The sequence below is a fragment of the Mesorhizobium sp. UC74_2 genome, from assembly GCF_042701485.1.
In the GTDB taxonomy this organism is placed as follows: Bacteria; Pseudomonadota; Alphaproteobacteria; order Rhizobiales; family Rhizobiaceae; genus Mesorhizobium.
In genome coordinates, this window is record NZ_CP170562.1 from 59,045 (window position 1) to 115,108 (window position 56,064).

51 protein-coding genes and 3 pseudogenes (2 of these 54 only partly in view) are annotated in these 56,064 nt (G+C 62.4%); 34 read left to right on the top strand and 20 right to left on the bottom strand.

Annotation, left to right across the window (positions count from 1 at the left end; translation table 11 throughout):
- Positions 1–936: pseudogene (locus ACFJIU_RS00280) on the bottom strand (aldo/keto reductase); it reaches 82 nt to the left of the window's first position.
- A gap of 38 nt (positions 937–974) precedes the next feature.
- Positions 975–2,480: a UxaA family hydrolase gene (locus tag ACFJIU_RS00285; protein WP_379066488.1), complete on the bottom strand. Its 1,506-nt coding sequence runs from the start codon at positions 2,478–2,480 to the stop codon at positions 975–977.
- 153 nt (positions 2,481–2,633) lie between these two features.
- Here ACFJIU_RS00285 and ACFJIU_RS00290 point away from each other — a divergent pair, with 153 nt between their 5' ends.
- The 6 genes from ACFJIU_RS00290 (at position 2,634) to gndA (ending at position 8,449) form a co-directional block, all read left to right on the top strand.
- Entirely contained in the window at positions 2,634–3,554 is a 921-nt protein-coding gene (locus ACFJIU_RS00290) for an FCD domain-containing protein (protein ID WP_379066490.1), read from the top strand.
- Between the two features lie 118 nt (positions 3,555–3,672).
- A complete protein-coding gene (locus ACFJIU_RS00295) occupies positions 3,673–4,032 on the top strand; it encodes a DUF2946 family protein (RefSeq protein ID WP_379066492.1) in 360 nt (119 codons plus the stop codon).
- Positions 4,033–4,131: 99 nt separating this feature from the next.
- Positions 4,132–4,674, top strand: coding sequence for a copper chaperone PCu(A)C (locus tag ACFJIU_RS00300; RefSeq protein WP_379066494.1), 543 nt, complete (start codon positions 4,132–4,134; stop codon positions 4,672–4,674).
- A 33-nt stretch (positions 4,675–4,707) separates the two neighbouring features.
- Entirely contained in the window at positions 4,708–5,229 is a 522-nt protein-coding gene (locus ACFJIU_RS00305; protein ID WP_379066496.1) for a YcnI family protein, read from the top strand.
- A 51-nt stretch (positions 5,230–5,280) separates the two neighbouring features.
- Entirely contained in the window at positions 5,281–6,903 is a 1,623-nt protein-coding gene (locus ACFJIU_RS00310; RefSeq protein WP_379066498.1) for a copper resistance CopC/CopD family protein, read from the top strand.
- Positions 6,904–7,033: 130 nt separating this feature from the next.
- On the top strand, positions 7,034–8,449 hold the full coding sequence (gene gndA, locus ACFJIU_RS00315; RefSeq protein ID WP_379066500.1) for an NADP-dependent phosphogluconate dehydrogenase: 1,416 nt from the start codon (positions 7,034–7,036) through the stop codon (positions 8,447–8,449).
- Between the two features lie 38 nt (positions 8,450–8,487).
- On the opposite strand, the gene ACFJIU_RS00320 is transcribed toward gndA, so the two are convergent.
- A complete protein-coding gene (locus ACFJIU_RS00320) occupies positions 8,488–9,528 on the bottom strand; it encodes a LacI family transcriptional regulator (RefSeq protein WP_379066502.1) in 1,041 nt (346 codons plus the stop codon).
- A gap of 346 nt (positions 9,529–9,874) precedes the next feature.
- Between ACFJIU_RS00320 and ACFJIU_RS00325 the strand changes: the two genes are divergently transcribed.
- The 8 genes and pseudogenes from ACFJIU_RS00325 (at position 9,875) to ACFJIU_RS00360 (ending at position 17,870) form a co-directional block, all read left to right on the top strand.
- Complete coding sequence (locus ACFJIU_RS00325) at positions 9,875–11,113, top strand: ABC transporter substrate-binding protein (protein WP_379066504.1); 1,239 nt, start codon at positions 9,875–9,877, stop codon at positions 11,111–11,113.
- 92 nt (positions 11,114–11,205) lie between these two features.
- Entirely contained in the window at positions 11,206–12,096 is an 891-nt protein-coding gene (locus tag ACFJIU_RS00330) for a carbohydrate ABC transporter permease (protein ID WP_379066506.1), read from the top strand.
- A gap of 2 nt (positions 12,097–12,098) precedes the next feature.
- Positions 12,099–12,998 (top strand): carbohydrate ABC transporter permease, encoded by a 900-nt coding sequence (locus ACFJIU_RS00335; RefSeq protein WP_379066507.1) that lies wholly within the window; start codon positions 12,099–12,101, stop codon positions 12,996–12,998.
- A gap of 2 nt (positions 12,999–13,000) precedes the next feature.
- On the top strand, positions 13,001–14,095 hold the full coding sequence (locus ACFJIU_RS00340) for an ABC transporter ATP-binding protein (protein ID WP_379066509.1): 1,095 nt from the start codon (positions 13,001–13,003) through the stop codon (positions 14,093–14,095).
- A 43-nt stretch (positions 14,096–14,138) separates the two neighbouring features.
- The gene (locus ACFJIU_RS00345) at positions 14,139–14,885 is read left to right on the top strand and encodes a sugar phosphate isomerase/epimerase family protein (RefSeq protein WP_379066511.1); all 747 of its coding nucleotides are present in this window, start codon (positions 14,139–14,141) and stop codon (positions 14,883–14,885) included.
- A 10-nt stretch (positions 14,886–14,895) separates the two neighbouring features.
- A complete protein-coding gene (locus ACFJIU_RS00350) occupies positions 14,896–16,035 on the top strand; it encodes a Gfo/Idh/MocA family protein (RefSeq protein WP_379066513.1) in 1,140 nt (379 codons plus the stop codon).
- A 200-nt stretch (positions 16,036–16,235) separates the two neighbouring features.
- A pseudogene (mgrA, locus tag ACFJIU_RS00355) lies at positions 16,236–17,281 on the top strand (L-glyceraldehyde 3-phosphate reductase).
- A gap of 166 nt (positions 17,282–17,447) precedes the next feature.
- On the top strand, positions 17,448–17,870 hold the full coding sequence (locus tag ACFJIU_RS00360) for a transcriptional repressor (protein WP_379066515.1): 423 nt from the start codon (positions 17,448–17,450) through the stop codon (positions 17,868–17,870).
- A 16-nt stretch (positions 17,871–17,886) separates the two neighbouring features.
- On the opposite strand, the gene ACFJIU_RS00365 is transcribed toward ACFJIU_RS00360, so the two are convergent.
- The 4 genes from ACFJIU_RS00365 to ACFJIU_RS00380 form a co-directional block, all read right to left on the bottom strand.
- The gene (locus ACFJIU_RS00365; protein ID WP_379066517.1) at positions 17,887–18,444 is read right to left on the bottom strand and encodes a hypothetical protein; all 558 of its coding nucleotides are present in this window, start codon (positions 18,442–18,444) and stop codon (positions 17,887–17,889) included.
- A 77-nt stretch (positions 18,445–18,521) separates the two neighbouring features.
- Positions 18,522–18,878 carry a hypothetical protein gene (locus ACFJIU_RS00370; RefSeq protein WP_379066519.1) on the bottom strand — a complete coding sequence of 119 codons (357 nt, stop codon included), beginning with the start codon at positions 18,876–18,878 and terminating at the stop codon, positions 18,522–18,524.
- A gap of 148 nt (positions 18,879–19,026) precedes the next feature.
- Positions 19,027–21,987, bottom strand: coding sequence for a DNA polymerase I (gene polA / locus ACFJIU_RS00375; RefSeq protein WP_379066521.1), 2,961 nt, complete (start codon positions 21,985–21,987; stop codon positions 19,027–19,029).
- Between the two features lie 98 nt (positions 21,988–22,085).
- A complete protein-coding gene (locus ACFJIU_RS00380; protein ID WP_379066523.1) occupies positions 22,086–22,472 on the bottom strand; it encodes a winged helix-turn-helix transcriptional regulator in 387 nt (128 codons plus the stop codon).
- A 118-nt stretch (positions 22,473–22,590) separates the two neighbouring features.
- On the opposite strand from ACFJIU_RS00380, the gene gstA reads away from it, so the two are divergent.
- From gstA to ACFJIU_RS00420, 8 genes and pseudogenes are all read left to right on the top strand, one after another.
- Entirely contained in the window at positions 22,591–23,205 is a 615-nt protein-coding gene (gstA, locus tag ACFJIU_RS00385; protein WP_379066525.1) for a glutathione transferase GstA, read from the top strand.
- Complete coding sequence (locus ACFJIU_RS00390) at positions 23,202–23,594, top strand: nuclear transport factor 2 family protein (protein WP_379066527.1); 393 nt, start codon at positions 23,202–23,204, stop codon at positions 23,592–23,594. The genes gstA and ACFJIU_RS00390 overlap by 4 nt, the downstream gene beginning before the upstream one ends.
- Before the next feature lie 15 nt (positions 23,595–23,609).
- A complete protein-coding gene (locus ACFJIU_RS00395) occupies positions 23,610–23,831 on the top strand; it encodes a 4-oxalocrotonate tautomerase family protein (RefSeq protein WP_379066529.1) in 222 nt (73 codons plus the stop codon).
- 414 nt (positions 23,832–24,245) lie between these two features.
- Positions 24,246–25,079, top strand: coding sequence for a lipid kinase (locus ACFJIU_RS00400; RefSeq protein ID WP_379066531.1), 834 nt, complete (start codon positions 24,246–24,248; stop codon positions 25,077–25,079).
- A 92-nt stretch (positions 25,080–25,171) separates the two neighbouring features.
- Positions 25,172–26,556, top strand: a pseudogene (locus ACFJIU_RS00405) (M20/M25/M40 family metallo-hydrolase).
- A gap of 10 nt (positions 26,557–26,566) precedes the next feature.
- Positions 26,567–27,187, top strand: a complete 621-nt coding sequence (locus tag ACFJIU_RS00410) for a ribonuclease D (RefSeq protein WP_379066533.1) — start codon at positions 26,567–26,569, stop codon at positions 27,185–27,187.
- Positions 27,188–27,283: 96 nt separating this feature from the next.
- Positions 27,284–27,535 carry a hypothetical protein gene (locus ACFJIU_RS00415; RefSeq protein WP_379066535.1) on the top strand — a complete coding sequence of 84 codons (252 nt, stop codon included), beginning with the start codon at positions 27,284–27,286 and terminating at the stop codon, positions 27,533–27,535.
- A gap of 206 nt (positions 27,536–27,741) precedes the next feature.
- Positions 27,742–27,996 carry a GlsB/YeaQ/YmgE family stress response membrane protein gene (locus ACFJIU_RS00420; RefSeq protein ID WP_379066536.1) on the top strand — a complete coding sequence of 85 codons (255 nt, stop codon included), beginning with the start codon at positions 27,742–27,744 and terminating at the stop codon, positions 27,994–27,996.
- Between the two features lie 189 nt (positions 27,997–28,185).
- On the opposite strand, the gene ACFJIU_RS00425 is transcribed toward ACFJIU_RS00420, so the two are convergent.
- Positions 28,186–28,491 (bottom strand): DUF982 domain-containing protein, encoded by a 306-nt coding sequence (locus tag ACFJIU_RS00425; RefSeq protein WP_054309651.1) that lies wholly within the window; start codon positions 28,489–28,491, stop codon positions 28,186–28,188.
- Positions 28,492–28,877: 386 nt separating this feature from the next.
- Positions 28,878–30,692, bottom strand: coding sequence for a M2 family metallopeptidase (locus tag ACFJIU_RS00430; protein ID WP_379066538.1), 1,815 nt, complete (start codon positions 30,690–30,692; stop codon positions 28,878–28,880).
- Positions 30,693–30,894: 202 nt separating this feature from the next.
- Between ACFJIU_RS00430 and ACFJIU_RS00435 the strand changes: the two genes are divergently transcribed.
- Positions 30,895–33,123 (top strand): transglycosylase domain-containing protein, encoded by a 2,229-nt coding sequence (locus ACFJIU_RS00435; protein WP_379066540.1) that lies wholly within the window; start codon positions 30,895–30,897, stop codon positions 33,121–33,123.
- Positions 33,124–33,156: 33 nt separating this feature from the next.
- On the opposite strand, the gene ACFJIU_RS00440 is transcribed toward ACFJIU_RS00435, so the two are convergent.
- A complete protein-coding gene (locus ACFJIU_RS00440; RefSeq protein ID WP_379066542.1) occupies positions 33,157–33,612 on the bottom strand; it encodes a MarR family winged helix-turn-helix transcriptional regulator in 456 nt (151 codons plus the stop codon).
- Between the two features lie 65 nt (positions 33,613–33,677).
- Between ACFJIU_RS00440 and ACFJIU_RS00445 the strand changes: the two genes are divergently transcribed.
- Positions 33,678–35,540, top strand: coding sequence for a chloride channel protein (locus ACFJIU_RS00445; protein WP_379066544.1), 1,863 nt, complete (start codon positions 33,678–33,680; stop codon positions 35,538–35,540).
- Between the two features lie 105 nt (positions 35,541–35,645).
- Here ACFJIU_RS00445 and ybaL read toward each other — a convergent pair whose 3' ends face one another.
- Positions 35,646–37,442: a YbaL family putative K(+) efflux transporter gene (gene ybaL / locus ACFJIU_RS00450; protein WP_379066546.1), complete on the bottom strand. Its 1,797-nt coding sequence runs from the start codon at positions 37,440–37,442 to the stop codon at positions 35,646–35,648.
- 432 nt (positions 37,443–37,874) lie between these two features.
- On the opposite strand from ybaL, the gene cysG reads away from it, so the two are divergent.
- The 6 genes from cysG to ACFJIU_RS00480 all read left to right on the top strand — a co-directional run bounded on the left by cysG (position 37,875) and on the right by ACFJIU_RS00480 (position 44,508).
- Positions 37,875–39,326 carry a siroheme synthase CysG gene (gene cysG / locus ACFJIU_RS00455; protein WP_379066547.1) on the top strand — a complete coding sequence of 484 codons (1,452 nt, stop codon included), beginning with the start codon at positions 37,875–37,877 and terminating at the stop codon, positions 39,324–39,326.
- The gene (locus tag ACFJIU_RS00460; protein ID WP_326890156.1) at positions 39,323–39,619 is read left to right on the top strand and encodes a DUF2849 domain-containing protein; all 297 of its coding nucleotides are present in this window, start codon (positions 39,323–39,325) and stop codon (positions 39,617–39,619) included. The genes cysG and ACFJIU_RS00460 overlap by 4 nt, the downstream gene beginning before the upstream one ends.
- A gap of 40 nt (positions 39,620–39,659) precedes the next feature.
- Positions 39,660–41,330, top strand: coding sequence for a nitrite/sulfite reductase (locus ACFJIU_RS00465; RefSeq protein WP_379066548.1), 1,671 nt, complete (start codon positions 39,660–39,662; stop codon positions 41,328–41,330).
- A complete protein-coding gene (locus tag ACFJIU_RS00470; RefSeq protein WP_379066549.1) occupies positions 41,305–42,069 on the top strand; it encodes a phosphoadenylyl-sulfate reductase in 765 nt (254 codons plus the stop codon). The genes ACFJIU_RS00465 and ACFJIU_RS00470 overlap by 26 nt, the downstream gene beginning before the upstream one ends.
- A gap of 125 nt (positions 42,070–42,194) precedes the next feature.
- Positions 42,195–42,746 (top strand): DUF934 domain-containing protein, encoded by a 552-nt coding sequence (locus ACFJIU_RS00475; RefSeq protein WP_379072864.1) that lies wholly within the window; start codon positions 42,195–42,197, stop codon positions 42,744–42,746.
- 151 nt (positions 42,747–42,897) lie between these two features.
- On the top strand, positions 42,898–44,508 hold the full coding sequence (locus tag ACFJIU_RS00480) for a GMC family oxidoreductase (RefSeq protein WP_379066551.1): 1,611 nt from the start codon (positions 42,898–42,900) through the stop codon (positions 44,506–44,508).
- A 10-nt stretch (positions 44,509–44,518) separates the two neighbouring features.
- Here the strand turns inward: ACFJIU_RS00480 and ACFJIU_RS00485 are convergent, their stop codons facing one another.
- Positions 44,519–44,707, bottom strand: a complete 189-nt coding sequence (locus tag ACFJIU_RS00485) for a hypothetical protein (protein WP_379066553.1) — start codon at positions 44,705–44,707, stop codon at positions 44,519–44,521.
- Between the two features lie 239 nt (positions 44,708–44,946).
- Here ACFJIU_RS00485 and grpE point away from each other — a divergent pair, with 239 nt between their 5' ends.
- Positions 44,947–45,576, top strand: a complete 630-nt coding sequence (gene grpE / locus ACFJIU_RS00490; protein WP_379066555.1) for a nucleotide exchange factor GrpE — start codon at positions 44,947–44,949, stop codon at positions 45,574–45,576.
- A 152-nt stretch (positions 45,577–45,728) separates the two neighbouring features.
- Complete coding sequence (locus tag ACFJIU_RS00495; protein WP_379066557.1) at positions 45,729–46,361, top strand: trimeric intracellular cation channel family protein; 633 nt, start codon at positions 45,729–45,731, stop codon at positions 46,359–46,361.
- Between the two features lie 18 nt (positions 46,362–46,379).
- Here ACFJIU_RS00495 and ACFJIU_RS00500 read toward each other — a convergent pair whose 3' ends face one another.
- From ACFJIU_RS00500 to ACFJIU_RS00515, 4 genes are all read right to left on the bottom strand, one after another.
- Positions 46,380–46,751 carry an MmcQ/YjbR family DNA-binding protein gene (locus ACFJIU_RS00500; RefSeq protein ID WP_379066559.1) on the bottom strand — a complete coding sequence of 124 codons (372 nt, stop codon included), beginning with the start codon at positions 46,749–46,751 and terminating at the stop codon, positions 46,380–46,382.
- An 8-nt stretch (positions 46,752–46,759) separates the two neighbouring features.
- A complete protein-coding gene (locus tag ACFJIU_RS00505) occupies positions 46,760–47,581 on the bottom strand; it encodes a GNAT family N-acetyltransferase (protein ID WP_379072867.1) in 822 nt (273 codons plus the stop codon).
- A gap of 217 nt (positions 47,582–47,798) precedes the next feature.
- A complete protein-coding gene (locus ACFJIU_RS00510; RefSeq protein ID WP_379066561.1) occupies positions 47,799–50,078 on the bottom strand; it encodes an ATP-binding protein in 2,280 nt (759 codons plus the stop codon).
- A gap of 95 nt (positions 50,079–50,173) precedes the next feature.
- Entirely contained in the window at positions 50,174–50,587 is a 414-nt protein-coding gene (locus ACFJIU_RS00515) for a winged helix-turn-helix transcriptional regulator (protein WP_379066563.1), read from the bottom strand.
- Positions 50,588–50,676: 89 nt separating this feature from the next.
- Between ACFJIU_RS00515 and ACFJIU_RS00520 the strand changes: the two genes are divergently transcribed.
- Positions 50,677–51,564: an NmrA/HSCARG family protein gene (locus tag ACFJIU_RS00520; protein WP_379066565.1), complete on the top strand. Its 888-nt coding sequence runs from the start codon at positions 50,677–50,679 to the stop codon at positions 51,562–51,564.
- A 27-nt stretch (positions 51,565–51,591) separates the two neighbouring features.
- On the opposite strand, the gene ACFJIU_RS00525 is transcribed toward ACFJIU_RS00520, so the two are convergent.
- From ACFJIU_RS00525 to ACFJIU_RS00540, 4 genes are all read right to left on the bottom strand, one after another.
- Complete coding sequence (locus ACFJIU_RS00525) at positions 51,592–52,581, bottom strand: MDR family oxidoreductase (RefSeq protein WP_379066567.1); 990 nt, start codon at positions 52,579–52,581, stop codon at positions 51,592–51,594.
- 165 nt (positions 52,582–52,746) lie between these two features.
- Positions 52,747–53,220 carry a signal peptidase II gene (gene lspA, locus ACFJIU_RS00530; RefSeq protein ID WP_379072870.1) on the bottom strand — a complete coding sequence of 158 codons (474 nt, stop codon included), beginning with the start codon at positions 53,218–53,220 and terminating at the stop codon, positions 52,747–52,749.
- Entirely contained in the window at positions 53,217–54,068 is an 852-nt protein-coding gene (locus ACFJIU_RS00535; protein WP_379066569.1) for a TrmH family RNA methyltransferase, read from the bottom strand. Before ACFJIU_RS00535 ends, lspA begins: the two co-directional genes overlap by 4 nt.
- 58 nt (positions 54,069–54,126) lie before the next feature.
- Entirely contained in the window at positions 54,127–55,290 is a 1,164-nt protein-coding gene (locus ACFJIU_RS00540) for an RsmD family RNA methyltransferase (protein ID WP_379066571.1), read from the bottom strand.
- Between the two features lie 150 nt (positions 55,291–55,440).
- On the opposite strand from ACFJIU_RS00540, the gene ACFJIU_RS00545 reads away from it, so the two are divergent.
- On the top strand, positions 55,441–56,064 hold the 5' portion of the coding sequence (locus ACFJIU_RS00545; protein WP_379066573.1) for a helix-turn-helix transcriptional regulator. 66 nt of this gene lie beyond the right edge of the window; the window shows 624 of its 690 coding nt (coding positions 1–624); it begins with the start codon at positions 55,441–55,443; the stop codon falls past the right edge of the window.

Consider the following 56,064-nt stretch of genomic DNA (forward strand, 5'->3'; position numbering starts at 1 on the left):
ATCTTGAGCAGGTCGACGTTGCGCGTCAGGCTGGAGGCCTTGGCAGTGCCGATCAGCACTGTCGAAACCGCTTTCTCATGCAGCGGGAATTGCAGCGCAGCCGCTGCCAGCGGATATCCGGCCGCTTCGGCGATCGTTTCCATGGCCGAAACCTTGGACAGGATCTCGGGCGAGGCCGGGCCATAGTCGAAATGCGAGCCGGGCTTTGCGCCTGTCGCCAGAATGCCGGAGTTGAAGACGCCGCCGATGACCAGCGTGGTGCCGCTTTGATGGCAGAGCGGCAGCAATTCCGCCTCGGCGGAGCGGTCAAGCAGCGAATAGCGGCCGGCGAGCAGGATACAGTCCAGCGGGGCGCGGCGCATCACCTCCACGCAGATCTCCACCTCGTTGACGCCGAGGCCGTAGGCGGAAATGACGCCACCGGACTTCAACTCCTCCAGTGCCTTGATGCCGCCGCCCAGCAACTGGCCGAGATGCACCTTGGTAAGCTCGACGCCGTGCGTGTAGACGCCGATGTCGTGCACATAGAGGATGTCGATGCGGTTGAGGCCGAGGCGCGCATAGCTGAACTCGACCGAGCGCATGATGCCGTCATAGCTGTAGTCATATTCCAGCTTGAACGGCAGCGGGTTGAAGAAACCGAGATTGGGAACTTCGTGTTCCGGCGCGGGCTTCAAGAGACGGCCGACCTTGGTGGAAAGCGCATAGCTGTCGCGCGGCTTGTCGCGCAGGAAATCACCGAAGCGGCGTTCGGAGAGGCCGAAAACCATAGTGGGGCGCCGTGTCGAAATAGCGGATGCCGGAATTCCAGGCCGCATCAAGAACCGCCTCGGCGTCTTTGTTCGGCACCGCCTGGTAGAGATTGCCCAGCGAAGCGCCGCCGAAACTGATCTCGGGGACATCGAGCGCGGTTTTGCCGATGCGGCGCGTCTTCATGCATACACTCCCAATTTGCGGAAACGCTCCGGCCAAAGCTACAGCGTTGCGCCGAGATGCCAAGGCACGAACTCGTTGTCGCCGTAGCCGAACAACTCGCTCTTGGTCTTCTTGCCCGATGCGGTCTCGATGATCAGTTCGAAGATGTCGCGCCCCATCTCCGTGATTGTCCTGTCGCCGGAGGCGATGACCCCGCAGTTGACGTCCATGTCCTCTTCCATGGCTTCAAAGAGCGTGGTGTTGGTGGCCACCTTGATCGACGGGGTCGGGTGGCTGCCGAAGCAGGAGCCGCGCCCGGTTGTGAAGACGATGACGTTGGCGCCACCTGCCACCTGGCCGGTGGCGGAGACGGGATCGTAGCCGGGCGTGTCCATGAAGACGAGGCCACGGCCGGTCACCTTCTCGGCATAGGCGAAGACCCCGTTCAGTGGCGTCTGGCCACCCTTGGCGACGGCACCGAGCGATTTTTCGAGAATGGTGGTCAGCCCGCCGCGTTTGTTGCCGGGCGAGGGGTTGTTGTCGATGGACGCGCCGTGCATGGCGGTATGGTTCTCCCACCATTTGATCAGGCGATCGAGTTTGTCGGCGATCTCCGGCGTGGCGGCGCGATAGGCGAGCAGGTGTTCGGCACCATAGATTTCGGTGGTCTCCGAAAGGATGCCGATGCCGCCGACGCCGGCGAGCAGATCGACTGCCGCGCCGAGGGCCGGGTTGGCGGTGATACCGGACATTCCGTCTGAACCTCCGCACTGCAGGCCAACCACGATCTCCGAGACCGGGATAGGTTCACGCTCCAGCCAGCCGACTTCCTCGGCGATTTCGGCCAGCACGCCCATCGCCATCTCGACCGATCTGCGCGAGCCCCCTGCGTCCTGGATATTGAAATGCCGCTTGCCGGCAGCGACGCCCTTCTGGCCATAGAGGGTGAGCTGGTTGACCTCGCATCCCAGCCCCACCATCAGCACGCCGCCGAAATTGGGATGGCGCGCGTAGCCGGCCAGCGTGCGGTGCAGAACCATCATGCCGTCGCCGGTGGCACTCATGCCGCAGCCCTGTCCGTGTACGATCGGCACGAAACCATCGATGCCCGGATAGAGCGGCAGCAGGCGGCGGTTGGCTTCGTCGGCTATGGCGTGGCAGACGGTGGCCGAACAGTTCACACTGGCGACGATGCCGACAAAATTGCGGGTACCGGCGCGTCCGTCAGCACGGCGATAACCCATGAAAGTGCGGACCTTGTCGGTCTCGGAGGCTTCCAGGGGGGCCGATGGCGGCACCACCGGCATGCGTCCGGATTCGAAGACCAGATTGTGCGAATGAACATGCTCGCCCGCAGCAATATCCTGCGTGGCCCGGCCGATCGCCTGTGCGTATTTCACGACCGCCGAGCCGGCCGGGATCGACCTGATCGCTACCTTGTGGCCGGATTCGATCGCATCGGCTGTTGTCGCTCCACCCGGCAATGTCGTGCCTTTCTCAAGTCGGCCATTGGCGACAACGACATTGTCGGAGGGCGAAAGCACGATCGAATTGGCGGCGGTCACGACGATGGTTCCTGGGATTATCCTGGGTGAATGTCGGATTGACATCGGCAATCCTGCAGTTAATGTCTTTTATCGTAAAAAAACATTTGGGCGTCAATTGGCATTTTCGTTTAGAGCGCTCTCCGGGAACGGTGCGCGGGCCAAGAGAACAGGATGTCGAAGAACAACAACGTCTACAAGGATGCCTACAATCGCTGCCTGCGGCTGCTGGAGGAAAACAGCAACCTGCCTTCCGAGCCCGAACTGGGAGCGACATTGGGCGTGAGCCGCACCACAGTGCGCGGCATTCTGGCCCGGATGGCTGACAACGGGCTGATCACCTGGGACAAGCGCGAGAAGACGGTGCTGCGTGCGCCGACGGAAGAGGATTTCTTCCCGGAGGAAGAGACCGACTCGCTGTCACAGATCATCGAACGCTCCTTCATGCGGCGGCTGTTGGCCGAAGGAGCTGAAGCCGGCATGCAGATCAACGAACTGGAACTGGCACGCGACATCGGCGTCGGCACCACCAGCGTGCGCGAGTTCCTCATCCGCTTCAGTCGCTTCGGCCTGATCGAAAAGCGCCGCAACAGCCATTGGGTTCTCAAAGGTTTCACCCGTGCCTTTGCGCTGGAACTGGCTGATATCCGGGAGATGTTCGAACTGCGCTCGGCAGCGGCCTTTGTCGCCTTGCCGAGTGACAATCCGGTCTGGGCCGATCTCGACCGCCTGGAGGCCGAACATCGTGCTTTGGCGCGCGATATCGCCAATCGCTATCCCGAATTCTCGGAACTGGACGAGCGCTTCCATCGGCTGATCCACAGCGCCTCGCACAACCGCTTCATCGTCGATTTCTACGATGTCATCTCCATGATCTTCCACTATCACTACCAGTGGAACAAGGCGGGCCAACGTAGCCGCAATGAAACGGCAGTGGCCGAACATCTTGCCTATATCGCGGCACTCAAGACGCGCGATGCGGCCAAGGTGGAAGACGCCTGCCGCAGGCATCTGACCTCGGCCCGGCAGACCTTGCTCGATTCGACGCCCGAAGGCAGGCACACCGTTCCGGCGAAACGGACCAGGACGCTCTGACATGTCGGGCTTGTTGCCGCAGCGCTGATTTGGCGGTTTGCCGGTCTTCAGGCTCGTGATAGGTCTTTGTCGATTGCAAGGGAGTGACGCCGTGATCGCCGGGCGCAGGAGATGGAGCATGCCGACGGCCCTTGCCGTTGCGTGGCTGCTCGTCCTGCAATCCGTGCTTGGTGCCTTCGCTGCCGGCGCTGGTCCCGATCCCGCGCAACTCGACGCCTTCGGCAACGTCATCTGTACACATGACGGCGCCGCGCAGCTGCCGCCGGGCGAGCAGCCGCAACAGCACCAGCAATCGTGCTGCGTACTGGGCTGCAATATGTACGCGTCGGCCTTCGGCGCCCCGCCGGAAGCCTCTCCCCTGCTGGATGGCCTGGCCTTTGTCGCCAGCCTCCGCGTCGCGTTCCCAGCCAACAATGTCATCGGTTTCAGCCATGACTGGTCGCCGGGCAATCCGCGTGCGCCGCCGGCGTCGGCCTGATCTTTGTTCGTTGCGCCAGGCCTTTGGCCGCGCCACGATTCCTCTCTTGTTTTTTTACTTGCGTGTCCGGCAACGGCGCGTCTGCCATGGAGCAACCCCATGCCTGTTTTCAACAGCACTCGTTCGTCTGCATTTTCCCTGAGAAACTTGATTCCTGCCCGGCTTGGCCTTGTGTCGGCTGCCCTGGCGGTTTTGCTTGCCGGCATGCCGGCCGCGTTTGCGCACGAATTCAAGGTCGGCAGCCTTGAGATCGATCATCCCTGGTCACGGGCGACGCCGCCCGGCGCCAAGGTTGCCGGCGGCTACCTCACCATCAAGAACAGTGGCGGAGAGGCGGATCGCCTCGTCTCGATCGCTTCGGATGTCTCGCAGAAAGCCGAGGTGCACGAGATGGCGGTCAAGGACGGCGTGATGACCATGCGCAAGGTTGACGGCGGCCTGGAAGTCCCGGCCAACGGCAAGGCGGAGCTCGCGCCGGGTGGTTACCATCTGATGTTCATCGGCCTCAATCGCCAGCCGAAGCAGGGCGAGAAGTTCGCTGCGACGCTGACCTTTGAAAAGGCTGGTCCTGTCACGGTGGAATTCGATGTCGAGGCCGTGGGTGGCGCAGCGCCCAAGGCGCATGGCGATCACGCGAACTGATTTTCATCACGAGACGATTTCAGAGGAATTCCAATGTTCAGAACCATGATCGTTGCCGGCCTTTTCATAGGCGCGGGCGCAGGGGCGGCCTTTGCCCATGTCTCTCTGGAGACCCAGGAAGCACCCGTCGATTCCACCTACAAGGCGATTTTCCGCGTTCCGCATGGCTGCGACGGCAAGGCAACTACCGCTGTGCGCGTCAAGATTCCGGAAGGTGTCATCGACGTGAAACCGATGCCGAAGGCTGGCTGGAAGCTGGAGACGGCGAAGGGCAAATATGCCAAGGCCTATTCCCTGTGGGGTGAGACGGTCAGCGAAGGCGTGACCGAGGTCAGCTGGAATGGCGGCAACCTGCCGGACGAATTCTATGACGAGTTCGTTCTGCGGGCGCGCTTGACCGGCGATCTGCCCGCCGGCGAGACATTGCGCTTTCCTGTCGTGCAGGAATGCGAAGGTGGCGGCACAGCCCGATGGATCGAAATTCCGGCCGCCGGTCAGGACGAGGACGCGCTCGAGCATCCGGCGCCAGGTCTGAAACTCCTGCCCAAGAAGTAGTCGTCCGCGGCGCGCCTGCAATGGCGCGCCGCTCTCCCCGGTTGAGCGATCATGCGATACTTCGCTTTAGACACCTCACAAGCAGGCATTCGCCGTCTGGCTGTCGCGATTGCCGTCCTGTTTGCGCTGCTTGCCGTGTTTGGAGCAGGGCCAGCTTCCGCGCATGCCAGCCTGGTCAAGACCGAGCCGGCCGATGGAGCGATGCTGCAGCAAAGTCCGAACCGGTTTTCGTTTGCTTTCAGCGAACCGGTTTCGCCGCTGGTGCTTACCCTCGTGCGGCCGGATGGTACGCCGGAACGGCTGACGTCGTTTCGCAGCGACGGACAGACGCTCGACATCGACAATCCGCAACCGCTCGGCAACGGTACGCATGTGCTGAGCTGGCGCGTGATTTCTGCGGACGGGCATCCGGTTGGCGGTTCGCTGCTGTTTTCCGTAGGTTCCGTCAGTGCCGCACCCGCCGCGGGCGATGCCATCGATCCCTGGCTGCATCGCGCGATCTGGGTGGCAAAGATCATACTCTATCTCGGCCTGTTCTTCGGGGTCGGCGGAGTGTTCGCGCTCGCCTGGCTGGCGGGCGAGGCGCGCGGCGGCGAGCGTTTCGTGGCAGCGATGCTCCTGGCCGGATTGATGGCCGCCCCCGTATCGCTTGGTCTGCAAGGCCTCGATGCGCTGGGCGCGCCCTTCGAACAGTTCGTGCAGGCCATTGTCTGGAAGACAGCGTTTGCCACCAGCTTTGTCTGGACCGCACTGATTGCCGTCATCGCGCTGGGGCTGGGCCTTCTGGCGCTCGTGCTGCCGCGTGCCGACACCAGGCCCTTCGCTGCCACCGCCCTGATAGCGGTCGGCGTGGCGCTCGCCGCGAGCGGCCATGCCAGTGCGGCGGTGCCGCAGTGGCTGACACGTCCCATGGTTTTCGTCCATGGTGTGGGTATCGCCTTCTGGGCAGGTGCGCTGACGCCGCTCGCCGTGGCACTGAAGCGCCAGACGCCGGGCGCCGACATGTTCCTGCGCCGCTTCTCGTTGGCCATCTTGCCGGTGGTCACTGCTCTCGTGGTTGCCGGCATCGTGCTTGCGGTGATCCAGGTGGAGACTGTTTCGGCGCTGGTCGACACCGACTACGGTCGCCTCCTGCTGGCAAAGCTCGCGCTCGTGGTCGGTCTGTTCGCGCTCGCCGCCACCAATCGCTGGGCGCTGACACGCCCGGCCGAAGCAGGGCAGTCCGCTGCACGTCATCGTCTGGTCCGCTCCATTGCGGTCGAAACCCTTATCGTCCTGGCGATCTTCGGCATTGCCGCCGGCTGGCGTTTCACGCCGCCGCCGCGCGCGCTGGCGATCGCAGCGGCCGAGCCTGTGTCGACACATATGATGACGCTTCAGGCGATGGCCGATCTCACGGTGACTCCCGGCAAAGCCGGACTCGTATCCGTCAGTATCATGCTGATGACCGGTGACTTCGGGCCGCTTGACCCCAAGGAGGTGACTTTGGTGCTCTCGAGGCCTGAAGCAGGGATCGAGCCGTTGAAACGCATCGCGACAAAACCCGGTGACGGCACCTGGCGGGTCGACGGTCTCGTCATCCCGTTTCCCGGGCGCTCGACGGTGCGGCTCGACATCCTGGTTTCGGATTTCGAAATGGTGAAGCTGGAGGGCCCCATCGACATCCGCCCTTGACGTCATCATGGCCTAATCGATTGAAATTTCCGATGAATGGACAACTGCCGCTTGTTGACGAAGTGGGTGCCTGAGGCCAATCATGCCACCTTTGCGGCGACAGCCGCTATTCGCAGACAGGAACGACAGCATGGAAAAAGCCGAAATCGGCCTGATCGGCCTCGGTACGATGGGCTCCAACCTCGCCCTCAACATTGCCGAGAAAGGGCATCGCATCGCGGTCTACAACCGTACGCCGTCGCGAACCGACGATTTCGTTGCCAAGGCGGGCGACCTCGCTGGCCGTGTCGTGCCTTGCGAGAGCCTTGCCGATCTCGCCGCCGCCATCCGCCCGCCGCGGCCGATCATCATCATGGTGCTGGCCGGCGGCCCCGTGGATGAACAGATCGCAGCGCTGCGCGGCGAACTGGCGGCCAACGACATCATCATCGATGCCGGCAACGCCAATTTCCGCGATACGATGCGGCGCTTCAAGGAACTGGAAGGCTCGGGCCTGACCTTCATCGGCATGGGCGTTTCGGGCGGCGAAGAAGGCGCTCGGCACGGTCCGTCGATCATGGTCGGTGGCAAGGAGGAATCCTGGCACCGTGTCGAAAGCGTGCTCACCGCCATTTCCGCCAAGTTCAAGGGTGAACCCTGCGCGGCGTGGCTCGGTCCGGACGGGGCAGGCCATTTCGTCAAGACGATCCACAACGGTATCGAATATGCCGACATGCAGATGATCGCCGAAATCTACGGTATCCTGCGTGACGGACTCGGCATGGCGCCAAAGGAGATCGGCGCGGTCTTCGCTGAATGGAACAAGGGCCGGCTGAATTCGTACCTGATCGAAATCACCGCCGAGGTGCTGAAGGCCGACGATGCCAGGACCGGCCAGCCGGTGGTCGACATCATCCTCGATCGCGCCGGGCAGAAGGGCACCGGAAAGTGGTCGGCGATCGAAGCGCAGCAACTCGGCATTCCCGCAACCGCCATCGAGGCGGCGGTGGCGGCGCGCGTGTTGTCGTCGCTGAGGGATGAACGGCTGGCGGCGGAGAAAATCTACGGCGGCGGGGTGGCGCAGATCACGGCACCGCGGGAAACGCTGCTCAAGCAGCTGGAGCTGGCGCTGTTTGCCGGCAAGATCGCCGCCTATGCGCAAGGCTTTGCCGTGATGGCCGGCGCTTCGAAGGAATTCGGCTGGAACCTGCCGATGCCGACGATCGCAAAGATCTGGCGCGCCGGCTGTATCATCCGTTCACAGATGCTGGACACCATGGCCGAAGCCTTTGGGTCCGGTGCCGCCTCGACCAATCTCTTGATGGCGCCCGATTTCGTGAAGCTGATGCAAGAAGCACATCCGGCGTTGCGGCGCGTCGTTGCGCTGGCCACGGAAGCTGGCGCGCCGGTGCCTGCGCTGTCGTCGGCGCTCGCCTATTTCGACAGTTATCGCCAGGGCCGTGGAACTTCCAATCTCATCCAGGCGCAACGCGATTTCTTTGGCGCGCATGGTTTCGAGCGCATCGACGAGGCCGGCGCGTTCCATGGGCCGTGGGGACAGGGCTAGTCCCCGCTCCGTCCTGGCGGCAGAATGCGATAAGTTGGCTACCTCGGTGCGATCACTTCGGTTGGCACCACCAGCCGCTGCATGGGCGGCGCCGATCTGTCGTCGATGCGGCTGAGCACGGCGATTGCCAGATCGCGCCCGGCAAGCCGGAAGTCCTCCGCGACGACATGGATTTCCGGACGTACCAGCTGCAGCAGGTTGAACGGTTCCTTGGCGACCAGGTCGACATCGCTTCCAAGTTTGAACCCAGCCGCCTCGATACCGGCGATGAGTGCGAAGGCCGGTCCGCCGGCGCCGCAGACGATGCCGTCCGGTCGTCCGGCCCGTCGCATCAGTTCGATGGTGTGGCGACGGATGTCGTCGATGACATTGTCACTGCTGACGGATGAGAACGGAACCTCGCTTAGCCCGTGCCTGTCGATCTCGTCGAGGAAGCCGCTGCGCATATGCTGGTGGTAGGTGAGGGCTGTCGGGGGCGCCAGCAGGGCGAGGCGCCGGCGTCCGAGCTCGGACAGCCGTCGCACGGCCAGCCGCGCGAAACTCTCATTGTCGAAGTCATGGTAAGCGTGCTCTATCCCCATTGCCGTGCGGCCATGAGCGGCAAAGGGAAAGCCACGCTCGGTCAGATAGCGCACGCGCGGGTCATCGGGTTGCGTGCGCGAGATGATGATCCCATCGGCGGAGCCGGTCTCTACCACGTAACGGATCGGCTCCATCGGGTCGTTGTTGTGGGAGTAGGGGGCGACAACCAGATGATAGGGCGTCGCTGCCAGCCGCTCTGAAATGCCGTAGATGAAATCGGACAGGAAGCCGCCGATCTGCTCCGTGGTGTTGAGCACGACCGAGATGACGTTGGTCTTGCCCGTGCGCAGGCGGACGCCGGCCCTGTTCGGCCGATAGCCGATCTGGCGCGCGACGAGCTGCACGCGCTTGCGCGTCTCGGCGCCGATCTCCGGCGCGTCCTTCAGTGCGCGTGAAACGGTTGTGACGCCAAGCCCCGTCATGAAGGCGAGCGTCTTCAGCGTCGGCCGGCCGGTCTCCGCTTCGTCCTCATCCGTGTTGCGGCTCGATTTGTCCATAACCCTGCCCGCAGCGCGCATACCAGTCTGTTTCGGCGGCGACAATGCGCGAATTCGTCGGCCCGGCTTGGACGGGCCGATCGCGCAAATATACTGAAACGTTACAGATTTGCCAGTCTGACCTTGGTCGACCGCTTTCGAGTGGTCGCTGTCGTCATGCCCAATCCGTCTGGTTTGCACTGCGAACGCTTATTTTGCACTGCAAAACGCCGGTTCTATCGATCTTGTCGCTTATTTTGTCGAGCTTCGAAAAATAGTTTGGTGCGCCTATCGATTGGGGATTGCCACAATGAAACAATTGCCGTATCCAAAATCTGTAACGTTTCAGATTTTGGGAGGAATCGGAATGCGACGCACTTTGACGGCTGCCGTGCTGGCGGCCGGGACGGCTCTCGGTTTTGCCGGCCATACTTTCGCAACGGATCTTGAAGTCACGCATTGGTGGACATCGGGCGGTGAAGCCGCCGCCGTTGCCGAGCTCGCCAAGGCATTCGACGCCACCGGCAACAAATGGGTGGATGGAGCGATTGCCGGATCCGGCGGCACGGCGCGCCCGATCATGATCTCGCGCATCACCGGCGGTGATCCGATGGGCGCAACGCAGTTCAATCATGGTCGACAGGCCGAGGAACTGGTCCAGGCCGGGCTGATGCGCGATCTCACCGACATCGCCGCCAAGGGCAAGTGGACGGAAGTCGTGCGGCCGAAGGGGTTGCTCGATTCCTGCACCATCGGCGGCAAGATCTACTGCGTGCCCGTCAACATCCATTCGTGGCAATGGCTGTGGCTGTCCAATGATGCCTTCGCCAAGGCTGGCGTGGGAGTGCCGAAGACCTGGGACGAATATGTCGCGGCTGCGCCCGCGCTGGAAAAGGCCGGCATCGTACCGCTCGCCGTGGGTGGCCAGCCCTGGCAGTCAGCTGGTGCCTTCGATGTTCTTCTGCTGGCGGTGGGCGGCACGGATGCCTTCCTGAAGGTCTACAAGGACAAGGATGGCGCCTTCGCCGGCGGGCCGGAAATCGCCAAGGTGTTCAAGGCAGCCGACGACGCCCGCAAGATGTCCAAGGGCACCAATGTGCAGGACTGGAACCAGGCTACCAACATGGTCATCACCGGCAAGGCCGGTGGGCAGATCATGGGCGACTGGGCGCAGGGCGAATTCCAGGTGGCCGGCAAGGTGGCCGGCAAGGACTATACCTGTCTGCCTGGCCTCGGCATGAACAGCGCGCTCGCGACCGCCGGCGATGCCTTCTACTTCCCGCTGCTCAAGGACGCCGAGAAGGCCAAGGCGCAAGAAGTGCTCGCCGAGACGCTTCTCGATCCCAAGACGCAGGTGGCTTTCAACCTGAAGAAGGGTTCGCTGCCTGTGCGTGGCGATGTCGATCTGGCTGCTGCCAATGACTGTATGAAGAAGGGTCTCGACATCCTTGCCAAGGGCAATGTGATCCCGTGGACGGACCAGCTGCTGTCGCAGGATACGCAGAAGCAGAAGGAGGACCTGTTCTCCGAATTCTTCGCCAAGCCGGACCTGACCGTCGAGGATGCGCAGAAGCGCTTCGCCGACATCATCTCCAGCGCTGACTGATCCTGTTCACCCGACCCTCCCGGGCTCCGGCTCCGCCCTGTGCTTGGCGGGCCGGAGTTCCCGGAGGTCCAGGACCTGGGGACGGCACCTCCATGAGCACTGCGAGCAAGCGACCAAGCCGGCTGTTCCGCAACCTCAATGCCAAGATCGCCTCGGTGCCGATGATCCTCACCGCACTGGTGGTGTTCGTCGGCGGCACTCTGTGGACGGTGCTCTATTCCTTCACCAATTCGCGCCTGCTGCCGCGGCTCAAATTCGTCGGCCTTGACCAGTATGAGCGGCTGTGGGCAACGCCGCGATGGCTGGTGTCGATCGAGAACCTGGCGATCTACGGAATCCTGTCGCTGGTCTTTTCGCTGGTGATCGGTTTCGTGCTGGCGGCGCTGCTCGATCAGAAGATCCGCTTCGAGGATACGTTCCGCACCATCTTCCTCTATCCCTTCGCGTTGTCCTTCGTCGTCACCGGCGTAGTCTGGCAATGGCTGCTCAATCCGGATTTCGGCGTGCAGGCCGTGGTGCGCTCGCTCGGCTGGGAAAGCTTCGCCTTCGACCCGCTCTACACTTCGAGCATCGTCATCTACGGCGTGCTGATCGCTGCACTCTGGCAGGGCACCGGCTTCGTGATGTGCCTGATGCTGGCTGGCTTGCGCGGCATCGACGAGGATATCTGGAAGGCTGCCCGGGTCGACGGCATCCCGGCCTGGAGGACCTATCTCTTCATCGTCCTGCCGATGATGCGGCCGGTACTGGTCACCACGCTGGTCATCATCGCCGCCGGCATCGTCAAGGTCTACGACCTCGTCGTGGCGCAGACCAGCGGCGGGCCGGGCATCGCATCCGAGGTGCCGGCCAAATATGTCTACGACTACATGTTTTTCGCGCAGAATCTCGGCCAGGGTTTCGCGGCCTCGACGATGATGCTCCTGTCGGTCGCCATTGTCATCGTGCCCTGGGCCTATCTCGAATTCGGGCGGAGGCGCTAGCCATGGCGATGTCAGAGGTCGTCGGGGGTCCGCGCGGACCGAAGCCACGCCACGCCTTCTCGAAGCGCAACATCTTCATCTACGGCACGCTTTTCGTGGTTGCCGTCTACTATCTGCTGCCGCTCTACGTGATGGTGGTGACGTCGCTGAAGGGCATGCCGGAAATCCGGCTCGGCAACATCTTCTCGCCGCCGCTGGAAATCACTTTCGAGCCCTGGGTGAAGGCCTGGGCTACGGCTTGTACCGGGCTCAATTGCGATGGGCTTTCGCGCGGCTTCTGGAATTCGGTGCGCATCACCGTGCCTTCGGTGATCCTGTCGATCGCCATCGCGTCGGTGAATGGCTACGCGCTCGCCAACTGGCGTTTCAAGGGTTCGGAGCTGTTCTTCACCATCCTCATCGTCGGCGCCTTCATTCCCTATCAGGTGATGCTCTACCCGATCGTCATCATCCTGCGCGAGATCGGGCTTTATGGCAGCCTGAGCGGGCTGGTCATCGTGCATTCCATCTTCGGCATGCCGATCCTGACGCTGCTGTTCCGCAACTATTTCGCATCGTTGCCCGAGGAATTGTTCAAAGCCGCGCGCGTCGACGGCGCCGGTTTCTGGAGCATCTATCTGCGCATCATGCTGCCAATGTCGGTACCGATCTTCGTCGTCGCCGTCATCCTGCAGATCACCGGCATCTGGAACGACTTCCTGTTCGGCGTCGTCTACACGCGCCCCGACACCTATCCGATGACCGTGCAGCTCAACAACATCGTCAATTCGGTGCAGGGCGTGAAGGAATACAACGTCAACATGGCCGCCACGCTGCTGACCGGCCTCGTGCCTCTCGTCGTCTACTTCATCTCCGGCAAACTGTTCGTGCGCGGCATCGCCGCCGGCGCGGTGAAAGGGTGAGCATGAACATGATCGCCAGTCCCAGCGTCTCGATCCAGGACCTGAAGCTCAATTTCGGTACCGTCTCGGTGTTGCAGTCGCTCAATCTCGATATCGCCGAAGGCGAATTCATCGTGCTGCTTGGACCGTCCGGCTGCGGCAAATCCACCTTGCTCAACTGCATTGCCGGCCTGCTCGACATTTCCGACGGCCGCATCTTCATCAAGGGCAAGAATGTCACCTGGGAAGAGCCGAAGGACCGTGGCATCGGCATGGTGTTCCAATCCTACGCGCTCTATCCGCAGATGAGCGTGGAGAAGAACCTGTCGTTCGGCCTCAAGGTTGCGGGAACGCCAAAGGACGAGATCGACAAGCGCATTTCCCGCGCGGCCGAGATCCTGCAGATCGAGCCGTTGCTGCAGCGCAAGCCGGCAGCGCTTTCCGGCGGCCAACGCCAGCGCGTGGCGATCGGCAGGGCCCTGGTGCGAGACGTCGACGTCTTCCTGTTCGACGAACCCTTGTCCAATCTGGACGCCAAGCTGCGTTCGGAACTGCGCGTCGAGATCAAGCGGCTGCATCAGCGGCTCGCCAACACCATGATCTATGTCACCCACGACCAGATCGAGGCGATGACGCTGGCCGACCGCATCGCTGTCATGCGCGGCGGGGTGATCCAGCAACTGGACGCGCCGCAGGCGATCTACAACCGCCCGGTCAACCGTTTCGTCGCCGGTTTCATCGGTTCGCCCGGCATGAATTTCGTCGACGGCAGGCTGGAGGGCGGCGACGACGGCTGGCGCTTCGGCTCCGGCGAGTTGAACATTTCGCTCTCAACCTACGCCTTCGAGCGACAACCCGTGGCGGGACCGGCGGTGTTCGGAGTGAGGCCCGAACATATCGGCCTCAATTCGGGTTCCGGCTGGCCTTTCTTGGCGAAAGCAACCGTCGATGTCGTCGAGCCGATGGGGTCCGACACGCTGGTCTGGGTGCGGCTCGGGACGCAAAGCCTGTCGGTGCGGGTGCCTTCCGAGCGTGCTCCCAGAACCGGCGGTCAGGTCGAAATCGGCTTCGATCCGTCGCGCGCCTCGCTGTTCGGCGAGGACGGCAAACGGTTGTGACAACCACCCCGACAATATCCCCCCAAGCAGATGGACAGATAGAATGGACTGGTCATTTCAACTCTACAGCGCCCGCAATTTCCTGCCCTGGGACAAGGTGCTGAAATCGCTGGGCAGCCTCGGCTATGCGCAGGTCGAGGGTTATGGCGGCGTCTATGACGATCCAAAGGCCTTTCGCGCCGAGCTCGACAAGAACAAGCTAGCCATGCCGACCGGGCATTTCTCGATCGAGGCGTTGGAAACGGACTTCGATAGCGTGCGCAGAACTGCCGATGCGCTCGGCATCGGACTTCTGATCTGCCCCTATCTGGTTGCGGAAGCGCGCCCGGCGGATGCCGCCGGCTGGCGCGGTTTCGGCGAACGGCTGGCCAAGGTCGGCGAGGCGGCAAAAAAAGCGGGTTACGGCTTTGCCTGGCACAACCACGATTTCGAGTTCAAGGCACTGCCGGACGGCTCGATCCCGCAGGAACATATCCTGTCGTCCGCAGCGGATATCGGCTGGGAAATGGATGTCGCCTGGGTCGTGCGTGGTGGCGCCGATCCACTGCCCTGGATCGAGCGTCACGGCAGCCGTATCATTGCCGTCCATGTCAAGGATATCGCCAAGCCCGGCCAGGGGCTGGACGAAGACGGCTGGTCGGATGTCGGCCACGGCACCATCGACTGGTCAAAACTGACCAAGGTGCTGCGCGAGCGCAGCAGCGCCAGGTATTTCATCATGGAACAGGACAATCCGAACGACATCGAGCGCTTCGCGCGCCGGTCGATCGAGGCGGCCCGGACTTTTTAGGAGAACGACGATGGCAAAGAAGCTCGGGATCGGCGTCATCGGCGCCGGCAATATTTCGGCGGCGTATTTCAGGCTGGCGCCGCTGTTTCGGGGCATCGAGATGCGAGCCTGCGCCGACATCAACATGGACGCGGCGCGGGCGCGGGCGAAAGAGTTCAAGCTGCGCGCCGAAACGGTGGACGATCTGCTGAAGGCCGGTGATATCGACATCGTCGTCAACCTCACCATCCCCGCCGTCCACTACGACGTCTCGAGGCGGGTGCTCGACGCCGGCAAGCACGTCTATTCGGAAAAGCCGTTCGTGCTGTCGCTGCAGGAAGGGCTCGATCTGCGCAAACGCGCCGAGAAGAAGGGCCTGCGCATCGGTTCGGCGCCCGACACCTTCCTTGGCGGTGCGCATCAGCTGGCGCGCAGCCTCATCGACGAGGGCAAGCTCGGCGCGATCACCGGCGGTACCTGCACGGTCATGAGCCATGGCATGGAGCACTGGCATCCGAACCCGGACTTCTTCTTCCAGCCAGGAGCCGGGCCCGTGCTCGACATCGGGCCTTATTACGTCACCAACCTGATCCAGCTGGTGGGACCTGTGAAGCGGGTCGCGGCCTTTGCCTCGATCCCGGCCAGGGAACGTGTCATCTCCTCGCAGCCACGCGCTGGCGAGAAGATCCCGGTCAACACGCCCACCACCATCCACGGCCTGCTCGAATTCGCCAATGGCGCGGTGGTCACGTTGAACACCAGCTGGGACGTGTGGGCGCATGGTCATGCACCGATGGAACTCTACGGCGAGAAGGGCACCCTCTATGTGCCGGATCCGAATTTCTTCGGTGGCGACGTTGCCTACACCAAGGAAAGCAAGCTGGCGAAGAAGCTACCGAAATGGCCGCATCCGTTTGGCGTGCCCAACGAAAAGCACTCCCAGGGCATGATGGCCAACTATCGCACGGCCGGTCTTGCCGACATGGCGCTGGCCATCATGGAGGGGCGCCCGCACCGCTGTTCGATGGAACTGGCGCTGCATGCGGTGGAAGTGATGACCAGCCTGCTGAAATCGGCCGAAACCGGCAAGTTCGTTTCCATGCAGACAAGCTGCGAGCGACCCGCCGCGCTGGGCGTCAAGGAGGCAAAGGCGCTGCTTGCCAAGAGGTAGACATTCACGAGAGCGGTTCCGTCTTTCACGGAAACGCTCTAACTTTTTGATGCGATTCCGGACGGAAAACCGCTACGCAGTTCTCCCGAAATTGCTCTGGTGGCGTTTGTCCAAGTTGCCGATTGAATTATAGATGCGTCCTTCGAGGTTCGCCTCGAAGGACGCATTCATTTGCGGAACACCCTTTTCAAGGAAACACCATGCCTTACGCTCCCGCCGCCGACCGTTATCAGTCGATGATCTACAACCGCTGCGGCCGCTCCGGCCTGAAGCTGCCGGCCATCTCGCTCGGGCTGTGGCATAATTTCGGCGAAGACACTCCGCACCGGGTCAAACGTGCCATCTGTCACAAGGCGTTCGACCTTGGCATCACCCATTTCGATCTGGCCAACAATTACGGTCCGCCGCCCGGCTCGGCTGAGATCGCGTTCGGCGAGATCCTGCGCACCGATTTTGCCGGCTATCGCGACGAGTTGATCATTTCGAGCAAGGCCGGTTACGACATGTGGCCGGGACCGTATGGCGAATGGGGCAGCCGCAAATATCTGCTCGCCAGCCTCGACCAGAGCCTCAAGCGCATGGGGCTCGACTACGTCGACATCTTCTATTCGCACCGCTTCGATCCGGATACGCCGCTGGAAGAAACGATGGGGGCGCTGGATCACGCTGTGCGTTCCGGCAAGGCGCTCTACGCCGGCATCTCGTCCTACAATTCGCAGCGCACGCGCGAGGCGGCCGATATCCTCAAGCAGCTCGGCACGCCGTGCGTCATCCACCAGCCAAGCTATTCGATGCTGAACCGCTGGGTCGAGGATGACGGTCTGCTCGACACGCTGGACGGTCTCGGTGTCGGCTCCATCGTGTTCTCGCCATTGGCGCAGGGCATGCTCACCGACAAGTATCTGAGCGGCGTGCCGGAAGGCAGTCGCGCCACGCAGGGCAAATCGCTGCGCCAATCCTTCCTCGACGAGCAGACGATCGCCAACATCCAGGCGCTCAACGGCATTGCAGGAAGCGCGGCCAGACGCTGGCGCAGATGGCGCTGGCCTGGGTGCTGCGTGGCGGTCGAGTCACCTCGGCCCTGATCGGCGCCAGCCGGCCAGAGCAGGTCGAGGATTGCGTCGGCGCGCTCAGGAACCTCGACTTCAGCAATGCGGAGCTTGCCGAGATCGACGGCTATGCGCGCGAAGCCAATATCAATCTCTGGGCCGCCTCGGCAGAGAGAACGGGACCGACGCGCAAGTAGCGTCGGCGCCTTGCGCTGCGGCGGTCCGGAGGCTCTCCGGATCGTCACATCACAAGACAATGGCAAAACTGTCGATTCATGCTTATTTCTGAGGCAGGCGGCTTGTCGGCGTGTGGCGGGCCGTCTGAAAGGCGCGCGAGGTGCGCAGGGTATCGAAAGCGGGATCATGACGGCAAGGAACGTGCTGACCAAGAACCAGCAGAGCGTGCTTGAGAAACTGGAAGCGGCCAATGCACCGCTCAGCGCCTATACGCTGCTCGACCAGTTGCGTGAGCGTGGTTTCCGCGCGCCGCTGCAGGTCTATCGTGCACTCGATACGCTGATGAAGGAAGGTTATGTGCATCGGCTGGAAAGCCTGAATGCTTTCGTCGCCTGCTCGGACCCGCACGATCATGGCCATGCCCACGGCCATAGCCATGGCATGACCGCGTTTGCCATCTGCGACAATTGCGGTCAGGTCACCGAATTCTGCGACGAGAAAATCGGCGAGCGGCTCCACGAATGGGTCGGTTCCGCCGGGTTCGTCGCCAAGAAGGCGGTGATCGAGTTCCGCGGCACCTGCGCCAAGTGCCGGGCGGAAGCGGCTTAGTCCTAACTGCCTTTGGTTAGCCGGCGCGTCTGACCTGCACGACTTCGGGGTTTTGGGCGTCCATGAACATGTAGGCTCTTCCAAGAAGTGCCTGCTTACCGAAATCGTCGAATTTGTTTGGTCCGAGCGGCGTGATCAGAACCTCACTCGTTGTGAGGCCGTCAAGATGCCGGCTTTCAATCTCCGGCCAGTGTTTCAGCGCTATCTCGCGGAGGACAACGTTCACGGCCGGTCGATTGTAGCTGACCAGAATATTCCCGTCGTCCATCGGTGTCGGGTTCATGTCTGGGTGGTAGTTGAATATTTCCGACAAAGTTCGCAAGGCGGCCTTTTCAGCCTCAGCCTCCGATAGCTTCCTTTCCAGGAAAGCGCAGGTGCCATGGCGGAAAACGGCAAAATCCCGCTGCCTGTCGCTGTAGTAGGCAATTCGGTCGATGATCTGGTCGATCGGTTGTTGGAAGCTTGGCCTCCAAAGCGGCACCGGTGGAAAGGCTGGCTCCGGTTTTTCCTGGGCTCGTCCTCTCCCGAGGGATACCATCCCGACAAACATGGCCAGTAGAGATCGTCGCATCATCGTTTGCAGCCCAAATTGCAGGCGTAAACTTCGCGCGCGTGCTTTCAAGCCGTCAAGACGATAGGCGGGAGGAATGGTTATTGTGGTGGAAACGTGAAAATGACTGCTACCAAGGTGACAACCAAAATCGGGCCGAGAAAATAGAGAACAGTGCGAGCGGCACCATAGCGAGCCTTGGCAGGTTGCTGCACCGGCATCTCCCGCGCCACGACAAGTCCCGTCACCGCGCCTGCGGCGGCCATGCCGAAAGTGGTGAGAACGACGAGAGTGGCAAGGCGCTCACCTGAAGGCATCGGCGTCAGGGCCGACCACAAGGCTACGGCCAGGAAGCCGAAGCCCAGGCCGAAGAAAGCGTGACCAAGGACAATTTCGAAGCGCCTCGTCATGACCACCCAAATCATTTCATGCTTGAAATAGGTTGGGCCTTCTACCAAATGGCGGAATAATTTCTAGTTAAGAGTGTGGGCCGCCGGGCGCTACAATCACTCTTGGTGAATACATTGTTGATTGCCGCAGCCATGGCAGGCTCCGGAGCCGTTTCAGGGCCATCGAGGGCGGGCTCTGTCCTGTCCTATCAAACCGTTAATGCGCCTCGTCCCAGTTGTTGGCGGCGCGCGCGTCGACCTGCAGCGGCACGGACAGTGAAACCGCCGGCATGGCTGCATTCTCCATGACCTCGCGCACAACCGGAATGGTCGCCTCGACCTCGCTCTCGACCGTTTCGAAGATCAGTTCGTCATGCACCTGCAGCAGCATGCGGGCCGACAGCCCGGCATCTTCCAGCGCCTGATCGACGCGGATCATGGCGCGGCGGATGATGTCGGCGGCCGTACCCTGCAGGCGGGCGTTGGTCGACGCGCGTTCGTTGAAGGCACGGATGGATGGGTTCGACGAACGGATTTCCGGATAATGGATGCGGCGGCCGAAGATGGTCTCGACATAGCCAAGCTCGCGCGCGGACGCCTTGGTGGACTCGATGTAGTCGCGGATACCCGGGAAACGCTCGAAATACTTCCTGATGTAGTCGGACGCTTCCTCGCGCGGGATCGACAGCTGGTTGGCGAGGCCAAATGCCGAAATGCCGTAGATGATGCCGAAATTGATCGCCTTGGCGCGGTTGCGGATTTCGCGCGGCATGCCTTCGACCGGCGTGTTGAACATTTCCGACGCCGTGGCGGCGTGGATGTCGTCGCCATTGGCGAAAGCCTGCTTCAGCTGCGGGATGTCGGCGACGTGGGCGAGCACACGCAGTTCGATCTGGCTGTAGTCGGCCGAGATCAGCTTGTTGCCCTTGTCGGCGATGAAGGCGGTGCGGATCTTGCGCCCTTCGGCCGTGCGGATCGGAATGTTCTGCAGGTTCGGCTCGGACGACGACAGGCGTCCGGTCGTCGTCGCGGCGAGTGCATAGGATGTGTGCACGCGCTTGGTCGACGGGTTCACATATTCCGGCAGCGCGTCCGTATAAGTCGATTTCAACTTGGTGACCTGGCGCCAGTCGACGATCTTGCGCGGCAGCTCGTGGCCTTCCGCAGCCAATTCCTCCAGCACCTGCGCCGTGGTGGACCATTGGCCCGACTTGGTCTTGGTGCCGCCAGGCAACTTCATCTGGTCGAACAGGATATCGCCAAGCTGCTTGGGCGAGCCGATCGTGAAACGCTCGCCGGCGATCTGGTAGATCTCGTCCTCGAGTGCCGCGGCACGCTGCGCGAAGTCTCCAGACAGCCGCGACAGCATCTGCCGGTCGACGGAGATGCCGCGCTCCTCCATCTTTGCAAGCGTCTCGACCAGCGGCCGCTCGAGCCGTTCGTAGACCGAAGCGACGCGCTTGGCGGCGAGCTGCGGCTTCAGAACCTGCCACAGCCGGAACGCCACATCGGCACCTTCTGCAGAGTAGGACGTTGCGCGATCGATTTCGACGAAAGCGAAAGTCACCAGCTTCTTGCCGGAGCCGACGATGTCCTTGTACGGGGTCATCGTGCGGCCGAGCCACTTGTCAGCCAGTGAGGCGATGTCGTGGCCACCCGCCGTGCCGCCGTCGAGTACATAGGACAGAAGCATCGCGTCGTCATAAGGCTGGAGCAGCAGGCCATGTCGGCGCAGCACCAGCCAGTCGTATTTCACATTGTGGCCGATCTTGAGCACCGACGGATCGGCAAGCAAGGGAGCGAGCGCCATGCGCGCATCCTCGAACGATATCTGCTCCGGGGCCATGCCGCCGCCCAGCAGGTCGTCATCGGCGGTTCGGTGCGTGAGCGGCACATAGGCTGCGCGGCCTGGCCGCGTCGCCAGCGAGAAACCCACGAGCTCCGCCTGCATCGGATCGAGCGAGGTTGTCTCCGCGCGGAAAGCGACCGCACCGGCCTCCCTGGCTTCGGCGATCCAGGATTGCAGGGTGGCCGCGTCGCGAATGCAGACGTAGGATGCGGGATCGAATTTCGCCACGGCGGCCTGCTGGATGCGGGTTGCGACGAGCCCAGCCACTGTGCCTTCGACATTGCCCCGGCCGAGGTCCGCAGGTGCCGTCGACGCCAGCTCTACCGTCGGCTGGTTCTGCAAACGCGCAACAGCGGGCGCGCCGGCGCCGACGTCCGGTCCATGTGCGGCATCGCCGGTTTCGACCGTCAGCGCCGTTGCATCGACGGCAGCGACATCCGTATCGGTCGCCTCGGCGACACGCCGCGTCAGCGTGGTGAATTCCATTGCCTTCAGGAAGCCGATCAGCCGGGGACCGTTCGGGGGCTGAAGCACCAGCTCGTCCAGGCCCTCGACCACCGGGACATCGTTTTTCAGCGTCACCAGGTCGCGCGAGATACGGGCCTTGTCGGCATTGTCGATGATCGACTGCCGGCGCTTTTCCTGTTTGATCTCGCCGGCGCGGGCGAGCAGCGTGTCAAGGTCGCCGAACTGTTCCAGTAGCTGCGCAGCCGTCTTCGGGCCGATGCCGGGAACGCCCGGCACATTGTCGACCGAGTCGCCGGTCAGCGCCTGCAGGTCGATCATCTTTTCCGGCGGCACCCCCCATTTCTCGATCACCTCGGGAATGCCGATCTGCCTGTCCTTCATCGGGTCATACATGCCAACGGCGGGACCGACCAACTGCATCAGGTCCTTGTCGGAGGAGATGATGGTGGCGTCGGCACCGGCCTCGCGCGCGAGGCGCGCATAGGTGGCGATAAGGTCGTCAGCTTCGAAACCTTCCATCTCGATGCAAGGCAGGTCGAAGGCGCGGGTGGCTTCGCGGATGAGGCCGAACTGCGGGATGAGGTCTTCCGGCGGGGCTGATCGGTTGGCCTTGTATTCCGCGTAAAGTTCGTTGCGGAAGGTCTTGGACGAATAGTCGAAGATGACGGCGAAATGGGTGGGCGTGATGCCGACATTGGTGTTGCGTGCATCCTGCATCAACTTCCACACCATGTTGCAGAAGCCGAGCACTGCATTAGTGGGCAGGCCGTCCGACTTGCGGTTCAGCGGCGGCAGCGCGTGATAGGCTCGGAAGATGTAGCCGGAGCCGTCGACAAGAAAGAGATGATCGCCTTTTTTCATGGCGATACGGGTAGCCCGGCAACAGGCGGCTGTCCATGGTTTAGGCCGCTGTGCCGCCGTCTCCTGACATTCTTCGAACAGCTTTCGGCTGAAGCTCTTCAGGCCGTGAGGACGGCCCGTTCGGACGCAACGCTCGCTTTGGCGGCTTTGCGATTCTTGAACTTATGACCGATCTCGATGATGGCCTGGATGGCTGGCATGAATTCGGCGCCGAGGTCGGTCAATCCGTACTCGACCGAAGGTGGCGAGGTCGGCATCACACGCCGCCACAAAACGCCTTTCTCTTCCAGATCGCGCAGCCTGGATGTCAGCACCTTGGCCGATATGGCCGGGATATCCGCCCTCAGTTCGCCGAAGCGGCGTGGCTCCGCGCTGAGGCACCAGATGATGTTGGGCGTCCATGCGCCCCCCAGCAGCGACATGCATTCGCTGAGCGGGCAGGAGTAGGGCGGCGCAACGGCCTTGTTCTTGCGGACCTTGAGCATCGTCTTTCCGGTTACCGGGGAGATACCCGATTCAACGGATCACCTCAAGTTACATGGTATCCATAGGTTACCGTATTTGCTAGCCGTTTGGACGTTCATTCCTGAAAGAGGACCCTTGATGAAACTTTATTATTCTCCGGGCACGTGTTCGCTGTCTCCGCATATCGTGCTGCGCGAACTTGGCCACGATTTCGAACTCGAGAAGGTCGACATCCGCGCCAAGGTCACTGAAAGCGGCGGCGACTTCCGGGCGATCAATCCGAAGGGCTACGTGCCGGCGTTGAAGCTGGAAGATGGCGAAGTGCTGACCGAAGGTGTCGCGATCGTACAGCATCTGGCCGACGCTGCCGGCGCACGCCATCTGGCACCGGAACCGGGAACCCTGGCGCGTACCCGGCTTGTCGAACATCTGAACTTCATCTCGGCCGAACTGCACAAGTCCTTCGGTCCGTTGTTCCAGGGCGCTTCGGAAGAGGCGAAAGAGGCCGCGCGGGCAAAGATCGGCAGCCGGCTCGATCTTCTGGAGCAGGTCTTCGCCGATGGGCGCGATTTCCTGATGGGTGAGAGCTTCTCGGTCGCGGACGCCTATCTCTTCACCATCGTCAGCTGGGCGCCTCCGACCGGCATCGACCTCGCCAAGTGGCCTCGCGTTGCTGCGTTCGTCGAGCGTGTCGCCAAGCGTCCGGCCGTCCAAGCGGCAATGGCCGCCGAAGGGCGGGGAAAGGCGGCATGAGCGCCGAGGCTTCCCATGGTTCTGCCTTCGCGGCTGTCGCCGATGCGCTCGTCGATTACTTCGACGGGCTCTACTTCAGCGACACGGCAAGGCTCGGTCGCATCTTTCATCCGCAGGCGACCTACGCCTGCGCGACGGAGGGCAAGCTCCTGCATCTGACGATGCAGGAGTATTTTCCGATCGTCGACAAGCGGCCTTCGCCGGCCAGTCGGGGCGAGCCGCGCGTCGATCGTATCGTGTCGATCGAGTTCGCCGGCCCGGTCACCGCGTTTGTGCGACTCCATTGCGCGATCGGCGCGAAACTCTTCACCGACCTGCTGACCCTTATCCATGTCGACGGTCGTTGGCAGATCATCTCCAAGGTTTTTCATTTCGATCTGAAATCGTGAAACGAGGACGACGCCATGCCCTATGTCAACATCAAGATCACACGTGAAGGCGCGACGACGGAGCAGAAGGCCGCGCTGATCAAGGGCGTCACGGATCTCCTGGTCGACGTGCTCGACAAGAATCCGGCCACCACCGTCGTTGTCATAGACGAGGTCGAGATGGAGCATTGGGGTATCGGCGGCCTTCCGGTCGAGCAATACCGACAAAAGGTTTCAGGCCATTCGACAAAAGGCTGAAACTACTTGGCAGCCGCGGTGACGCCGTCGTCGTCGGCAAAGGACGAATGGCGCTGTTGCGGCTGAAAACCGACGATCATGGCCACTCACGGGCATGTTACGAAAGTGTAATGTTCGTGCCCTTGAATCGCCACGTTCGCCTACACAAATACAGGTCATCGGCAGTTTTCGCCGAAAGTCCGGAACAAGGCCCGTCCCCCGCCTATGCCGGACATCTGCGGCAGCCTTTCCCCCTCTCCGGGCTGCCGCATTGTTTCGAGTAGCGCCGCCGTGGTTCCCCCTCCACCACGGCGGCACTTTTTTGGGAGCAGGACCATCATCGAGACCCAGGAAAAGACGGCGAGCCGAAAAACGCCGAAGACGCGGAAGCGGCGTGCGCTGCTGCTCATCAATCAGAAAGCGCGGCGCGGCGACATGCCGCTCGACGGGATCATCAAAAGATTGCGCGACGGCGGACTGGAAGTCACGGTCGAGCCATTCTCGGCGTTGCCGGAACTCGCCCGCGACATAACCCGGCTGCGCGAGCAGGCCGACTGCATCATCATCAGCGGCGGTGACGGCACCGTTTCCTCCGGCGCCATGGCCGTGATGGAAAGTGGGCTGCCGATGGGCATCCTGCCGATGGGCACCGCCAACGACCTCGCTCGCACACTTGGCCTGCCGATGGACATCATGCAGGCGGTCGACGTCATCGTCGGCGGCTATGAGCGGCGAATCGATCTCGGCTCGGTCAACGGACACGCTTTTTTCAACGTGGCCAGCATCGGGCTCTCCACACAACTTGCGCAAGGCCTGAGGCCGGAAATCAAGCGCCGCTGGGGTCGTCTCGGTTATGCGATTGCCGCTTCGCGCGTCCTGTTCAAGGCAAGGCCCTTTACGGCCTGGATCCGCGAGAAGGGCGACACGGTGCGGGTCAAGACCTTCCAGATCGCCGTCGGCAATGGCCGCCACTACGGCGGCGGCAATGTCGTGGAGGCAAGTGCTGCGATCGATGACGGGTTCCTCGACCTCTACAGTCTCGAGATGAGCAATGTCTGGAAGCTGGCGCTGATGCTGCGCTCGTTCCGCTCCGGCACGCATGGCGCGTGGAATGAGGTTAGAACTGCCCGCTGCGTGCAATTCGACGTGACCACCAAGACGCCGCAGCCGGTGAACACCGACGGCGAGATCGTCACCTCGACGCCGGCATCCTTTGTCGTGCATCCCGAGGCGATCGCCGTCTATGCGCCGCCGGGCACCGATGACTGACGATAGAGCCAATCAGCCAGCCGCGGTTTTCTTTGGACGACGCATCCTTTAGGGTCGCCGCGGAATCGCCCTTTCAGATCAGAAGGCCCGCAATGACCGCTCTCAATCCCGTCCTCGACCGTCTCGACAAGAACCTCGACCAGAGCCTCGATCGCCTGTTCGACCTGTTGAAGATCAAGTCGATCTCGACCGATCCGGCCTTTTCGGCGGACTGCCGCAAAGCCGCGGAATGGCTCGTCGCGGATCTCAAGTCGATCGGCTTCGACGCGTCGGTGCGGGATACTCCCGGTCACCCAATGGTAGTTGCCCATCACGAAGGCCCGGCAAATGCGCCGCATGTGCTGTTCTATGGCCACTATGACGTGCAGCCGGTCGACCCGCTCAATCTCTGGCACGACGACCCGTTCGCGCCGGCGATGAAGGAGATCGAGCCTGGCCGCAAGGTGATCACCGGCCGTGGTTCGGCAGATGACAAGGGCCAGTTGATGACCTTCGTCGAAGCCTGCCGCGCCTGGAAGGCGGAACATGGTGCGCTGCCCTGCCGCATCACCATCCTGTTCGAGGGTGAGGAGGAGAGCGGCTCGCCATCGCTGAAGCCGTTCCTCGATGCCAACGCCAAGGAACTTAAGGCGGATTTCGCGCTGGTCTGCGACACCGGCATGTGGGATCGCGAAACCCCGGCGATATCGACTGCGCTACGCGGTCTTGTCGGCGAGGAGATCACCATCAAGGCTGCAAACCGCGACCTGCATTCGGGCGAATTCGGCGGTGCCGCGGCCAACCCGATCCGCATCCTGGCCAGAATCCTGGCCGACATCCACGACGAAACCGGACGGGTGACCATTCCGGCTTCTACGATGGCGTCGAAGAGACGCCCTCGCAGGTACTGAAGTCGTGGGAAGCATTGGGTGAGACGGCAGAGACTTTCCTCGGTCCGATCGGCCTCTCTGTGCCTGCCGGCGAAAAGGGCCGTTCTGTGCTGGAACTGGTCTGGGCGCGCCCGACCGCCGAGTTCAACGGCATCATCGGCGGCTATACCGGCAAGGGCTTCAAGACGGTGATCGCGGCGGAAGCCTCGGCGAAAGTCTCCTTCCGCCTCGTGCACAAGCAGGATCCGGACAAGATCCGCGCTGCCTTCCGCAAGTTCGTCGAGGACCGCCTGCCGGCGGACTGTTCGGTCGAATTCCACCCGCATGGCGGCTCGCCGGCGATCCAGCTTTCCTATGACTCGCCATTCCTGACCAAGGCCAAGAACGCGCTGTCGGATGAATGGCCGAAGCCGGCGGTGATGATAGCCATGGGCGGTTCGATTCCGATCGTCGGTGATTTCCAGAATTTCCTCGGAATGGAATCGCTGCTGGTCGGCTACGGCCTCTCGGACGATCGTATTCATTCGCCGAACGAGAAGTACGATCTGAGCTCGTTCCACAAGGGACAGCGCTCCTGGGCGCGCATCCTCGACGCGTTGACCCGCTGAGACACCGGCCATGAACACCATTCGCTTCCACAAGAACGATCTGCCCGATCTCAGCCATTACGATGTCGACGCGGTTGCCATCGACACCGAGACGCTGGGCCTCAACCCGCACCGCGACCGGCTTTGCGTCGTGCAGATTTCGCCTGGCGACGGCTCGGCCGATGTCATCCAGATCGCAGCTGGCCAGAAGAAGGCGCCGAACCTGGTCAGCCTGCTGAAGAACCGCAAGGTCTCCAAGCTGTTCCATTTCGGTCGTTTTGATCTCGCCGTGCTCTACAATGCTTTCGGCGTGATGCCGGAGCCGGTATTCTGCACCAAGATCGCGTCGCGGCTGGTGCGCACCTACACCGACCGGCACGGGCTGAAGGATATCTGCCAGGAATTGCTTGGTGTCAGCCTGTCGAAGCAGCAGCAGTCTTCAGACTGGGCGGCCGAGACGCTTTCGCCGGAGCAGCTCGAATATGCCGCGTCCGACGTGCTTTATCTGCACCGGCTACGCGATGTCCTGGCCGGCCGATTGCAGCGTGACGGCAGGACAAAGGAAGCCGACGCCTGCTTCCGCTTCCTGCCGACCCGTGCCAAACTCGATCTCATGGGCTGGGACGAAGAGGATATCTTCGCCCACAGTTGAGCGCCCGCCGCGCTGACCCGGGTGGATGGAGCGTGATGCCGAAAAACGGGAACCGGTTTTCGGAAAAGATCATGCTCAAGTGAAAAGGTTGGAACCATGGCTGCAAGGCAACCGATCGACACCGCGCCGAAAGACGGGTCCAAGGTGACCGTTTACTGGACCGACGGTGATGGGGTGCTGAACGAATCCATCGCGCAATATCGTTCCGCCGAGAGGCTCAAAGCCCTTGGTGGCGACGTCAATCCAGCTGATGTCGGCTGGTGGGCGGCGATCGATGGCCACACCCAGAAGAAGATTGAGCCGACGAGCTGGCGTCCGGCCTCCGATGACGAGGACGACGACGCCTAGAGCGTTTCCGTTTTTCGGGGAAACGCGGAAACGCTCTAACTCTTTGTTTTTACGCAATTCCGGACGGAAAACCGCTGCGCACTTTTCCTGGAAATGCTCTAGAGCGCTTGGCTTTTCTTGGCAGGTTGAACTATCGTCCCCTCATTGCAACCGGGGCCTGATTCGCAGCTTCGCCTGGTTTTGGCCCATGTTCGAGAGGGACTGCCATGGGTGTCGAAAGTCTGATCGTCTTCCTCATCATCGGCGCGATCGCCGGCTGGCTTGCCGGCTTGATCGTCAAAGGCTTCGGCTTCGGCCTGGTCGGTAACATCGTCGTCGGTATCGTCGGCGCCTTCATTGCCGGCTGGCTGTTCCCGACGCTGGGCATCAGCCTGGGCTCGGGCATCATCGCCTCGATCATTCACGCCGCAATCGGCGCGATCATTCTTCTGGTGCTGATCAGGCTGGTCAAACAGGCCTGAGTGCCTGCCACAGTGTAAGAACACACCATCCATTCCCAGGGCATGCCCTGGGAATGACTTTGAAGAATGGTTCTCTCGTACTCGGATCGACCTTGGAGCGCTTCCATTTTCATGGGAATGCGGAACCGCTCCAGCGCTTTGTTTACGCAATTCCTGACGGAAAACCGCCGCGCACTTTCCTGAATTGCTCTAGGCGCTTCTGCGCATAGGCCTTTCATGGCTGTGATCAACCACATAGTGGCCAATCCTCTCATCGACGAGCATGCCGCTGATGCGGATGAAGCCGGCAAAGGAGCGGCGTGCATCATCGGTGCTGATCTGGCCGGCATCGGCGGCGAGACAGCAATTCATGGCACAGTTGAAAACAGGGCCGCGACGCCCTGCAGGCCATTCACGTAGGAATGCGATCGCTTCGGCAACGCCTTCGATTTCTTTGATCGGATGGCCTGGTCCACGCGAAAGCCGCACCGGCACGACAAATTGCAGGCGGTTCATTGGCTACCTCCCAGACATTGGAGCAGTATGACACTACTCCTTTGTTGGTAGGGCGAACAGGCCGCGCACGCAGGATTGATCGTCGGATTCAAAAATTGATCTTGGGGGAGGTATCCAAACTGAACGGCTCGCTGCAGGGGGTGTTGCAGCGAGCCGTTTACAGGACATGGAGGGACATGCCTGACTTCAAGCGGACGAAAAACTCCTCAGGAAGTGCCCATTAACGGTCCACTCCCGGCAAAGTTCCCCGGTGAATAGTCACGAAAGAGTGACGCAGTCTGTTTTCGCAGAGTAATTGACCGAAAAGGGCATTTGAGCAGCAAAGGCGCGCCGGAGCCGGAGTGGCTCCAGCCCGCGAACCCAGTCACGACGCGGCCTGCTGCTCTCTACCAGCCGCAGCTCTTGCCTCGGTTCTGTTCCTTCAGCCAGGCTTGCAGCGGTGCGAAATAGGCGATGATCGCATCACCCGAAATTTCGCGTTGGCCGGTAAATGCCTCCAGCGCATCCGGCCAGGGCTTCGAGGCGCCCATTTCCAGCATTGCGTTGAATTTCCTGCCAACTTCCTTGTTGTTGTAGAATGAGCAGCGATGCAGCGGGCCTTTCCAGCCGCTCTGCTCGCAAGCGGCCCGGTAGAACTGGAACTGCAGCACATTGGCGAGGAAATAACGCAGGTAGGGCGTGGTGGCGGGAATGTGGTACTTCGCGCCAGGGTCGAACGACGCTTCGCCGCGTTCGACCGGCGGCTTGATGCCCTGATATTTCAGGCGCAAGTCGTTCCAGGCCGTATTATAGCCTTCCGGCGTCACCGAACCGTCGAAAACGCCCCAGCGCCATTTGTCGACCAGCAGGCCAAACGGCATGAAGGCGATCTTGTCCATGGCCTGACGCAGCAGCAGGCCGATGTCCTTGTCGCTGCTTGGAACCTTGTCTTTTGGCAGCAGGCCGATCTGAACGAGATATTCAGGCGTGATCGACAGCGCGATGGTGTCACCGACCGCCTCGTGAAAACCGTCGTTCGCGCCATTCATGTGCAGGAAGTCCTGTGCCTTGTAAGCGCGCTGGTAGAAATTGTGGCCGAGTTCGTGATGGACGGTGACGAAATCCTGTCCGTTGACCTTGATGCACATCTTGATGCGCACGTCGTCCTGGTTGTCGATATCCCATGCCGAGGCGTGGCATACGACGTCGCGGTCGGCCGGCTTCACGAACATCGACCGCTTCCAGAACGTGTCCGGCAGCTTCTGGAACCCGAGTGAGGTGAAGAAGGCTTCGCCGGTTTCGACCATCTTCCTGTCGTCGTAGCCAGCTGACTTCAGCAATTCGGTCGGGTCGTAGCCGATATCGCCAGCGCCCGCCGGCGCGACGATGTCATAGATGCCGGTCCATTCCTGCGCCCACATGTTGCCGAGCAGATCGGCCCGGATCGGGCCGGTCTTGGATTGCACGGCATCGCCGTATTTTTCGTTCAGCTTGCCGCGCACATAGCAGTGCAAGTCGTCATAGAGCGGCTTGGTGTCCGCCCAGATCTTGTCGGTGAGCTTGGTGACGTCATCCGCCGGCATGTCGTATTGCGAGCGCCACATCGCGCCGACATCAGGATAGCCAAGTTCCTTGGCGCCGGCATTGGAGATCTCGACCAGCCGCTGATAGTCGGTCCGCATCGGGGCGCCGACATTGTCGTGCCAACTGGTCCACATCTCCTTCAATTCTTCCGGATTGCGATTGATCGACATCTGCTCTTCGATGTCGGAGCCGTTGATCGGTTTGCCCCGCAGCGTGCCTTCGCCTTTGCCGTAAGCCGACTGCAGCTTGGTGGAGATGTTGTTCAGCTGGTCGGCGGCGCCTGCCGTCGTTGGCGCCGGCAGCACTATGAAGCCTTTCAGGAGGTTGAGCTTGCGTTTGACCTCGTCGCTAAGGCCTTCGACCTTGTCGAATTTCGAGGCTTCCAGGGCGAGGCGAACCGACAGCTCGGTCTGACGGGCACCGGCTTCGGCCGCCAGCGCATCGGTGTCTTCAGTGAGGAATGTGCTGTTCACCCAATCGATCCGGTTGACCCGAACCGAATCGGCACTCAGCGCGACCTCAGCTTCCCTGAGGAATTTTTCCGTATCCTCGATGGTTGGGCTGGCTGACTGGCTAAAAGCCGGCGCTTGAGAGAGCAGGACGACTGCTGCCGCAGTCGCAAGAAGGGTACATCTCATAGACATGTCCTCCACGTCCCGGCCCGCCGAGGCCGAAGCTATGGCAAGTACGGACAGGGTCAAGGGTACGTGCGCGCAATCTCGCGGATCGAATGGTCCAGCTCGCCTGTGCGCTGGCCGAAGCTTCCCTTAACCCGCCTTTAAACCGCCTCATCTAGTCTTCACCGAAGCGCCATCGGCATCGGGACTATCGGCAGCGCGCATGGCGGACCGCAGGGACAAACGCATCGAGCCCAGCTTCGACGGGCCGTCGCAGACGGCTTCTTCGACGGGATTCTCGGTGCGGGAAGAGGACCGCGTCGTGCCGGGAAACCGTAAATCCTCCAGCAAACGTGGCACGGCCAAAGCGAAGGCGGCTCGTGGCAGCCGGCGCAGGCGCAGCAAGACCGGTCTGTTCGGACGGCTGCTTTACTGGTGTTTCGTGCTGGCCATCTGGGGCGGTATCGCCGTTGCCGGCGTCGTCGTCTACTACGGGGCCAAGATGCCTGCGGCGACCACGTGGTCGGTGCCAGACCGTGCGCCCAACATCAAGATCGTCGATGTCGATGACCAGTTGATCGCCAACCGCGGCATGAGCGGCGGCGAGGCGGTCGGGCTCAACGAGATGTCGCGCTATATTCCCGAAGCCGTCATCGCCATTGAGGATCGGCGTTTCTATTCCCATTACGGCATCGACCCGATCGGCTTTACCCGCGCGGTGGTGACCAACCTCATCGGTGGTCACCTGCGGCAAGGCGGCTCGACATTGACGCAGCAGCTCGCCAAGAACCTGTTCCTGACACCGGATCGCACACTGGAGCGCAAGGTGCAGGAGGTCCTGCTCGCCATCTGGCTGGAGCAGAAGCATACCAAGGACCAGATCCTGGAGATGTACCTGAACCGGGTCTATTTCGGCTCGGGTGCGCACGGCGTCGAAGCCGCCTCGCGCCGCTACTTCGGCAAGAGCGCGCGCGACGTGACGCTCTCCGAGGCAGCGTTGCTGGCAGGCCTGTTGAAAGCGCCGTCGCGTTTCTCGCCGGCGCGCGATCCCAAGGCGGCCGAGAGCCGTGCACAGCTGGTGCTCGGCGCCATGCGCGAAGAGGGCATGATTAGCGACAAGGAACTGAAAACGGCGATGGCGGCTCCGGCCGTGCGCGCGCCGTCCTACTGGACCGGCTCGGAAAACTATGTCGCCGACGCCATCGTCGAAGAGCTGCCGACCCTGATCGGCGACGTGCGCGGCGACATTGTCGTGGAAACGACGGTCGACCTGACGCTGCAGAAACTCGCCGAGAAGTCGATCCGCGAGTTGATCGACGCGAAGGGCGGCAAGCTCAATGTTACTCAGGGCGCGCTGGTGTCGATCGACAATTCCGGCGCGGTGCGGGCAATGGTCGGCGGCTACGACTATTCGACCAGTCAGTTCAATCGCGCCTCCGAAGCGCGGCGGCAGCCCGGCTCTGCCTTCAAGCCCTTTGTCTACATGACGGCTCTTGAGGCCGGCCGCACGCCCGACAGCGTGCGCAACGATGCGCCGATCCGCATCGGCAACTGGTCGCCCGACAACTTCAAGGGCAAATATTATGGCAAGGTCACGCTGGCGACTGCGCTTGCCAAATCGCTGAACTCGGTGGCTGCGCAACTGACTATGGAAGTCGGTCCCGACGCGGTCATCGATACCGCGCACCGCATGGGCATCCAGTCCGATCTGCAGAACAACACCGCAATCGCGCTCGGTACGTCGGAGGTGACGCCGCTGGAGTTGACCTCGGCCTATGTGCCGTTCGCCAATGGCGGGTTCCGGCCGGAGGTGCATTTCGTGCGCCGGATCACCGACGGCAACGGCAAAGTGCTCTACAAGGCCAAGGAAGGGTCGGCGCCGCGCGTGGCGCGAGCCGAGATCATCGGCATGATGAATTCGATGATGTCGGGCACCGTCGAGGTCGGGACCGCCAAGAAAGCCGCCTTCGGCTGGCCTTCCGCCGGCAAGACCGGCACCAGCCAGAATTCGCGCGATGCCTGGTTCGTCGGCTACACCGCCAATCTGACTACCGGCGTCTGGTTCGGCAACGATGATGGCACCGCCATGAAAAACGTGACCGGCGGTGCACTGCCGGCGCAGGCGTGGCATGAATTCATGATGGCTGCGCATCAGGGCGTGCCGGTTAAGCCGCTGCCCGGCACCTGGCGTTCGACGCCTTCCGACACCATCGTGCAGGACGATATCCCGCTTGATCTGACGCCGCCGGCGCCGGTGCCCGGAGGCGTTCCATCGGCCTCGGCGGACCAGCCGGCGCAACAGCGCGCAGTTCGCCAGCAGGCACAGGACACAGCGATGCCACGTGACAATGGCAGCACGGCCTCGATCGATCATCCGGTGCCGCCAGGCGACGTCGGCGGGCCGACAAAAAAGCGCGGCACCTCGATCCTGGATATCCTGGGCGGCGGCTAAGCCCCGCATTGCCCTGCGGGAAACCTTCTCGCGCTAATCTTGCGTGCCGCTGAGTTTCGCAAGAATGGAGACGAGCTGCGGCGCCATCGAACTGATCTCGTCCTGATGGATACCGGAGAGCGCCTGCAGGCGCTTTTCGCTCTCGGGCGTGAGCGTCAGCAGCACCCGCCGGCCGTCATTCGGATCGGGTCGGCGGCGCACGAGACCTGCTTCCTCCAGCCGATTGGCGAGTTCCGCCGCCGTGTGCTGCCGCACCAGCAGCCGCGTCGCCAGATCGCCGATTGACAAGCCGTCGGCCTCACCGACGCCCTTGATCGTCAGCAGAGCCTGATGCTGCTGGGCTGTCAGGCCGGCCTCGCTTGCCGCCGCCTCGCTGAAGGCAAGGAACCTGCGGATCGCATAACGGAACTCGGCAAGCGACCGATAGTCGACGCTTTCCGCGCCACCCGCCCGAAGTCGCCCTGATCCCGCTTTCGGTTTTTTGATCACCGGGTCATTTCCTTCCATGAATTTATATCGTAGTGCGATATAAATTCATCAACAGTGCAGACATCATGCCTACATCGACAGAAATCCATAAGCCAGCCAATGCCGGGCTGGGACGCCCATCTCACTTTTCGTCCAGGCACGCCGTGCCCAAACCGGGTGACTTTACCGCCGATGCGCGCGTCCTGTTGCTGATGGCAATCGCCGTCGTCGTCGGCACCGCATCTGTCGGTACCGCCTGGATACTGCTTCGGCTGATCACCCTCTGCACCAACATGGCGTATTACGGACGTTTCTCCCTGGAAGCCTTGCCGATCGCCGGTTCGCCGCTTGGATGGGGAATGGTTGGAGTACCGGTTGTCGGTTGCCTGATCATCGGCCTGATGGCGCGTTTCGGGTCGGAGAAGATTCGAGGCCACGGAATACCGGAGGCGATCGAGGCGATCCTGATCGGTCAGAGCCGTATCAGCGCCAAGGTTGCCGTGCTGAAGCCGCTTTCATCGGCTGTCTCGATCGGTACAGGTGGCCCGTTCGGCGCGGAGGGCCCGATCATCATGACGGGCGGGGCTGTCGGCTCGCTGATCGCGCAGACGATCCATCTCAGCTCCAGCGAACGCAAGGCGCTGCTGGTGGCGGGTGCCGCCGCCGGCATGACGGCGATCTTCGGCACGCCGCTTGCAGCGGTGCTGCTGGCGGTCGAGTTGCTGCTGTTCGAATGGAAGCCGAGGAGCTTCCTGCCGGTGGTCGTCGCGGTGGCCGTTGCCGCAGCCGAACGCACGCTGCTGCTCGATCCGGCGCCGCTTTTTGCCTATGCCGGCCAGATGGAGCCTTCGCTGCCGGCCTTCCTGTCATGGATGATGGTCGGGCTTGCGATGGGGCTGGGTTCCGGCCTGCTGACGGCCATGGTCTATGGCACCGAAGACCTGTTCGAGAAGCTGCCGATCCACTGGATGTGGTGGCCGGTATTCGGCGGTCTTGTCGTCGGTCTCGGCGGCTTGATCGAGCCGGCGGCCCTGGGCGTTGGTTACGACAACATTCGCCATCTGCTCGCCGGCGACCTCGTTTTCCAGGCAGTGCTGCTGCTGCTTGTCGTCAAGGCGATCATCTGGGCGGTGGCGCTGGGGTCGGGCACATCCGGCGGCGTGCTGGCGCCATTGCTGATTTTCGGTGGAGCGCTCGGTGCGCTGCTGTCGCCGCTGCTGCCACAGGCCGATGGCGGCTTCTGGGCGCTTCTCGGCATGGCGGCGATGATGGGAGGCACGATGCGCGCGCCGCTGACGGCAACGCTTTTCGCGACCGAGCTGACGGGAGACCAGCATGCGTTGCTGCCTTTGCTGGTCGCCTGCGCGATCGCCTATGCCACCACGGTGCTGCTGCTCAAGCGGTCCATCCTCACCGAGAAGATCGCCCGTCGCGGTCTTCACATCACGCGCGAATACCAGGCCGATCCGTTCGAACAGGCCTGGGTCAAGGATGTGATGGTGAAGGAGCCGGACGTGATCGATGCGTCGTGGACGGTGGGTGAAACGATCGACTACTTCATGAGCGCCGATCATCGCCATAAAAGCTATCCTGTCATCGCATCGGACCGGACCGTCACGGGAATGGTCTCACGGGGAGACGTATTGGCCTGGCTCAGCGACAGCAGCGTCGATCGTGCCGCCTCCCTTGGCGACATGCTCGTCGAGGAGCCCCTGTTCGGCAGACCGGACGAACTGGTCGGTCATCTGGCGGACCGGATGGCGGAAAACGGAATCGGCCGCGTGCCGGTAATCGACGCGTCAGGCAGGCTGGTGGGCCTTGTTGCTCGCAAGGACCTGCTGAAGGCGAGGGCGCGGCGCGTCGCCGAGGAACGCGACCGCGCAAGGTTGCTCAGGCGCCAACCCGCCGTTCGCAAGGCGGTGAAGGCGAAACCGGCTAACTCCAGTTAACGGGCTAGAGCATTTTGTAGCCAAGTGGAATCACTTGGCGTTACAAAAATGCGACGAAAACAAAACTTAGAGCGTTTCCGCGTTTCCGTGAAAAACGGAAACGCTCTAGGTTGCCGGCACCGGATCGGTTGCGGGTTTCTCCTGCCGATCCGGCTCCGGTTTCATCACGGCCTCGACAATGCCACGTGCGATTTCGCGCTCACCCATGATGACGGTGTTGGCCCCGAGCCCTTCCAGGTGCTCCACCTCGGCGTCGGAGTGGGCGCGGGCGACAATCTCGATCGTCGGGTTGGCTGCTCGTGCCAGAAGCGCAATGCGACCGGCTTCGAAGGCATTCGGGATGGCCAGGATCAGCCGCTTGGCCAGGCTGGGATTGGCTGCGGCGAAGACGTCCTCCTTGGCGGCATTGCCCATCACGGTCTCTATGCCGTCGGCTTTCAGGCGGCCAATCGTCTTATCCGCGTCTTCGACAACGAGGAAGGGCTCATTGGCCTGTTTCAACGCGGCACCGACAAGGCTGCCAACACGGCCATATCCGATCAGGATGGTGTGGTTGGTCAAGGTGGTGGGAGCTGGAGCATCGTCCTCTTCCGGCTTCTCGCCCGTGGTTGCCACCTGTCCGATCGTCGTAGCCGGGCCGATTGGGGCGGCAGCCGCTGCCGCACTCTCACCGCCACGTCGCTGCTCCAGCCATGGCTTCAGCCGGTCGACCACCAGGAACATCACCGGGTTCAGGATGATGGAGAGGATGGCGCCGACCAGGATCAGGTCGCGGCCTTCCTCGGGCAAAAGCTTCAGGCCGACCCCGAGTTCGGCGAGGATGAAGGAGAACTCGCCGATCTGCGCCAGGCTGGCGGAAATGATCAACGCCGTCGCGATCGGATAGCCGAACAGCAGCACGATGGCGAAGGCCGCCAGCGACTTGCCGATGACGATGATGAAGAGCGTACCCAGAACCGGCCAGATGTGCTGCATCACGCTGAACGGATCGAACATCATGCCAACCGAAACGAAGAACAGCACGGAAAAGGCGTCGCGCAGCGGCAGCGATTCCTCGGCGGCGCGGTGGCTGAGTTCGGATTCGCTCATCACCATGCCGGCGAAGAAGGCACCAAGCGCCAGCGAAACCCCGAACAGCTTGGCGGCGCCGAAGGCGACACCAAGCGCCACAGCCAGCACGGCCAGCCGGAAGAGTTCGCGCGATCCGGTGTGGGCGACATAATGCAGGACCCAGGGGATGACCCGGCGTCCCACCACCAGCATCAGCACCACGAAAGCGACCACCTTGGCCAGGGTGACGCCGACCACGCCCCAGACTCCATAGCTGGCGGTCAGCCCATAGAGACCGCCTGGAGGAGGGGCCTGGTCCACTCCGCCGAGCACGCCCGCGAGCGCCGGCAAAAGCACCAGCGTCAACACCATGGCAAGGTCTTCGACGATCAGCCAGCCGACGGCGATGCGGCCGCGCTCGGTCTCGACCAGCCGGCGTTCCTGCAGCGCACGCAGCAGCACCACGGTGCTGGCTACCGAAAGCGCCAGGCCGAACACGAGGCCGGCGCCTAGCGACCAGCCGAGCATCCAGGCCAGTCCCCAGCCGAGCAAGGTGGCGAAGCCGATCTGCACCACCGCACCGGGTAGCGCGATGGCACGCACGGAAAGCAGGTCCTTCATCGAGAAATGCAGGCCGACGCCGAACATCAAGAGAATGATGCCGATCTCGGCGAGTTCGAGTGCAAGACCCTGATCGGCAACGAAACCGGGGGTATTGGGGCCGACCAGGATGCCGGCCAGCAGATAGCCGACCAAAGGCGGGATGCGGAACCGATTGGCTATGGCGCCAAAGACAAATGCCAACCCCAGACCGACGACGATGGTTGCGATAAGGGGAGTGTCATGCGGCATGGTCGATGGAGCGCCCTTCTGGTCTGACGATGTCGGATAAGCGCCGCCCTGAGCCGTCGCCTTCTTGCACTATGGGGATGGCGACGGTGCCGTGCAACCCCGCGAGGTCATTGAAATGCATGCGAAATGCACGAGGAGGGAGATTTGGCGAGACCCATGGTCATTCCGATGTCCCGAGGCTTAATTCTACTAAATAGATAGAAATTAGAAAAATGTGTTTTGCGGAGAGCGCCCGCGCACGCTAGAAGGGCTGCGAAAAGATATAAAGGCCCGATCCCGTCGATCGGTTTTTGGCGTCGAGAGAAAATTTTTCTCCGACCCCTGATGCTTTCAGAAAAGAGATTGCATCCATAACGAAGGCGCGCGAGTGCGTTCCTTCTGATCTTTCTCGCATGCGCGTAGAAATGCCAGCCTGTTCAGGGTCTTACCGCAATGCCGCATACCACTCCCAAGCTCAATGCTTTTCCCGTCTTCATGCGGGTGGAGGGCGAAGCCGTGGTCATCGTCGGCGGCGGCGAGGAGGCATTGGCCAAGGCGCGGTTGATCAGCCAGTCCAGCGCCCATCTGCGCATCATCGCTGAACATGTGGAACCGGCGCTGCGCGCCTGGATCGCCGAGAACAATGCCAGCCACATCGCCGAGGCCTATCGCAGCGCACATCTGGCCGGTGCCGTGCTGGTTTTCGCCGCAACCGGCGAGGAGGCGTTCGACCGTCGCGTTTCGAACGATGCGCGCGTGCTGAACATCCCGGTCAACGCCGTCGACCGTCCGGAACTGTGCGATTTCTTCACGCCGGCCCTGGTCAATCGCGCACCCGTGGCCGTTGCCATCGGCACCGAGGGGGCCGGCCCGGTGCTGGCGCAGATGATCCGTGCCCGTATCGATCAATTGTTGTCGCCTTCGCTCGGACCGCTGGCTGCCCTCGCCGCAACCTTCCGCGAGGCGGCCGAAAGCATCCTGCCCAAGGGCAATCGCCGTCGTCGCTTCTGGACCGATTTCTTCGCTGGTTCGCCCGCGCGCGCCGTCGAGGCCGGCAATCTGGCTGCGGCCCATGATGCGGCCTCCAGGCTGCTGGTTTCCAACTCCGTGTTCAGCGGCCACATCGCGCTGGTCGGCGCTGGACCGGGCGCTGAAGATCTGCTCACCCTGCGCGCCCAGCGTCTTCTCATGGAGGCCGATGTCATCGTGTACGACGCGCTGGTGCCGGAAGCGGTCGTCGCCATGGGCCGCCGTGACGCGGAACGCCTGCCTGTCGGCAAGCGCAAGGGCTGCCATTCGAAGTCGCAGTCCGAGATCAATGCCCTGCTGGTTTCGCTCGGCCGTGAGGGGCGGCGCGTGGTGCGGCTGAAGAGCGGCGACCCGCTGGTGTTCGGCCGTGCCGGTGAAGAAATGGCCGCACTGCGCGAGGCCGGCATTTCCTATGAAGTGGTGCCCGGCGTCACCGCTGCGTTCGCCGCCGCCGCCGATTTCGAGTTGCCGCTGACCCTGCGCGGCGTGACCTCGTCGATGGTGTTCACCACCGGCCACGACCTCAAGGGCGGAACGTTGCCGGACTGGGCGAGGCTTGCCATCTCCGGTGCGACCGTTGCGGTCTACATGGGACGCAGCGTTGCCGCCGATGTCGCCAGCCGGCTGATCGAAGCCGGCCTTTCGCCGGATACAGCGGTTGCGGTCGTTGAGAATGCCAGCCTCGCCAATCGGCGCCGGTTCCATGGCACGCTGGCTGACCTGCCGTCGCTGGAGGCACGCAGCGACCTCTCCGGCCCGGTCATGACCGTCATCGGCGATGCCGTTGCCGGCGCCAATTTCAACCACTCCGAGCCGCTCGCGGCAGGCAAGTACCAAGAGGCCGGACTGCCGGTCGTCCAGGGAGTCGTATCATGAAGATCCTGACCGCGAACCGCCTCACCGATGGTGAGGCTGTCTGGTATGCAGGCGGTGCCTGGGCTGAGACGATCGACAGTTCGGAACTTGCCGCCGACAAGGCCGCAGAGGAACGTCTGGAAGCCATCGGCGCGGCCTCCTTTGCCGCCAATGAAGTGGTCGACGTCAACCTGATCGACGTCGAGATCGTGGACGGCGCCATTCATCCGTTGCGCCTGCGCGAGAGAATCCGCGCGGCCGGCCCCACCAACCGCAATGATCTCGGCAAACAGGCACGCCCGACCGCAGCCTGATCACGACAAAGCGGGTGCTTCGGCATCCGGAGGACAAGACATGTATCGCTACGACGAGTTCGACCATCAGTTCGTTCAGGCCCGCGTCGCCCAGTTCACCGATCAGGTGGAGCGCCGCCTTGCCGGCGAGATCACCGAGGACCAGTTCCGGCCACTGCGTCTGATGAACGGTGTCTATCTGCAACTGCACGCCTACATGCTGCGCATCGCCGTTCCTTATGGAACGCTGTCGTCGAAGCAGCTGAGGATGCTCGCCCATATCGCGCGCAAGTATGACAAGGGCTACGGCCATTTCACCACGCGCCAGAACATCCAGTTCAACTGGCCGGCGCTGTCCGACATTCCGGCGATCCTGGCGGATCTCGCCTCGGTCGAGATGCATGCCATCCAGACCAGCGGCAATTGCATCCGTAACGTGACCGCCGACCATTTCGCCGGCGCTGCTGCCGACGAGGCTGCCGATCCGCGCCCCTATGCCGAGATCCTGCGCCAGTGGTCTTCGGTGCATCCCGAGTTCTCCTATCTCCCGCGCAAGTTCAAGATTGCGGTGACCGGTGCGGAGCGTGACCGCGCCGCGATCCAGACTCATGACATCGGCCTGCATCTGAAGAAGAACGCGGCCGGAGAACTCGGATTTGCGGTCTATGTCGGTGGCGGCCAGGGGCGCACGCCGCTGGTGGCCAAGAAGATCCGAGATTTCCTGCCGGAAGAACATCTTCTGTCCTACTGCACGGCGATCCTGCGCGTGTACAATCTCTATGGACGCCGCGACAACAAGTACAAGGCGCGCATCAAGATCCTGGTGCACGAGACCGGCGTCGAGGAATTCACGCGTCAGGTCGAAGCCGAGTGGGCGGAGCTGAAGGATGGCGAACTGACGCTGCCGGAAGCCGACATCAAGGCGATCGATGCCTATTTCGCGCCGCCGGCACTGCCGGCGCGACCCGAGGGCGACGAAGCCATCAAGCTGGCGCGGCTGGATTCACGCAGCTTCTCCGAATGGCTCGACCAGAACGTCGTTACCCACCGCAATCCCGATTATGCGGCGGTAACGATTTCGCTGAAGGGCATTGGCGAGGTGCCGGGCGACGCCTCCGACAGCCAGATGGATGCGGTTGCCGATCTTGCCGAGACATATGCATTCGACGAAGTGCGCGTCAGCCATGAGCAGAACCTGATCCTGCCGCATGTCGCGCGCGCCGATCTCAAGGCGATCTACGACAGGCTGGCGGAAATCGGACTGGCGACCGCCAATTCGGACCTGATTTCCGACATCATCGCCTGCCCCGGTCTCGACTACTGCGCGCTGGCCAATGCGCGCTCGATCGTCGTGGCGCAGAACATCTCCAGGCGTTTTGCGTCGCTGGAACGGCAGCGCGACATCGGCGAGCTCAAGCTGAAGATTTCCGGTTGCATCAACGCCTGCGGCCATCACCATGTCGGCCATATCGGCATTCTCGGCGTCGAGAAGAAGGGGGCGGAACTTTATCAGGTCACGCTCGGCGGTTCGGCGGATGAGCACACCTCGGTCGGCGAGATCATCGGCCGTGGCTTTGGCCCGGACGAAATCACCGACGCCATCGAAACGGTTGTCGAGACCTATCTCACCATCCGCCTCGACAGGTCGGAAAAGTTCCTCGATGCCTATCGCCGCGTCGGACCGGCGCCGTTCAAGGAGGCGCTCTATGCTGGCGAAGCCAAGGCCGCTTGATCAGGCTGTCCCCGGAGAAAGCGGCGTGGCGGCGCAGGCCGTCGCCTATGAGGCGCTATACGGGCATTTGAGCGCGCACGAGATCATCGAGCGAGCTGCGTTGGACCTTTTTCCCGGTGAACTCGCAGCCGTGTCCTCCTTCGGCGCAGATTCGGCAGTGCTTCTGCACCTGATCGCGGAGGTCGACAGGCATCTGCCGATCATCTTCCTCGATACCGGCAAACATTTCGAGGAAACGTTCGACTATCGCGACGCGCTGGCCGCCGATTTCGGCCTGACCAACATCCAGGTCGTGACGCCTGACGAGGCGGCGCTGGCCCGGATCGATCCGACCGGCAAGCTGCACGAAACCAGCACAGATGCATGTTGCGATGTGCGCAAGGTGGAGCCAATGGCACGCGGCGTCGAGCCGTATCGTGCCTGGTTCACCGGGCGCAAGCGCTTCCAGGCTTCAACCCGTGCGGCACTGCCAGCGTTCGAAGCGGTCGGCTCGCGCATCCGCATCAATCCGCTGGCGCGGTTCACGACCGCCGACCAGGCCGACTATATGCGCCAGCATGCGCTGCGCGAAAACCCGCTTGTCGCCTATGGCTACCTGTCGATCGGTTGCTTCCCATGCACGCAGCCGGTGCAGCCAGGTGAAGATGCCCGCTCGGGACGCTGGGCCGGCCACGCCAAGACCGAATGTGGCATTCACCTCTCCGGCCTGGAGAAGTCGCTGACGGATGCATCGTTGTGAATGAAGGGAATAGGGGAATAAGTCAGTCGGGCAGACACATTACCCGCTGCCTTGATCCCTACTGCCCCATTCCCGCATTTCAATCACTGGAAACCAACGCAAGAATAAGCCATATGCTCGCCTTCATGACCGAGACCGCAAAGCCTGAGACGAATGTTGTGCCAGCCTCGCGCCTTTGGACCCCTGCCGGGTTCCGGGAAGATGACTGGACGCATGCCGAGACCGCCGAGGCGCTTTCCGGCAACGGCCGCTTCATCCTGCCGCTGCAGGCGTTCGTCGATCTCGATCCGCAGCTGAGGGCATCGGCGAAGGAACGGCTCGGCGTTTTGCTGCAGCCGGGCGACCAACTGGACAAGATCGTCGACCTGCTCGACCAGCTTTCGCTGGTGGCACTGGCTTTCCCGGCCTTCACCGATGGCCGCTCCTTTTCCAAGGCATCGCTGCTGCGCAGCCGCCATGGTTTCGAAGGCGCGGTCCGGGCAACGGGCCAGGTGCTGATCGACCAACTGCCGCACATGCTGCGCGTCGGGTTTGACGAGTTCGAGATCTCCCATCCGGTGCTTCTCAAGCGCCTCGAGGAAGGTCGCCTCGACGGGCTTCCGGTCTACTACCAGCCAACGGCAGAACCCTCGGCGCCGACCGGCACCTACAGCTGGCGCCGTACCCCGACCAACTAAGCGCAAGACATCGCAAATGGCGATTGGCGACGAGCGATCGTTAAAAGGTCGAATCCGGTTGATCGGTTGCGTATCTTTACAACCCTGAGGTTTAAGGTTTCTCTCTGCCGACGGACGGAAACATCCGCCGGCCACCCGGGGAGGGATCACCATGAAGTTCGACTACGTCATCGCTGGCGGTGGCTCGGCAGGCTCGGTGCTGGCCGCGCGGCTCTCGGAGGATCCCTCCGTCAGCGTCTGCCTGCTGGAAGCCGGCGGTGAGGGCAGGGACATGCTGATCCGGGCGCCAGCAGGGATCGTGGCACTGCTGCCGGGTCGTCCGAAGATCAACAACTGGGCCCTGGAGACGGTGCCGCAGCCGGGGCTGAACGGGCGCAAGGGCTATCAGCCGCGTGGCAAGGCGCTGGGCGGCTCCAGCGCCATCAACGCGATGCTCTATGTTCGTGGCCACCCGGCCGACTATGACGACTGGGCAGCCGCCGGGTGCACGGGCTGGTCCTGGGACGAGGTGCTGCCCTACTTCAAGCGCGCGGAGGGCAATCAGCGCGGCGCGAGCGACCTGCATGGCGGTGACGGTCCCTTGCGGGTGGCCGAACAGCAAAGCCCGCGCGCGCTCAGCCACGCGTTCGTGGCGGCATGCGGCGAGAACCAGATCAGGCCGAACGACGATTTCAACGGAGATGAGCAGGAAGGTGCCGGGCTCTACCAGGTCACCCAGTTCTGGGGCGAAAAACGCAATGGTGAACGCTGCTCGGCGGCGGCGGCCTATCTGCACCCGGCGATGTACCGCAAGAATCTCACCGTGGTCACGGGCGCCCATGCCACCGGTATCGTGCTGGACGGCAAGCGCGCCGTGGGCGTCCGCTATCGGACCGCAAATGGCGAAGCTTTCGCCCGGGCGGGACGCGAGGTGGTGGTTTCGGGCGGTGCATTCGGCTCACCGCAGCTTCTGCTGCTGTCCGGCATCGGACCTGGCAAGGAACTCGCGGCTCAGAACGTCGCGGTGACTCACGACCTGCCGGGGGTCGGCAAGAACCTGCAGGACCATCTGGATTTCATCATGAGCTGGAAATCCAGGGAAACCGACATGATGGGCCTTGGTTTCAAGGGCACGATCAACCTGGTGAAACACATCCTGCAATGGCGCAGGGACGGCACCGGCATGATCGCGACGCCTTATGCGGAAGGTGGCGCCTTCATGAAATCGGAGCCAGGGCTCGAGCGGCCGGACCTGCAACTGCATTTCATCATCGCGATTGTCGACAACCATGGCCGTAAAATGCACATGGGCTACGGCTTCTCATGCCATGTCTGCGTGCTCAGGCCGCATTCGCGCGGCGAGGTGACGCTTGCCAGTGCCGATCCGCTCGCGGCACCGCGCATCGATCCGCGCTATCTTTCCGACGAGCGCGACGCCGCGTTGATGCTCAAAGGAGCGAAGATGATGCGCAATGTGCTGGAAGCACCGGCGCTGGCGAAATACCGGCACAAGGAGCTCTATACGGCAGGGGTCAGCAGCGATGCCGAACTGATGCACCATATCCGTTCGCGCGCTGATACGATCTACCATCCCGTCGGCAGCTGCCGGATGGGTTTGGACGACATGGCGGTGGTCGACCCGCAGTTGCGGGTGCGCGGCCTCTCGGGCCTGCGTGTGGTCGACGCCTCGGTCATGCCGACGCTGATCGGCGGCAACACCAATGCGCCGACGATCATGATCGCGGAAAAGGCAGCCGACCTGATGAAGATCGCTGCCGCCTGACGGAAACGCTCTAGCGGCTGCGCGTGCTGCTTTCCTGCGCGTCGAGCTTTTCAAGCAAGCTGCGCAACGGTTCGGGAAGCTCGTTCACGACCTTGAACGTCGGCAGGCTATGCAGGAACCGCTGGTTCGAGCGATCGGAAAACTGACGCCTGATATGCGCCGTCAATGGATCGTGCTTGACTGCATTGATGCGGGACATGGCCTCAAAATCCTTAGTCGGCCTTGAAACTTCCCCGCGGGTGAATCGTTCCCATATTGCGTCAATTTGGCAAGCGAGGAACGAAAACAGCGTAAAATTTGATTTAATTCGTCTGCGTTGGCTGCTTTTGAGTTTAGCACCCGATGCTTGCCGGAAATACCCTTTCCCCTTGATTTTTGTGTCCCAAACCTCGATATCGGGCACAAATCCAGAACCAACCGGCATGACGGGAAATGGCGATGAGCGACCAGGCAAAAGACGAACGCGCGCCTGAAGATATCGAAGCGGTGGAAGCCGAAGCGGAGCGCGCCGAAGGTGGTGTCGACGGCGACTATGAGGCGCTGGTTCGACTGCTGAAGGAAAACGAGGAACTGAAGGACAAGGCGCTGCGCACCGCAGCCGAGATGGAGAATCTGCGCCGCCGCACCGCGCGCGACGTTCAGGATGCCCGCACCTATGCGATCGCCAATTTCGCGCGCGACATGCTTTCGGTGTCGGACAATCTCGCGCGTGCGCTGGAGGCCATTCCGGCTGAGGCGAAGGCGTCCGCCGACGCGGGCCTCAAAGCCTTGATCGAAGGCGTCGACATCACCGAGCGCGCCATGCTTGGCGCACTTGAGCGTCACGGGGTGAAGAAGCTTGAGCCGCAGGGCGAGAAATTCGATCCGAACTTCCATCAGGCAATGTTCGAAGTGCCCAATCCGGATGTTCCGGCCAACACGGTCGTCCAGGTCGTTCAGCCCGGCTATTCGATCGGGGAGCGCGTGTTGCGTCCGGCCATGGTTGGCGTCTCGAAGGGTGGCCCGAAGGTCACTGCCGAGCCCACCGAGCCCGGCCCGGTCAACGAGCAGGCCGAGAAGGATGCTTGAGGCAGGCAGTCGGCAATAGGCAGTAGGTAAAGGGCGCCTGGTGAGAACCACGGCGCCCTTGGCTTTTGTATTGGACGGCATATAGATGCCTAATGCCTAATGCCTAATGCCTAATGCCTAATGCCTACTGCCGCTCCAGCCTCAGGCCTCCGATGTCCGCCATTACCTTCATCGACTATGCCGGCGTTGCAGTGTTCGCGGCGACGGGAGCACTGGCTGCCTCGCGCAAGCAGCTCGATATCGTCGGTTTCGTTTTTCTCGCCGCGGTGACCGGTATCGGTGGAGGCACTTTCCGCGACCTGATCCTCGGCGTACCGGTGTTCTGGATCGGCAATCGCGACTATGTGCTGATCTGCACCGTGGTCGCCCTCGTGGTTTTCTTCGGCGCGCACCGTGTCGAATCCCGCTACAAGCTCCTGCTGTGGCTTGATGCCGTCGGCCTTGCCGTCTTTGCTGTGATGGGAGCGGCGAAAGGCATGGCGATCACCGGTTCGCCGGCGGTTTCGATCATCATGGGCATGCTGACAGCCTGTTTCGGCGGAATCCTGCGCGACCTGCTGGCCGGGGAGCCTTCCGTGCTGCTCACGCCGGAAATCTATGTGACGGCGGCAATCATCGGCGCCGGGGTCTATACGGCTGGTGAGCTTCTGCACTTGCCGGGCCAGGTCTCCTATCCCGCCGGCGTGCTCGCGGCTTTCGCGGTGCGGGGCGGGGCGCTGAAATTCGGCTGGTCGTTTCCGCCTTACAAAAGCCGTCCAGGACGACGCCCCGAAGACATCCCGTAAACTTCAGCCGGGACGAAATTACCTGTTTGAGGATTTGTCCCGTTCGGCCAGCCAGGCCTTGGCCTTCGTTTTCGGAACCTGGGTCAGCCAGGTCCGCTGCAGGCGATGGCGCAACTCGTCATCCGACGCGGCATTCATGCGCACGAGCAGCGCCGGCCAACCCTTGTAGTGATCCGTCTCGAAATAGATGTCGGGCGCTGCCTGGAGCAGCATTTCCTTCTCGTCGAGCGGGCACATCACCACGGCCGTTTCCGCATCCTTGACGCGGGTGAGCAGTTTCTTGCCGGCCTTCAGCGCCGGAGTGCCATAGGATGTGGTCTCGACAATGTCGGGCAGGTCTCGGACTGCCCGTTTCAGGCGTTCGAAGATGGCGGAAAAGCCGTCAGCCATGGCCATTGCTAGGCGGCGAAACGCTGCCCTTCGCCGCCGTAATAATTCAGGTAGCGGGCGCCGATCTCGCGCACGGGCAACACGATGAAGACGTCGACGGTCTTGAAGTCGTGGTCGATGACGCAGCCGTCGCCGATGCGCGCGCCGACGCGCAGATAGCCTTTCACCAGCGTCGGCATGGCTGCGATCGCAGCCTTGGTGTTGACCGCCTCGATCGGCATCAGGTCCATGGAGCAATAGCGCCCGTCATTGGCGCGGATGTCCCAGGCCGGGCTCGTGCGGCAATGATGCGCGAGATAGGTGAGGGCCTCGGCATGCGCGGCTGGAACAATGCCATGGAACGAAGCACAACCGGTCAGGACGCCGATGTCATAATGCGTGAAATAGGCCCACAGACCCTGCCACAACGCTTCTATGGTGCGCTTCGAGCGGTATTCGGGCAGTACGCAGGAGCGACCGAGCTCAAGGAATCGCTGGCCAGGGTGCTTGGCGATGAGCCGCCTCAGTTCAAATTCATCCTCGGAATAAAAGCCGCCCGCGCGGACCGCGGTTTCCTGGCGCAGCAGCCGGTAGGTGCCGACGATGCGGCGATGGTCAGGGCCGGGCAGGGCATTGTCGAACACCAGGAGATGATCGCAGACCGGGTCGAAGCGATCCGCGTCTCGCCGTTCCAGTGACTGCAGGCGGCTCTTGCGGGCACCGAGCTCATCGTAGAACACGCGATAACGGATTTCCTGGGCGGCGGCGATTTCCAGTTCATCGCGGGCCAGCCGCACTTCGAGGCTGCCAATCTTGCCCAAGGTACCGGTGATGGACTCGATCGTCCTCATCCTCTGGATCGCGCTGCCTCCGGTGTTCCCCTGCATCTCACCTTGCGGCATCGCTGTATGCACGAGTGATTCTCCTTCGAGCCATCCCTCTTGGCGTCGGGATACGATGTAGGTGCTACAGGATTGTGACAGTACCGTGATACAAAGTGAGGAGCAAGGGGAAGACGGCAATGAACCCCTGCCTAGCCGGCTTACCTAAGGGCTGGAAATTGCGGGATCAGGCCGCTGCCTGGCTCTCCACGGCATGCACCAAAGCCTGTGGATCAAGCGGTTTTGTGACAAAGCCGGAGGCTCCATGCGCGAGAACAGCATGGCGGGTTCGTTCCTGGCTATCGGCCGACAGCACCATGATCGGCACCGGCGCCATACCGGACGCCTCCTCGTGGCGGCGAATCGCTGCGATGGCGTCCATGCCATCCATCAGCGGCATATGCAGGTCCATCAGCACGACATCATAACGCCTGGCAGGGTTTTCCGTCGCGACGGCATCGACGGCAGCGCGGCCATTGCTGACGATGTCAACGTGATGCCCAGCCTTCTGCAGGCTGGCGCGCGCAAGCATGGCGTTGATGTCGTTGTCCTCGGCGATCAGCACCGAAAGACTGCCTGTCGAGCCTGACGGCGCGGTCGCGGCCTGGCTTGGGCCGGGCAATGGCCCGCCGACAGCGGCGTGGCCGGCCAGAAGTACCCGCAGCAGGGTTTCGCTGCGCACCGGGCGCGCCAGAAACGTCGCATATCCGCCAGCACGGAACTCGACCAGGGCACCTCGGTCCGACGGGGCGATGAGCGTCACCGCCTCGCAGGCCACGAAGCCTGTCTGCCGCAGTCGCTTGAGGGTCCGGCACTCCTTGTCTTCCTGGCGCGCGTCGATCAGCAGAACGTTGCAGAAACCCGCGAACGGCAAGGCCTGGGTGGCGTTGGTGACGATTTCGGCGTGGCCGCCATGTGTGCGGATGGTGCGTGCAATCGCCTCGGCTTCGATGGCGTTTTCCGAAATGATGACAGCGCGACGATCGGTCAGCACGCCGGTGCGATCCTCGGTCGATTCGATCGCTTCCCGTGCCGGCAGTTCGAAGATGAATTCCGAGCCTTCGCCAGGCGCGCTGGAAACGCTGATCGTGCCGTTCATGGCTGCCGCCAGCCGTCGTGAAATGGCCAGCCCAAGGCCAGCGCCACCATGCTTACGGGTCGATGTGCCATCGGCCTGCTCGAAATCCTCGAAGATGCGATCCATATCGGCCTCGCTGAGGCCGGGGCCGGTGTCGGTGATCGAGAAGACGATGCGGTCGCCGCTGTCAGCGCGCCGGCGGGTGACGCTGACCAGAACTCCGCCTGTCTCGGTGAATTTGACGGCGTTACCGATCAGGTTGAGCAATACCTGCCGAACGCGACCGGGATCGGCCGTGACGATCTGAGGCACATCCGGTGCGACGTGGCAGGCGAGGCCGATGGCTTTGGCGAAGGCGCGCGCGGCGAGAAGTTCCACGACATTGTCGGCGATCTCGCGTGGCGACATCGGCTGAGGTTCGGGGGCGAAGCGGCCAGCCTCGATCTTGGAATAGTCGAGCAGATCCTCGATCAGGGCCAGCAGCGCGCTGGCCGATGTCGAGACCGCTCCGACATAGGTACGCTGTTCGGGCGTCAGCCTGGTGTCGGCGAGAAGTTTGGCCATGCCCATGATGCCATTCATCGGCGTGCGGATTTCATGACTGACGGTGGCGAGGAAGCGCGATTTGGCCTGGCTGGCATACTCGGCGCGCTCGCGGGCATTGATCAGCGAGGATTCGGCCTGTTTGCGCGCCGTGATGTCACGTGCGATCGCCCGGTGGGAGACCTCGGCACTGTCCTTGTCGCGCATCGACAGTTCGATCCACGAAAACCAGCGCGGACCGTTCTGCGTGCGGATGGCGACGTCGGTCGAACTCAGGCAGTCATGATCGGAAAACGCTGCGTCCGGGACGACGCCGATGTCGATGCCAAGTTCCGTCAGCATCATGCCGGCCAGATCGGTCTGGTTCTGCCCGACCAGCTCGGCGAAGACAGGATTGGCGTAGACGATGCGGCCGTCGCGGTCGCGATGGACGACCAGGTCGCCGAGCGCATCGATGAGACCACGAAAGCGCTCTTCGCTTTCCTGCATCTCCCACATCCGGTCGGCCATGGTTTCGATTTCGGCGCGACTGCGGGCAGTGGTGTCGTCGAGGATCGAGACTGCTGTGTGCTCGCTGTCCCGGTTGCGCACGAAGAGAGCCAGGCCGGCAATGCCGGTCAGCAGCACGCCAAAAGCGATAAATGGTGGTGCGCCGGTGAGATGGGAAAGACCAGCGAGAACGACAAGCGCAACGAAGATAAGGAAGGGCAGACCTTCGTGTTCGCGCCTGTCCAGCGTTGGTACCAGCGGTGGCGTTTTGGTCAGCACGCGACGTTGCGTTGCCGGCTCAGCCGGGCCCGCCTGACGCTCACCCTCTACCTTTATGGCAGCTCTGTCCCCTATCATGCAGCTATCTTAGCCACAGATAAATTATGGAAGGCTGGGTCGAACCGTTCGAATTTTAGAGGTTTGCCGATTTTCCCCGGCGCAGGTTTGCTATCTCACTCGCCGACATCATCGTAGGCGCGCCGACTTTGCTCGATACGCGGTAAATTGTCCTGTATCCAGAAGTTGAGGCCTTCAAGCGCTGACAGAATGCCCGAGCCCATCTCCGTCAGTTCATATTCGACACGAGGCGGCACTTCAGGAAAATAGTGGCGCACCACAAGGCCGTCGCGTTCCAGATTGCGCAGCGTCAGCGTCAGCATGCGCTGCGTAATTCCCTCGACCTCGTTTTTGAGCCGTGAAAAACGAAGCCGCCTCTCCGGTGCTGCCGAGAGACGCCACAAGACCAGAACGGTCCATTTGTCCCCGAGCCGTGCACAGATCCCGTTCGAGGGATATGGTTTGAAGTGGCGACGACCTACCGCAATCTCGTCAGGCCTTGCATGGTGGGATCTGTCCAAGCGTATCATCCTTGTGCCCGAGGCTGGAAAATGTGCCGTCTTCCGCCAGCGTTCCAGCAGTATATATGGGGACCCTTGTTCAACACGAGGGTTCTCGAATGACGAATGACAAGCCTCCAATCCTCGTGTTCGGTGCGACAGGCCGGCAGGGCGGAGCGGTCGCCAGGGCACTCCGGCAGGCGCAGTGGTCCGTTCGTGCGCTGGTGAGGGACACTGCCGCGCCAAGGTCGATCGCGCTTAACGATGCCGGCGTCGAACTGGCACAGGGATCGCTTGAGGATATCGAGGCGATCCGGGCAGCGATGAAGGGCGTGCATGGCGTCTTCAGCGTCCTGCCGGGCAATCTGGCCCAGGAAGAGGAAGTGCGCGCCGGAATATCCATTGCGGACATCGCCGTCGAGCGCGGCGTTCGCCATTTTGTCTATTCCTCCGGTGCCAGTGCAGGAGACAGGCTGACAGGTGTGGCGCGTTTCGACGCCAAGCCGCGTATCGAGGCGCATGTCCGCAGCCTGCCGATCATCGCGACCATCATCAGGCCGATGATCTTCATGGAGATGCTGGTGGGACCCGGCTTCGGGCTGGAGCAGGGACGCTACACTTTCTTCCTTCGGCCGGATCAGGCGATGCAACTCATTGCCCTAGACGACATCGGCAAGTTCGTAGCTGCGGTCTTCGCCGACAGGAGCCGGTTTGGCGGTGAAACGCTGAAGATCGCCGGCGATACCGTTACCGGTAGCGATCTGGAGGCCATCTTTACGCAAACGGCCGGCCGGCCGATCGCCTATGCGCGCTTTTCCGAAGAGACCCTCATGGCCAATCCCGATCTCGGGCACATGGCTGCCAGTCTGGAAACAGGACCGCTCGCCGACCACGTCGACCTGGATGTCATGCGCCAGATCAATCCGGAAATCATCTCGTTCCGGTCCTGGCTATCCGGGGACGGACTCAGCGCTTTCGAGGAGATCCTTGGACGGGGAGCGGGCTGAAACGCGGACCTGTCGCCTGTCGGCGAGCTACATGTCGACGACGACCCGGCCACGGATCTTGCCTTCGACGATGTCGGTGGCGGCGGCAATGATGTCGTCAAAGCCGATGGTGGTGGAAAGCGCCTTGAGTTTTGCCAGGTCGAGGTCGCGGCCGATGCGCTGCCAGGCCTCGATCCGCACCTCCTTCGGCGCCATGACGGAATCGATGCCGAGCAGCGAGACGCCGCGCAGGATGAAGGGAGCGACCGATGAGGGCAGGTCCATGCCGCCAGCCAGGCCGCACGCGGCGATGGCACCGCCATAGCCGGTCATCGACAGCACATTGGCCAGCGTGGTCGAGCCGACAGCGTCGACACCACCAGCCCAGCGCTCCTTGGCGAGCGGCTTTGCCGCTCCGGTCAGCTCCTCGCGGGCGATGATCTCCACCGCGCCGAGATCGCGCAGATATGCTTCTTCCGAAGCCCGGCCCGTCGAGGCGATGACGTGATAGCCGAGTTTCGACAGGACCGCGACGGCAACTGAACCGACGCCGCCGGCGGCCCCCGTCACGATCACTGGCCCACGCTGCGGCACGATGCCGTGGCGCTCGAGGGCCATTACCGAGAGCATCGCTGTATAACCCGCAGTGCCGACAGCCATGGCGTCATGCGCCGTGATGCCTCCCGGCAGCGGCACCAGCCAGTCACCCTTGACGCGAGCACGTTCGGCGTAGGCGCCATAATGGGTCTCGCCGACGCCCCAGCCGTTCAGTATGACGCGATCGCCCTTGTGCCAGTCGGCATGGCTGGAGGAGAGCACCGTGCCGGCGAAGTCGATGCCGGGCACCAGCGGCCAGCGGCGCACCACGGGCGCCTTGCCGGTGATCGCCAGCCCGTCCTTGTAGTTCACCGTCGTGGCCTCGACCGCAATGGTGACATCGCCTTCCATCAGATCGGCCTCGGTCAGCTCGGTGACCGTGACCGACTGTTTCTTGTCCTCATCACGAGAGACGAGAATGGCTTTGAAGGTGTCCGGCACTGGCTGCTCCCCGATCCTGGATAAGGAGATCAGGCTAGTTCGAAAACAACCGTGGTCAATCGGCCTGGAGCGCTTCCGCTTTTCGCGGAAATGCTGGAACGCCCCAACTCTTTGTTTTCATGCAATTCCAGACGCAAGACCACTTCGCGCCTTTGCTGAAATGCCTTAAGGCCGCGGTTGTCGCCGCCAGGTGATGAATTCGTCAAGCACCACGGCGGCGGCTCCTACCGAAATGAAGACATCGGCCAGGTTGAAGATCGCGAAAGACCAGACCGGGGTGTGGAACAGGATGTAGTCGATGACATGTCCGTAGACGGTGCGATCGATGACATTGCCCAGCGCTCCGCCGACGATCAGCGCGAAACCGATGCGGGCGAGCACCTGATTCGGCGGGGTTTTCAGGGCCAGATAAAGCACGAACACAACCACCACCGCGGCAACTGCGATCAAGCCGGTGTCGCTCAAGGACGAAAACATCGAAAAGGCGATGCCGGTGTTGTAGGTGCGGAAAAGCGCCAGGAAGGGCAGGAGATCGATCTTCTCCTGAAAGGGCAGGCCGGTTTCGACCCATTGCTTGATCCACTGGTCGAGCGCGATGGCGACGATGGTCAGCAGGGCGTAAGGCGTCAACGATTTCAGGATCGATCCTCCAGCGTCAGCGCGCCGCGCCGGATTTCGAACAGCATGACGCCGGTCGCGACCGCAAGGTTCAGTGAGTCCGCGCGCCCGGCTTGCGGGATGCGCAGAAGCCTGTCGCAACTGGCGGCGAGATCATCCGGCAAGCCTTGTTGCTCATTGCCCATCAGGAGCAGCACCGGCCGGTTCGAAAAATCGACCGAGCGATAGTCGACAGCACCCTTGAGATGCGTGCCGACCACAAGGCCCGGGAAGCCCTTGCGCCAGGACAGGAAGGCGTCTGGTGTTGCTTTGGCGACCGGCACTGCGAAGACCGACCCCATGGTGGCTCGCACGGTTTCCAGCGAGAACGGATCGGTGGTGTCGCCGATCAGGATCACGCCCTTGGCGCCGACGGCGTCGACGGTGCGCAGCACCGTGCCGAGGTTGCCGGGATCGCGCACGCGGTCGAGCGCGACCCACACATCGCCATTTTTCGGGCGGACGTCCTTCAGCGTCATGTATTTCTGCGAGAAGACACCCACCACCATCTGCGGATTGTCGCGACGGGTGATGGCGGACAGCACTTTTTCCGAGACCTCGAGCACCATGCCGCCTGCAGCCACCGTGCGGGCGGCGACCTTTTCGACGGCCTGGTTGCCACGCCCCGCCTTGGCGAAGACCAGCGTCTTGATCTGCCAGCCGAGGTCGAGCGCGTCGATGATCAGCTTCAGGCCTTCGGCCATGAAGGCATTCTGGCTGTCGCGGAATTTCTTCAGCGCCAGCGCCTTGATGTCTTTCACCAGGGGGTTGGCCAGGCTGGTGACTTCCTTGACCTGTCCCACCACGCGGCGGTTCTCATATTCCGTCATTTCGGACTCTTTTGTTTCCGCATGATCTTGCCCGAAAACCGGCTTCCATTTTGCGGGATCATGCGGAGACCCAACGCGAGAAAAGGGAGGTGGACAGCGCCCGTCCAGCCGACTGTTCGCGGATGATCAGTTCACCGGATTCCACGCGTCCGCCCATGCCGGCAAAGGTATCGCGCATCAGGGCATGGGTGGCGAAGAAGGAGGAGCGGATCGAGTAGGCGGTCAAGACCACAGCCAACGGCTTCGGTGTGAGGATAGAGCGGCAGATATCGGTGAGCGCCGGCAGGTTTTCGAACAGTTGCCAGACTTCCCCCTTCGGTCCGCGACCGTAGGCCGGCGGGTCGAACAGGATGATGTCGTAGCGGCTGCCACGGCGCTCTTCGCGCTCGGCGAACTTCATTGCATCCTCGACGATCCAGCGGATCGGCTTGTTGCCGAGGCCGGCCATCTCCTGGTTCTCGCGCGCCCAGCCGATGGCTTTCTTCGAGGCATCGACATGGGTGACCTCGGCGCCGGCGCGCGCCGCCACCAGTGAGGCGAGGCCGGTGTAGCCGAACAGGTTCAGAACCTTGACCGGGCGCCTGGTGCTCTCGATCAGGCCAGCCATGTGGTCCCAGTGAGAGGCCTGCTCGGGAAAGACGCCGACATGGCGGAAAGACGTGAAGCGGCCAAGATAGTCGATGCCGTCATGTTTCATCGGCCAGGTTTCGCCAAGCGGCTGGCGCGGGAAACGCCAGCGGCCCATGCCTTCCTCGTCGGTATCGCCGGTGAAGACGGCGTCGACGCGGTCCCAATCCTTGGCCGGCAGTGCCGGTTGCCAGATCGCCTGGCCTTCCGGACGCACGATGCGATAGGGGCCGTATTGTTCGAGCTTCTGACCATTGCCGCTGTCGAGCAGCGCATAGTCGGCATTGGGCGCGACTTCGAGGATCAACGGCAGCTTTTCAGCCGGGAGAACGCCCTCGCGGCGGGCCAGCACACGCTGCCCGGTTTCGCCCTTCGTTTCGGGATGGACTTCGTTTCGTTGTTCGACCGTCCGTGGTGCCGGGTTTTCCTGGCGCTCGGGTTTCGGCGTGGAGCGAAGTGCCTGCTTCTGCCCCTGCTGCCGCTCGGGCTTGCGTTCCGGACGCTTGTCGCGGCGGTCGTCCTGCGCGCGCGGCGGATGGGTGCCGCTGTCTCGGCCGCCCGATTTGTCCCTGCGTTTGTCGCGCGTGAATTTCAAGAAGGACGCTCCGCGTTTCGCGCTGCTTTTGGCATAGGGGCCGGAACCGCGCAACATGAAGGGCCTCTGACGCGATCGCGGCGAGAAGACTTCAAGCGGAAAGCTGACAATTCGAAGGCACGGGAACGGCCTGCGCTGTATAAGGTCACAATGTCGCGCTCCGAACGCCTGCTCGATCTCGTCCAGACCTTGCGTCGCCACCGCTTGCCGGTGAGCGGGCAGACCTTGGCCGGGGAACTTGGCGTGTCGATCCGCACGCTTTATCGCGACATCGCCACTTTGCAAGGGCAAGGTGCGCCGATCGAGGGCGAGGCCGGGCTGGGTTATGTGCTGCGGCCAGGCTTCATGCTGCCGCCGTTGATGTTCACCGACGAGGAGATCGAGGCGATCGTGCTCGGTTCGCGCTGGGTGGCCAAGCAGCCGGACAACCGGCTGTCCAAAGCGGCCGCCGATGCGCTAGCCAAGATCGCCGCCGTCCTGCCTGAAGATCTGCGCGAGGATCTCGATGCGTCAACGCTCCTGGTCGGTCCGCATTCGGGGGCAAGCGAGGGCATCGATCTGGCGGCCGTGCGCCAGGCGATCCGCGACGAGCGGAAACTTGCCATTACCTACAGCGATGCCGGTGGCGCCGGCAGCGAGCGCATCGTGTGGCCGTTTGCACTTGGCTTTTTCGACAAGGTGCGGGTGATGGTGGCCTGGTGCGAGATGCGTCAGGATTTCCGCCATTTCCGTACCGACCGGATCGCGAGGCTGGATGCCACGGGCCTGCGCTAC

Coding starts and splice junctions, on each gene's coding strand:
- ACFJIU_RS00480 (WP_379066551.1), top strand. CDS start 42,898: ATGAAGTTCGACTACGTCATCGCTGGCGGTGGCTCGGCAGGCTCGGTG.
- ACFJIU_RS00500 (WP_379066559.1), bottom strand. CDS start 46,751: ATGGCTGACGGCTTTTCCGCCATCTTCGAACGCCTGAAACGGGCAGTC.
- ACFJIU_RS00350 (WP_379066513.1), top strand. CDS start 14,896: ATGGCAAAGAAGCTCGGGATCGGCGTCATCGGCGCCGGCAATATTTCG.
- ACFJIU_RS00520 (WP_379066565.1), top strand. CDS start 50,677: ATGACGAATGACAAGCCTCCAATCCTCGTGTTCGGTGCGACAGGCCGG.
- ACFJIU_RS00410 (WP_379066533.1), top strand. CDS start 26,567: ATGAACACCATTCGCTTCCACAAGAACGATCTGCCCGATCTCAGCCAT.
- ACFJIU_RS00320 (WP_379066502.1), bottom strand. CDS start 9,528: ATGGACAAATCGAGCCGCAACACGGATGAGGACGAAGCGGAGACCGGC.
- ACFJIU_RS00365 (WP_379066517.1), bottom strand. CDS start 18,444: ATGATGCGACGATCTCTACTGGCCATGTTTGTCGGGATGGTATCCCTC.
- ACFJIU_RS00310 (WP_379066498.1), top strand. CDS start 5,281: ATGCGATACTTCGCTTTAGACACCTCACAAGCAGGCATTCGCCGTCTG.
- ACFJIU_RS00335 (WP_379066507.1), top strand. CDS start 12,099: ATGGCGATGTCAGAGGTCGTCGGGGGTCCGCGCGGACCGAAGCCACGC.
- ACFJIU_RS00470 (WP_379066549.1), top strand. CDS start 41,305: ATGCTGGCGAAGCCAAGGCCGCTTGATCAGGCTGTCCCCGGAGAAAGC.
- ACFJIU_RS00505 (WP_379072867.1), bottom strand. CDS start 47,581: ATGAGGACGATCGAGTCCATCACCGGTACCTTGGGCAAGATTGGCAGC.
- ACFJIU_RS00515 (WP_379066563.1), bottom strand. CDS start 50,587: ATGATACGCTTGGACAGATCCCACCATGCAAGGCCTGACGAGATTGCG.
- ACFJIU_RS00465 (WP_379066548.1), top strand. CDS start 39,660: ATGTATCGCTACGACGAGTTCGACCATCAGTTCGTTCAGGCCCGCGTC.
- ACFJIU_RS00460 (WP_326890156.1), top strand. CDS start 39,323: ATGAAGATCCTGACCGCGAACCGCCTCACCGATGGTGAGGCTGTCTGG.
- ACFJIU_RS00430 (WP_379066538.1), bottom strand. CDS start 30,692: ATGAGATGTACCCTTCTTGCGACTGCGGCAGCAGTCGTCCTGCTCTCT.
- polA (WP_379066521.1), bottom strand. CDS start 21,987: ATGAAAAAAGGCGATCATCTCTTTCTTGTCGACGGCTCCGGCTACATC.
- ACFJIU_RS00325 (WP_379066504.1), top strand. CDS start 9,875: ATGCGACGCACTTTGACGGCTGCCGTGCTGGCGGCCGGGACGGCTCTC.
- gndA (WP_379066500.1), top strand. CDS start 7,034: ATGGAAAAAGCCGAAATCGGCCTGATCGGCCTCGGTACGATGGGCTCC.
- ACFJIU_RS00305 (WP_379066496.1), top strand. CDS start 4,708: ATGTTCAGAACCATGATCGTTGCCGGCCTTTTCATAGGCGCGGGCGCA.
- ACFJIU_RS00400 (WP_379066531.1), top strand. CDS start 24,246: ATGCCGCTCGACGGGATCATCAAAAGATTGCGCGACGGCGGACTGGAA.
- ACFJIU_RS00495 (WP_379066557.1), top strand. CDS start 45,729: ATGTCCGCCATTACCTTCATCGACTATGCCGGCGTTGCAGTGTTCGCG.
- ACFJIU_RS00510 (WP_379066561.1), bottom strand. CDS start 50,078: ATGATAGGGGACAGAGCTGCCATAAAGGTAGAGGGTGAGCGTCAGGCG.
- ACFJIU_RS00390 (WP_379066527.1), top strand. CDS start 23,202: ATGAGCGCCGAGGCTTCCCATGGTTCTGCCTTCGCGGCTGTCGCCGAT.
- ACFJIU_RS00290 (WP_379066490.1), top strand. CDS start 2,634: ATGTCGAAGAACAACAACGTCTACAAGGATGCCTACAATCGCTGCCTG.
- ACFJIU_RS00345 (WP_379066511.1), top strand. CDS start 14,139: ATGGACTGGTCATTTCAACTCTACAGCGCCCGCAATTTCCTGCCCTGG.
- ACFJIU_RS00475 (WP_379072864.1), top strand. CDS start 42,195: ATGACCGAGACCGCAAAGCCTGAGACGAATGTTGTGCCAGCCTCGCGC.
- ACFJIU_RS00485 (WP_379066553.1), bottom strand. CDS start 44,707: ATGTCCCGCATCAATGCAGTCAAGCACGATCCATTGACGGCGCATATC.
- ACFJIU_RS00425 (WP_054309651.1), bottom strand. CDS start 28,491: ATGAACCGCCTGCAATTTGTCGTGCCGGTGCGGCTTTCGCGTGGACCA.
- ACFJIU_RS00535 (WP_379066569.1), bottom strand. CDS start 54,068: ATGACGGAATATGAGAACCGCCGCGTGGTGGGACAGGTCAAGGAAGTC.
- ACFJIU_RS00340 (WP_379066509.1), top strand. CDS start 13,001: ATGAACATGATCGCCAGTCCCAGCGTCTCGATCCAGGACCTGAAGCTC.
- ybaL (WP_379066546.1), bottom strand. CDS start 37,442: ATGCCGCATGACACTCCCCTTATCGCAACCATCGTCGTCGGTCTGGGG.
- ACFJIU_RS00420 (WP_379066536.1), top strand. CDS start 27,742: ATGGGTGTCGAAAGTCTGATCGTCTTCCTCATCATCGGCGCGATCGCC.
- ACFJIU_RS00415 (WP_379066535.1), top strand. CDS start 27,284: ATGGCTGCAAGGCAACCGATCGACACCGCGCCGAAAGACGGGTCCAAG.
- ACFJIU_RS00330 (WP_379066506.1), top strand. CDS start 11,206: ATGAGCACTGCGAGCAAGCGACCAAGCCGGCTGTTCCGCAACCTCAAT.
- ACFJIU_RS00380 (WP_379066523.1), bottom strand. CDS start 22,472: ATGCTCAAGGTCCGCAAGAACAAGGCCGTTGCGCCGCCCTACTCCTGC.
- ACFJIU_RS00300 (WP_379066494.1), top strand. CDS start 4,132: ATGCCTGTTTTCAACAGCACTCGTTCGTCTGCATTTTCCCTGAGAAAC.
- gstA (WP_379066525.1), top strand. CDS start 22,591: ATGAAACTTTATTATTCTCCGGGCACGTGTTCGCTGTCTCCGCATATC.
- ACFJIU_RS00395 (WP_379066529.1), top strand. CDS start 23,610: ATGCCCTATGTCAACATCAAGATCACACGTGAAGGCGCGACGACGGAG.
- ACFJIU_RS00445 (WP_379066544.1), top strand. CDS start 33,678: ATGCCTACATCGACAGAAATCCATAAGCCAGCCAATGCCGGGCTGGGA.
- ACFJIU_RS00360 (WP_379066515.1), top strand. CDS start 17,448: ATGACGGCAAGGAACGTGCTGACCAAGAACCAGCAGAGCGTGCTTGAG.
- ACFJIU_RS00435 (WP_379066540.1), top strand. CDS start 30,895: ATGGCGGACCGCAGGGACAAACGCATCGAGCCCAGCTTCGACGGGCCG.
- cysG (WP_379066547.1), top strand. CDS start 37,875: ATGCCGCATACCACTCCCAAGCTCAATGCTTTTCCCGTCTTCATGCGG.
- grpE (WP_379066555.1), top strand. CDS start 44,947: ATGAGCGACCAGGCAAAAGACGAACGCGCGCCTGAAGATATCGAAGCG.
- ACFJIU_RS00295 (WP_379066492.1), top strand. CDS start 3,673: ATGCCGACGGCCCTTGCCGTTGCGTGGCTGCTCGTCCTGCAATCCGTG.